Annotated in this window: 58 protein-coding genes and 1 other RNA gene (2 of these 59 running past the window's edge); 37 read left to right on the top strand and 22 right to left on the bottom strand. The window is 54.4% G+C overall.

Going from position 1 to position 55,857, the window contains the following annotated elements:
* The 3 genes in view from pepN to ACT3T6_RS07630 are tightly spaced (at most 43 nt apart) and all read left to right on the top strand, a layout consistent with a single transcriptional unit that may run on beyond the window.
* Positions 1–2,420: the 3' portion of an aminopeptidase N gene (pepN, locus tag ACT3T6_RS07640; protein ID WP_193053827.1), read on the top strand. Its footprint begins 211 nt before the window's first position; 2,420 of the gene's 2,631 nt are visible here — the last part of the coding sequence; its start codon lies off the left edge, out of view; the stop codon is at positions 2,418–2,420.
* Positions 2,421–2,458: 38 nt separating this feature from the next.
* Positions 2,459–3,418 carry a lipid kinase YegS gene (gene yegS, locus ACT3T6_RS07635; protein WP_193053826.1) on the top strand — a complete coding sequence of 320 codons (960 nt, stop codon included), beginning with the start codon at positions 2,459–2,461 and terminating at the stop codon, positions 3,416–3,418.
* A 43-nt stretch (positions 3,419–3,461) separates the two neighbouring features.
* Entirely contained in the window at positions 3,462–4,214 is a 753-nt protein-coding gene (locus tag ACT3T6_RS07630; protein WP_193053825.1) for a hypothetical protein, read from the top strand.
* A 61-nt stretch (positions 4,215–4,275) separates the two neighbouring features.
* Here the strand turns inward: ACT3T6_RS07630 and ACT3T6_RS07625 are convergent, their stop codons facing one another.
* Entirely contained in the window at positions 4,276–4,479 is a 204-nt protein-coding gene (locus tag ACT3T6_RS07625; RefSeq protein WP_018915713.1) for a cold-shock protein, read from the bottom strand.
* A gap of 135 nt (positions 4,480–4,614) precedes the next feature.
* Here ACT3T6_RS07625 and ACT3T6_RS07620 point away from each other — a divergent pair, with 135 nt between their 5' ends.
* Complete coding sequence (locus tag ACT3T6_RS07620; RefSeq protein ID WP_193053824.1) at positions 4,615–5,271, top strand: LysE family translocator; 657 nt, start codon at positions 4,615–4,617, stop codon at positions 5,269–5,271.
* Between the two features lie 55 nt (positions 5,272–5,326).
* On the opposite strand, the gene ACT3T6_RS07615 is transcribed toward ACT3T6_RS07620, so the two are convergent.
* Positions 5,327–7,276 (bottom strand): transglycosylase SLT domain-containing protein, encoded by a 1,950-nt coding sequence (locus ACT3T6_RS07615; protein WP_193053823.1) that lies wholly within the window; start codon positions 7,274–7,276, stop codon positions 5,327–5,329.
* Positions 7,277–7,377: 101 nt separating this feature from the next.
* On the opposite strand from ACT3T6_RS07615, the gene ACT3T6_RS07610 reads away from it, so the two are divergent.
* The 4 genes from ACT3T6_RS07610 (at position 7,378) to sixA (ending at position 11,376) form a co-directional block, all read left to right on the top strand.
* Positions 7,378–7,725: a YkvA family protein gene (locus tag ACT3T6_RS07610; RefSeq protein WP_193053822.1), complete on the top strand. Its 348-nt coding sequence runs from the start codon at positions 7,378–7,380 to the stop codon at positions 7,723–7,725.
* Positions 7,726–7,827: 102 nt separating this feature from the next.
* Complete coding sequence (gene htpG, locus ACT3T6_RS07605; protein WP_193053821.1) at positions 7,828–9,732, top strand: molecular chaperone HtpG; 1,905 nt, start codon at positions 7,828–7,830, stop codon at positions 9,730–9,732.
* Between the two features lie 101 nt (positions 9,733–9,833).
* Positions 9,834–10,901 (top strand): NAD(P)H-dependent glycerol-3-phosphate dehydrogenase, encoded by a 1,068-nt coding sequence (locus ACT3T6_RS07600; protein WP_193053820.1) that lies wholly within the window; start codon positions 9,834–9,836, stop codon positions 10,899–10,901.
* On the top strand, positions 10,894–11,376 hold the full coding sequence (gene sixA / locus ACT3T6_RS07595; protein ID WP_193053819.1) for a phosphohistidine phosphatase SixA: 483 nt from the start codon (positions 10,894–10,896) through the stop codon (positions 11,374–11,376). Before ACT3T6_RS07600 ends, sixA begins: the two co-directional genes overlap by 8 nt.
* 77 nt (positions 11,377–11,453) lie before the next feature.
* On the opposite strand, the gene gatB is transcribed toward sixA, so the two are convergent.
* The 3 genes from gatB to gatC all read right to left on the bottom strand — a co-directional run bounded on the left by gatB (position 11,454) and on the right by gatC (position 14,768).
* Positions 11,454–12,908, bottom strand: coding sequence for an Asp-tRNA(Asn)/Glu-tRNA(Gln) amidotransferase subunit GatB (gene gatB, locus ACT3T6_RS07590; RefSeq protein WP_172116296.1), 1,455 nt, complete (start codon positions 12,906–12,908; stop codon positions 11,454–11,456).
* The gene (gene gatA / locus ACT3T6_RS07585) at positions 12,908–14,368 is read right to left on the bottom strand and encodes an Asp-tRNA(Asn)/Glu-tRNA(Gln) amidotransferase subunit GatA (protein ID WP_193053818.1); all 1,461 of its coding nucleotides are present in this window, start codon (positions 14,366–14,368) and stop codon (positions 12,908–12,910) included. Before gatA ends, gatB begins: the two co-directional genes overlap by 1 nt.
* A 112-nt stretch (positions 14,369–14,480) precedes the next feature.
* Positions 14,481–14,768, bottom strand: coding sequence for an Asp-tRNA(Asn)/Glu-tRNA(Gln) amidotransferase subunit GatC (gene gatC, locus ACT3T6_RS07580; protein ID WP_087109458.1), 288 nt, complete (start codon positions 14,766–14,768; stop codon positions 14,481–14,483).
* Between the two features lie 234 nt (positions 14,769–15,002).
* Here gatC and ACT3T6_RS07575 point away from each other — a divergent pair, with 234 nt between their 5' ends.
* From ACT3T6_RS07575 to tldD, 7 genes are all read left to right on the top strand, one after another.
* Positions 15,003–16,040, top strand: a complete 1,038-nt coding sequence (locus ACT3T6_RS07575; RefSeq protein ID WP_087109456.1) for a rod shape-determining protein — start codon at positions 15,003–15,005, stop codon at positions 16,038–16,040.
* Between the two features lie 24 nt (positions 16,041–16,064).
* Positions 16,065–17,006, top strand: coding sequence for a rod shape-determining protein MreC (gene mreC / locus ACT3T6_RS07570; protein WP_193053817.1), 942 nt, complete (start codon positions 16,065–16,067; stop codon positions 17,004–17,006).
* The gene (gene mreD / locus ACT3T6_RS07565) at positions 17,006–17,494 is read left to right on the top strand and encodes a rod shape-determining protein MreD (RefSeq protein ID WP_172116300.1); all 489 of its coding nucleotides are present in this window, start codon (positions 17,006–17,008) and stop codon (positions 17,492–17,494) included. Before mreC ends, mreD begins: the two co-directional genes overlap by 1 nt.
* 2 nt (positions 17,495–17,496) lie before the next feature.
* Entirely contained in the window at positions 17,497–18,099 is a 603-nt protein-coding gene (locus ACT3T6_RS07560) for a Maf family protein (RefSeq protein ID WP_193053816.1), read from the top strand.
* Positions 18,100–18,173: 74 nt separating this feature from the next.
* Positions 18,174–19,637, top strand: a complete 1,464-nt coding sequence (gene rng / locus ACT3T6_RS07555; protein WP_193053815.1) for a ribonuclease G — start codon at positions 18,174–18,176, stop codon at positions 19,635–19,637.
* Positions 19,638–19,641: 4 nt separating this feature from the next.
* Positions 19,642–23,508, top strand: a complete 3,867-nt coding sequence (locus tag ACT3T6_RS07550) for a YhdP family phospholipid transporter (protein WP_193053814.1) — start codon at positions 19,642–19,644, stop codon at positions 23,506–23,508.
* Positions 23,505–24,959 carry a metalloprotease TldD gene (gene tldD, locus ACT3T6_RS07545; RefSeq protein ID WP_193053813.1) on the top strand — a complete coding sequence of 485 codons (1,455 nt, stop codon included), beginning with the start codon at positions 23,505–23,507 and terminating at the stop codon, positions 24,957–24,959. Before ACT3T6_RS07550 ends, tldD begins: the two co-directional genes overlap by 4 nt.
* Before the next feature lie 3 nt (positions 24,960–24,962).
* Here the strand turns inward: tldD and yjgA are convergent, their stop codons facing one another.
* Positions 24,963–25,484 carry a ribosome biogenesis factor YjgA gene (yjgA, locus tag ACT3T6_RS07540; protein ID WP_192526324.1) on the bottom strand — a complete coding sequence of 174 codons (522 nt, stop codon included), beginning with the start codon at positions 25,482–25,484 and terminating at the stop codon, positions 24,963–24,965.
* 96 nt (positions 25,485–25,580) lie between these two features.
* On the opposite strand from yjgA, the gene pmbA reads away from it, so the two are divergent.
* Entirely contained in the window at positions 25,581–26,921 is a 1,341-nt protein-coding gene (gene pmbA / locus ACT3T6_RS07535; RefSeq protein WP_193053812.1) for a metalloprotease PmbA, read from the top strand.
* Between the two features lie 10 nt (positions 26,922–26,931).
* On the opposite strand, the gene ACT3T6_RS07530 is transcribed toward pmbA, so the two are convergent.
* From ACT3T6_RS07530 to ACT3T6_RS07485, 10 genes are all read right to left on the bottom strand, one after another.
* Positions 26,932–27,201: an HPr family phosphocarrier protein gene (locus ACT3T6_RS07530; RefSeq protein ID WP_172116307.1), complete on the bottom strand. Its 270-nt coding sequence runs from the start codon at positions 27,199–27,201 to the stop codon at positions 26,932–26,934.
* Between the two features lie 60 nt (positions 27,202–27,261).
* The gene (rapZ, locus tag ACT3T6_RS07525) at positions 27,262–28,176 is read right to left on the bottom strand and encodes an RNase adapter RapZ (protein ID WP_193053811.1); all 915 of its coding nucleotides are present in this window, start codon (positions 28,174–28,176) and stop codon (positions 27,262–27,264) included.
* 67 nt (positions 28,177–28,243) lie between these two features.
* Positions 28,244–28,714 carry a PTS sugar transporter subunit IIA gene (locus tag ACT3T6_RS07520; RefSeq protein WP_193053810.1) on the bottom strand — a complete coding sequence of 157 codons (471 nt, stop codon included), beginning with the start codon at positions 28,712–28,714 and terminating at the stop codon, positions 28,244–28,246.
* Between the two features lie 4 nt (positions 28,715–28,718).
* Complete coding sequence (gene hpf, locus ACT3T6_RS07515) at positions 28,719–29,027, bottom strand: ribosome hibernation-promoting factor, HPF/YfiA family (RefSeq protein WP_172116309.1); 309 nt, start codon at positions 29,025–29,027, stop codon at positions 28,719–28,721.
* Positions 29,028–29,125: 98 nt separating this feature from the next.
* Positions 29,126–30,538, bottom strand: a complete 1,413-nt coding sequence (locus ACT3T6_RS07510) for an RNA polymerase factor sigma-54 (protein WP_193053809.1) — start codon at positions 30,536–30,538, stop codon at positions 29,126–29,128.
* A 123-nt stretch (positions 30,539–30,661) separates the two neighbouring features.
* Entirely contained in the window at positions 30,662–31,411 is a 750-nt protein-coding gene (gene lptB / locus ACT3T6_RS07505; protein WP_193053808.1) for an LPS export ABC transporter ATP-binding protein, read from the bottom strand.
* 9 nt (positions 31,412–31,420) lie between these two features.
* Positions 31,421–31,912, bottom strand: coding sequence for a lipopolysaccharide transport periplasmic protein LptA (gene lptA, locus ACT3T6_RS07500; protein WP_193053807.1), 492 nt, complete (start codon positions 31,910–31,912; stop codon positions 31,421–31,423).
* A gap of 8 nt (positions 31,913–31,920) precedes the next feature.
* Complete coding sequence (lptC, locus tag ACT3T6_RS07495) at positions 31,921–32,493, bottom strand: LPS export ABC transporter periplasmic protein LptC (protein ID WP_193053806.1); 573 nt, start codon at positions 32,491–32,493, stop codon at positions 31,921–31,923.
* On the bottom strand, positions 32,493–33,035 hold the full coding sequence (locus tag ACT3T6_RS07490; protein WP_172116313.1) for a KdsC family phosphatase: 543 nt from the start codon (positions 33,033–33,035) through the stop codon (positions 32,493–32,495). Before ACT3T6_RS07490 ends, lptC begins: the two co-directional genes overlap by 1 nt.
* Positions 33,036–33,071: 36 nt before the next feature.
* On the bottom strand, positions 33,072–34,058 hold the full coding sequence (locus ACT3T6_RS07485; RefSeq protein WP_172116314.1) for a KpsF/GutQ family sugar-phosphate isomerase: 987 nt from the start codon (positions 34,056–34,058) through the stop codon (positions 33,072–33,074).
* A gap of 255 nt (positions 34,059–34,313) precedes the next feature.
* On the opposite strand from ACT3T6_RS07485, the gene ACT3T6_RS07480 reads away from it, so the two are divergent.
* The 9 genes from ACT3T6_RS07480 (at position 34,314) to hisD (ending at position 41,075) form a co-directional block, all read left to right on the top strand.
* Complete coding sequence (locus tag ACT3T6_RS07480; protein ID WP_172116315.1) at positions 34,314–35,135, top strand: ABC transporter ATP-binding protein; 822 nt, start codon at positions 34,314–34,316, stop codon at positions 35,133–35,135.
* Complete coding sequence (gene mlaE / locus ACT3T6_RS07475; protein ID WP_172116316.1) at positions 35,135–35,935, top strand: lipid asymmetry maintenance ABC transporter permease subunit MlaE; 801 nt, start codon at positions 35,135–35,137, stop codon at positions 35,933–35,935. The genes ACT3T6_RS07480 and mlaE overlap by 1 nt, the downstream gene beginning before the upstream one ends.
* Before the next feature lie 16 nt (positions 35,936–35,951).
* The gene (mlaD, locus tag ACT3T6_RS07470; RefSeq protein ID WP_193053805.1) at positions 35,952–36,416 is read left to right on the top strand and encodes an outer membrane lipid asymmetry maintenance protein MlaD; all 465 of its coding nucleotides are present in this window, start codon (positions 35,952–35,954) and stop codon (positions 36,414–36,416) included.
* 26 nt (positions 36,417–36,442) lie between these two features.
* The gene (locus ACT3T6_RS07465; protein ID WP_193053804.1) at positions 36,443–37,099 is read left to right on the top strand and encodes an MlaC/ttg2D family ABC transporter substrate-binding protein; all 657 of its coding nucleotides are present in this window, start codon (positions 36,443–36,445) and stop codon (positions 37,097–37,099) included.
* Positions 37,096–37,428 carry an STAS domain-containing protein gene (locus tag ACT3T6_RS07460; RefSeq protein WP_193053803.1) on the top strand — a complete coding sequence of 111 codons (333 nt, stop codon included), beginning with the start codon at positions 37,096–37,098 and terminating at the stop codon, positions 37,426–37,428. The genes ACT3T6_RS07465 and ACT3T6_RS07460 overlap by 4 nt, the downstream gene beginning before the upstream one ends.
* A gap of 96 nt (positions 37,429–37,524) precedes the next feature.
* On the top strand, positions 37,525–37,776 hold the full coding sequence (locus ACT3T6_RS07455) for a BolA family protein (RefSeq protein WP_087109408.1): 252 nt from the start codon (positions 37,525–37,527) through the stop codon (positions 37,774–37,776).
* Positions 37,777–37,786: 10 nt separating this feature from the next.
* Positions 37,787–39,049 carry a UDP-N-acetylglucosamine 1-carboxyvinyltransferase gene (gene murA, locus ACT3T6_RS07450; protein WP_193053802.1) on the top strand — a complete coding sequence of 421 codons (1,263 nt, stop codon included), beginning with the start codon at positions 37,787–37,789 and terminating at the stop codon, positions 39,047–39,049.
* Positions 39,050–39,077: 28 nt separating this feature from the next.
* Positions 39,078–39,731 carry an ATP phosphoribosyltransferase gene (hisG, locus tag ACT3T6_RS07445; protein ID WP_193053801.1) on the top strand — a complete coding sequence of 218 codons (654 nt, stop codon included), beginning with the start codon at positions 39,078–39,080 and terminating at the stop codon, positions 39,729–39,731.
* Between the two features lie 12 nt (positions 39,732–39,743).
* Complete coding sequence (hisD, locus tag ACT3T6_RS07440) at positions 39,744–41,075, top strand: histidinol dehydrogenase (RefSeq protein ID WP_226911981.1); 1,332 nt, start codon at positions 39,744–39,746, stop codon at positions 41,073–41,075.
* Positions 41,076–41,093: 18 nt separating this feature from the next.
* Here hisD and ACT3T6_RS07435 read toward each other — a convergent pair whose 3' ends face one another.
* A complete protein-coding gene (locus tag ACT3T6_RS07435; RefSeq protein WP_193053800.1) occupies positions 41,094–42,338 on the bottom strand; it encodes a Do family serine endopeptidase in 1,245 nt (414 codons plus the stop codon).
* A 138-nt stretch (positions 42,339–42,476) separates the two neighbouring features.
* On the opposite strand from ACT3T6_RS07435, the gene ACT3T6_RS07430 reads away from it, so the two are divergent.
* Positions 42,477–43,238, top strand: coding sequence for a Nif3-like dinuclear metal center hexameric protein (locus ACT3T6_RS07430; RefSeq protein WP_172116324.1), 762 nt, complete (start codon positions 42,477–42,479; stop codon positions 43,236–43,238).
* Positions 43,239–43,295: 57 nt separating this feature from the next.
* On the opposite strand, the gene ACT3T6_RS07425 is transcribed toward ACT3T6_RS07430, so the two are convergent.
* Positions 43,296–43,760 carry a ZapG family protein gene (locus ACT3T6_RS07425; protein WP_193053799.1) on the bottom strand — a complete coding sequence of 155 codons (465 nt, stop codon included), beginning with the start codon at positions 43,758–43,760 and terminating at the stop codon, positions 43,296–43,298.
* Between the two features lie 201 nt (positions 43,761–43,961).
* On the opposite strand from ACT3T6_RS07425, the gene zapE reads away from it, so the two are divergent.
* From zapE to ACT3T6_RS07385, 8 genes are all read left to right on the top strand, one after another.
* On the top strand, positions 43,962–45,143 hold the full coding sequence (gene zapE / locus ACT3T6_RS07420; protein ID WP_193053798.1) for a cell division protein ZapE: 1,182 nt from the start codon (positions 43,962–43,964) through the stop codon (positions 45,141–45,143).
* A 185-nt stretch (positions 45,144–45,328) separates the two neighbouring features.
* Positions 45,329–45,757 (top strand): 50S ribosomal protein L13, encoded by a 429-nt coding sequence (gene rplM / locus ACT3T6_RS07415; protein WP_172116327.1) that lies wholly within the window; start codon positions 45,329–45,331, stop codon positions 45,755–45,757.
* Between the two features lie 13 nt (positions 45,758–45,770).
* Entirely contained in the window at positions 45,771–46,160 is a 390-nt protein-coding gene (gene rpsI / locus ACT3T6_RS07410) for a 30S ribosomal protein S9 (protein ID WP_172116328.1), read from the top strand.
* Between the two features lie 235 nt (positions 46,161–46,395).
* Positions 46,396–46,995, top strand: a complete 600-nt coding sequence (gene petA / locus ACT3T6_RS07405) for a ubiquinol-cytochrome c reductase iron-sulfur subunit (RefSeq protein ID WP_193053797.1) — start codon at positions 46,396–46,398, stop codon at positions 46,993–46,995.
* A complete protein-coding gene (locus tag ACT3T6_RS07400; RefSeq protein WP_193053796.1) occupies positions 46,995–48,245 on the top strand; it encodes a cytochrome b in 1,251 nt (416 codons plus the stop codon). The genes petA and ACT3T6_RS07400 overlap by 1 nt, the downstream gene beginning before the upstream one ends.
* The gene (locus ACT3T6_RS07395; protein WP_193053795.1) at positions 48,245–48,985 is read left to right on the top strand and encodes a cytochrome c1; all 741 of its coding nucleotides are present in this window, start codon (positions 48,245–48,247) and stop codon (positions 48,983–48,985) included. Before ACT3T6_RS07400 ends, ACT3T6_RS07395 begins: the two co-directional genes overlap by 1 nt.
* Positions 48,986–49,133: 148 nt before the next feature.
* Positions 49,134–49,760, top strand: a complete 627-nt coding sequence (sspA, locus tag ACT3T6_RS07390) for a stringent starvation protein SspA (RefSeq protein WP_172116332.1) — start codon at positions 49,134–49,136, stop codon at positions 49,758–49,760.
* A 62-nt stretch (positions 49,761–49,822) separates the two neighbouring features.
* Entirely contained in the window at positions 49,823–50,308 is a 486-nt protein-coding gene (locus ACT3T6_RS07385; protein WP_193053794.1) for a ClpXP protease specificity-enhancing factor, read from the top strand.
* A 93-nt stretch (positions 50,309–50,401) separates the two neighbouring features.
* Here ACT3T6_RS07385 and ACT3T6_RS07380 read toward each other — a convergent pair whose 3' ends face one another.
* Genes ACT3T6_RS07380 through ACT3T6_RS07365 form a run of 4 tightly spaced genes read right to left on the bottom strand, consistent with a single transcriptional unit; the run spans position 50,402 to position 53,510 of the window.
* Positions 50,402–50,977 carry a BON domain-containing protein gene (locus tag ACT3T6_RS07380; protein ID WP_193053793.1) on the bottom strand — a complete coding sequence of 192 codons (576 nt, stop codon included), beginning with the start codon at positions 50,975–50,977 and terminating at the stop codon, positions 50,402–50,404.
* 53 nt (positions 50,978–51,030) lie between these two features.
* Complete coding sequence (locus ACT3T6_RS07375) at positions 51,031–51,624, bottom strand: phosphoheptose isomerase (RefSeq protein ID WP_172116335.1); 594 nt, start codon at positions 51,622–51,624, stop codon at positions 51,031–51,033.
* A gap of 24 nt (positions 51,625–51,648) precedes the next feature.
* Positions 51,649–52,020, bottom strand: a complete 372-nt coding sequence (locus ACT3T6_RS07370; RefSeq protein WP_087109372.1) for a YraN family protein — start codon at positions 52,018–52,020, stop codon at positions 51,649–51,651.
* Positions 52,020–53,510 (bottom strand): penicillin-binding protein activator, encoded by a 1,491-nt coding sequence (locus tag ACT3T6_RS07365; RefSeq protein WP_193053792.1) that lies wholly within the window; start codon positions 53,508–53,510, stop codon positions 52,020–52,022. Before ACT3T6_RS07365 ends, ACT3T6_RS07370 begins: the two co-directional genes overlap by 1 nt.
* 111 nt (positions 53,511–53,621) lie before the next feature.
* Between ACT3T6_RS07365 and rsmI the strand changes: the two genes are divergently transcribed.
* The 3 genes from rsmI to rsmH form a co-directional block, all read left to right on the top strand.
* The gene (gene rsmI / locus ACT3T6_RS07360) at positions 53,622–54,479 is read left to right on the top strand and encodes a 16S rRNA (cytidine(1402)-2'-O)-methyltransferase (protein ID WP_193053791.1); all 858 of its coding nucleotides are present in this window, start codon (positions 53,622–53,624) and stop codon (positions 54,477–54,479) included.
* 32 nt (positions 54,480–54,511) lie between these two features.
* An RNA gene (gene rnpB / locus ACT3T6_RS07355) (RNase P RNA component class A) lies at positions 54,512–54,885 on the top strand.
* Positions 54,886–54,949: 64 nt separating this feature from the next.
* Positions 54,950–55,857: the 5' portion of a 16S rRNA (cytosine(1402)-N(4))-methyltransferase RsmH gene (gene rsmH / locus ACT3T6_RS07350; RefSeq protein ID WP_193053790.1), read on the top strand. Its footprint extends 49 nt past the window's final position; the window shows 908 of its 957 coding nt (coding positions 1–908); its start codon is at positions 54,950–54,952; its stop codon lies off the right edge, out of view.

Raw genomic sequence — 55,857 nt, 5'->3', positions numbered from 1 at the left:
CGCTAGCGGAAGCGGATTACCAGTTGGATGAGGGCAGCCTGCGTATTATGCAGGTGCCGGCAGCGTTCAGCCTTGAAAGTGAGGTAGAAATTGCGCCTGGTGCTAACACTGCTCTGGAAGGGCTTTACCAGTCGAGTGGTATGTACTGTACCCAGTGTGAAGCGGAAGGTTTTCGGCGCATTACGTTCTACCCAGACCGCCCGGATGTGATGGCCACCTTCACCGTCACGGTCATTGGTGATCAAAACAACGAACCCGTTTTGCTGGCCAACGGCAACCCCGTGGACAGCGGTATATTGGAAAACGGTCGCCATTTCGTGAAATGGGAAGATCCGCATCCTAAACCGTGCTACCTGTTTGCGTTGGTAGCGGGTGATTTACACAAGGTTGAAGACCACTTTTCTACCATGAGCGGCCGTGATGTCACGCTGCAAATTTGGGTAGAAGAGGAAAATCTGGATAAAACCGAACACGCCATGGCTTCGCTCAAACGTTCCATGGCGTGGGATGAACAGACCTATGGCCGCGAATATGACCTTGATCTGTTTATGATCGTGGCCGTTAACGATTTCAATATGGGAGCGATGGAGAACAAGGGGCTGAATATTTTCAACTCTGCCGCTGTACTGACGCATCCCAATACCGCCACCGATGCCACGTTTCAAAACGTGGAAGGCATTGTGGCCCACGAATATTTTCATAACTGGTCCGGCAATCGAGTGACCTGTCGTGACTGGTTCCAGCTATCGCTGAAAGAAGGCTTTACCGTTTTTAGGGACCAGTGTTTTTCCGCTGATACCAACTCGGCGCCGGTTAAGCGTATTCAAGATGTGTCTTTTTTCCGTACGGCGCAGTTTGCAGAAGATGCAGGCCCCACTGCGCATCCTGTGCGCCCCGACCACTACATTGAAATCACCAATTTCTACACCCTGACTATTTATGAAAAGGGTGCAGAAGTAGTGCGTATGCTGTGTAACCTGGTGGGGTGGGAAAATTTCCGCCAAGGGGCCGATGCCTACTTTGAGCGCTTTGATGGTCAGGCGGTCACCATTGAAGACTTTGTTGGCTGTATGGAAGAGGCGTCGGGCCAAACGCTTGATCAATTTATGCGCTGGTACGCGCAGGCAGGTACGCCAGAGATTGATGTCCACGGTGAATACGACTATGTACATAGTGAATACAGGCTAACGCTTCGGCAGCGCACGCCTGCCACGCCCGGCCAAACCGAGAAGCAGCCGCTGCATATCCCTGTGCGGATGGGGCTGGTGGGAACCAAATCTGGTCAGGACTTAACGCTGACCATGGCCGGGGAAGTGCTGGGCAAGGATGCGGTGATCCATTTACGCGATAACGAGCAGACCTTTGTCTTTACCGATGTCGCCGAGGCGCCAGTACCGTCACTGCTGCGTGACTTCTCGGCGCCAGTGAAGCTACATTTCCCCTATTCACGTGAAGAACTGGCATTTTTGCTCACCCATGATAGTGATGGTTTTAACCGCTGGGATGCCGGTCAGCGCTTGGCCATGCTGGCGTTGGACGATCTGATCGCGGCGCATCGTAATGGCGTTGAAAAAGTCATGGATGGCCGCGTTACGGAAGCCTTTAGAGCGCTGCTGACAAGCTCCACGTCTGACAAGGCGGTGCTGGCCGAGATGCTAACCCTGCCTTCTGAAGCCTACATTGCCGAGCAGCAGCCGATCGTCGATGTCGATGCGATTCACGCGGCGCGTGAGTTTGTGCGCCAATCATTGGCGTTAGCACTTCGCGATGAATTTGTGGCCACGTTTGAAGCCAATCGCTCGGAGGAGGCTTACGCGCCAACGCCTGAGCAAATCGCCCAGCGTAGTCTTAAAAACATAGCGCTTAGCTATTTGATGTCGATTGAGGATGAGCAGGCGATTGCATTTTGTCAGGCCCAGTTTGCCGCTGACCACAATATGACCGATGTGAGCCATGCGCTAACGCTGCTTGTGCATAGCGAACGTGATGACGTGTCGTCACCCGCTTTAAAAGCGTTTGGTGAAAAATGGGCGCATGATTCGCTGGTTATGGATCAGTGGTTTACGATTCAGGTGACGCGGCCTCAGCCTGATGTGCTGGAGCGTGTCGAGTTCTTGATGCAGCATCCGGCATTTTCAATCAAGAACCCAAACAAAGTACGTGCGCTAGTGGGTGCTTTTACGCAAAATCGGGTTAATTTCCATCGCCTGGATGGTAAGGGTTACGCGCTGCTTGCCGATGTGGTGATTGAGCTTAATCGACTAAACCCGGAAATTGCCGCGCGATTGGTTACCCCGCTAACACGCTGGCAGCGTTTTGACGAAGCGCGCCAGGCCTTAATGCATGCGCAGTTGGAACGTATCAAAAAAGAGCCGCTATCTTCGAACGTATATGAAGTAGTTGAAAAAGCGCTGGCGTAAGCACTCCCAGCGTTCCAACCATGAAAGGGAAGCCATTGGTGAACGACTCACAACCGCATTTTTTACTGATTATAAATGGTAAATCAGCCGGGAACCCGGCACTGCGTGAAGCCGTTGAAGAGCAGCGTGAGGCAGGGATGCCGATTACCGTGCGCTCAACATGGGAGGGCGGTGACGCCGCTCTCTTTGCCGAGCAGGCATGTGATATGGGCATCACCCATGTCATCGCCTGCGGCGGCGATGGCACTGTTAACGAAGTGGTTAACGGGCTAATGCGTGTCGCTCATGATAAGCGTCCCGCTTTGGGCGTTGTGCCGCTGGGCAGTGCCAACGACTTTGCCACCTCCACGGGGTTACCGTTGGAGCCAAGCCCTGCGCTGGCACAGGCAAGGACACTAAGCGCATACCCCGTTGATGTCGTACGAGTAACGGCTGAGGCTAATAATAAAACCGTCGTTCAGTACTACGTCAACATGACCACGGGCGGATTTGGGGCGGAAATTACCTCTTCAACACCGAAGACGCTGAAACGCTTGTTAGGCGGAGGTGCATACTCCTTAATGGGGGCGCTTAAAGCCTGGCGGCATCGCAGCTATCGTGGCACGCTTCACTGGGGCGATAAAGAGCAGGATGTCTCGCTGCTGTTATTGGCGTTAGGTAATGGCCGGCAATCAGGCGGCGGACAGGTGCTCGCCCCACGTGCCAAGCTTGATGATGGCCGCTTGGATGTTCTTCTGGTGAAGGATTTTAGCTCCGTAACGGAACTGCCGACGCTGATTAGCGAGCTTCAGAGCTTTCCCTCTGATGGGCAGTATGTACGCTATTTCACAGCGACTGAGCTGACGGTCACAACTCAGAAAGATGATCCTGCTTGGCCCTTAACGCTGGACGGCGAAATGTGTCAGTATGATCGTTTTTGCGTTGAAGTGGTGCCGTTGGCGCTGCACGTTTTATTGCCTGAGGGTTGCTCGTTACTGTCAGCAAATGACCGACACTGATCGTAGGCTGTCTTTAAAAGCGTTATTTAAGAAGGGGAATCTAATGGTAAACCGTTTATGGATACCGGTTGTTGCCACCTTGGCACTATTGCTAAGCGCATGTGGTGACTCTCAAGAAGAGACTGATGTGACACCGGATGAGCCTTCATCGGTTTCTGATGAAGACGTTGTACAAGAGGAAGAAGCGCCGGCCGCCGCTGAAAATGCCGCGGATATGCCAAGTCCTGCGGAGGTAGAGGATGACGTTGAGGCGCGCCAGGCCGCTGAAGAGCTAGAGCAGGCCGAGGCGCTGCGTGATGATATGCAAGATGATGCGGTCAACGCTGACGAGCCCGAGGCCCAAGAGGTAACGGCAGGCGAAGACACTCTGGCGGCGGACCCTGATGAGATACTGCAAGAGGGTGGCGCATTGCCAGGAGAGGCAACGCGCTCCGACGTCGATCAAATGATTGAAGAGACTGAACAGCGTTTTCAGGAAGCCCAACGGCGCCTAAATGAGCAGTTTGAAGAAGCAGAGCAACAAGCCGAAGAGTACGATGCTATTGAGCAAGAAGCATTGTCCAATGAGTGGGAAACACAGAGCAGCCTACCCGAAAGCTCGCGCTTGGAAGATAACCGGGAAGCTACCGATGTTGATGCATTGATTGAGGATACCGAACGCCGCTTTGAGGAAGCCCAAAAGCGACTTGAAGAGCAGTTTCAGGAAATCGAGCGTGAACATAATGGCAGTAGTAGCCGTGGGGTTATTCTGAATGAAGACGCAGACAGCGATAATACTAACGCTACTCATCAATAAGGCGCGTTGAGCAGGCAATAAAAAGGCCCGCCTTGGCGGGCCTCGCTACATTCGGCCATGATTAAGCAAGGCGAATGTTAGAAGCCTGAAGGCCCTTTTTACCCTGCGTTACCTCAAAGCTGACTTTTTGACCATCTTGCAGGGTCTTGAAGCCTTCCGCTTGAATTTCGGAGAAGTGCGCAAACAGGTCGTCACTGCCATCATCCGGTGAGATGAAGCCGTAACCTTTCGTATCGTTGAACCACTTGACGGTGCCAGTTGCCATTAGTCGTTTCCTTAACGTGCCTATAATGATCAAGCGAACCTGCATAGGATTCGCCCGCCAAAATCAATGTAGATGCAAAAAAATGGGTCGTCCAGTAACAATCTAATGTTTCTTAACTTTTGTTGAGCCGCGTATATGTTGTCAATACAGCTTGTAGATTCTCAGTTTGTGGCCTTTTTGGTCGCTATTACGCTGTTGTCGATTACGCCTGGCGTGGATACCTTGCTGGTTATCCGTAACACTGCCCGAGGCGGGACTCGGGACGGCATTGCCACCAGCTTAGCGATCTGCTGCGGTCTGTTTGTACACGCGACCATCTCGGCATTAGGTATTTCACTGATTCTGCTCCAGTCGGCCTGGGCATTTCATCTATTAAAGTTGGTCGGGGCGGGGTATCTGGTATGGCTAGGGGTCACCAGTTTGTTAGCTGCAAGGCGTGGCCAGCCATTACCGGTCAAAGGGGTGATCGGTGCTGCTTCTCCTGTTCCGCTTTGGCAGCCCATTAAGGAAGGCTTGCTGTCCAATGTATTGAATCCAAAAACGATTATTTTTTATATGGCTTTTTTGCCTCAGTTTATTGCGCCGGGTGATCCGGCGTTGGTCAAGTCCCTGTGGCTAGCAGGTGTCCACTTTATCATTGCCAATATCTGGCAAATCAGCGTGGTATTCATGGTGGGAGGCGCCAGCAAGTGGCTCGCCAGCGTGCGCTTTGCGCAGGCGTTAAATGCCGCGACTGGCGCGGTGCTGGTCGCGTTTGGGCTCCGTTTGGCGATGGAGCAGCGCCCAGTATAACTGGGCGCTTGGTGAGTAAACTGACCAGGCAGTAAGCGCGATTACCTTTGTACGCTTATTGACGAGCCAGCAAAGCGCGGTCGTAACGTACCTGTTGTTCACTATCACTTAACAGTGAAACACCTTCGCTGTTACCACCGTTGGCCAAACTTTCAAAAATTACCCGATAGCTAAGCACCGCCTGCACATAATCGCGTGTTTCTTTAAAGGGAATGCTTTCCACAAACAGATCAAATGACTCCATGCCGCTTCCCAGCCACTGATCAACACGCCCAGGGCCAGCATTATAGGCGGCAGCGGCGGCAAGTCGGTTACCCTGATAGCGGTTAAGCTTGTTGCGCAGATAAGTGCTGCCCAGGCGAATATTAAGTTCAGGGTCAAGAATGCCGTAAGGCCCTGGGTCACTAATACCCAATTGGCGACTTACCAGGCTTGCCGTGCCGGGCATTAACTGCATCAAACCGCGGGCGCCTGCTGGAGAGAGCGCTACCGGGTTATAGGCACTTTCACGACGGGTAATCGCCATTAGCATATACGGGTCTACACCGGTTTGGTGGCCCCAGTGCATAAAGCTCTCCCGGTAAGCCTCGGGGAAGCGCCAATCAAGCGCATCCCACATGCTGCCAGCAATCGTGGTCTGTACCAGGCGTGCATGCCACTGTTGATGGGCTGCATAATCGGCCAGGGCGCGCGCCTGCTGGGGCGTGCCGTTTTTCACCGCATACAGCCATTCGCTATTGGCAAGGCCGTCTTCGCCAATGCGTAGCAGCGCTTCGGTACGCTGGACCACGGGGAGGCGTGCAGTGCGTTCGCGTGAAGTCTCATCAAAATGATTGCGCTCAAGATTGAGCTGGTAAGGCTGGCCAAGTTGTTCAGCGGCCGCAAACCCATAAAAGCTGCGGTCGGTCGCCGCCTGACGGTAGCGAGCGGTGGCTGCCTCCTGGCTGCCCAGCTGTTCATTGGCACGCCCCAGCCAGTACTGCCAGCGGCTGTTTTCTTGTTGGCTGGTGGGCATTTCCGCAATCCAGTGAATCACCTCCTGCCACTGCCGGTCTGCCAATGCACGACGTACGCGTAGCTCAAGCACGCGCTCGCTATCCAACGAGGGAAGAACGTCATCTACCCAGCCTAAGGCGCCGGGTACATTGCGTACCAGTGCATAGAAAGCCAACTCTTCTTCAATGGTTTGCTGATCACTGGGTAGAAGGTTCAAGTTGGGCGCGATGGTTTGCCAGCTACTCAATGCGGCCGGGGTATCTTCACGGGTGAACCGCTGCATCGCGGCTTTGTAGAAACTGGCGGTTGCCGCGCATTCAGGGCCAAGGCAGGCGGGCGCTGAGGTGACCGCGCGGGTATTGGTATTCACTTGGTCGGCGGTTTCAATAGCGGTGTGCCACTGGCCACTGAGCAGCCCGTCTAAATAGTCTGAGAGACGATCTTCACCGGCTTGCCAAGCGAGCATTCTTCGCTCCCAGATAGCCTTTGAATCAATCGTGCCGTTAGCCCGCAGGCGGTCAAACAGGGGGTCACACGCATCGGGCTGAGAGCTTCCTTCAAGCCAAAGTGCAAGGCCTGCCTCTGCGGCCTGCTGGGGCTGTGAATCCAGTATGGCTGTATAGTAATAACACTGGCGAGCGGTGCCTGCAGGTTCGCCATCGGCAACGGCCAGCAAATCGCTATAACGCCCCGCGTGGCCATACTGGGCAATGGCCTGGCCGCGTAGCCACTCAGAAAGCGGAGAGTCGTTATGCTGGTCAATAAAGCGTTGTACTTGGGCCGTCGAGACGTTGGGTAGTTGATTGCGTAATCGGTGGTAGTCGACATAGCCGCTCAGCACATGGCCTTCAATAGCGCGCTCGTCGATGTGGTTCCACTGTTGTTGACGAGCGGCTTCTAACGCATCGCGCATAGCGGTATCAGAAGCAGCCCATGAGGCAGTGGGTAAGCCCACCAGGATTGCCGCGCATAAAGTGCGAAAAGGGGATCTGAATGGCGATGCCTGCATAATTTTCTCTCTTTCTCGCTAACGGATTGGCAACCGCTAATAGTGAACGAAATGGTCAAATAGTGTTCAGACAATCGTGACACTTGGAGGATTCAATTACGATGGCTCGATTATCCACGTTGTGGCTATTTCGTCGACTTAAATCCCGCCTCTGGGCTGTAAAACGTATCGGACGCGCACTGAAACTGTTTGTGCCCATGACGTCTGATGTCCTGAGCGGTCGCTTTCGGCCTGTGCCCTGGGCTGCCTTTGGCATGATGACGCTGGCGCTTGCCTACCTTGCAATGCCGTTCGATTTAATTCCGGACTTTCTCGTTTTCATAGGTCTGATTGACGATGTCATTATCGTTGGCTGGCTTCTCAACCGTATTGACCAGCGCTTGGCAGATTACCGCGCCTGGAAGTACGGCGATATTGATATCACTACTTCTCAACACTCACCTTCTTGAAATCGCTCTGCTTATCCCCATATCCAACTCACACATTTTTTCGTTCCTGTCTCATTGGGAGGCAGGAACTCTAAACAAACGTGATTGATGAGGGCTAGGCGAATGTCAACAGCGACCCACGAAGAAACGTTAGGCTTTCAAACAGAAGTTAAGCAGCTTCTCAACCTGATGATTCACTCCCTGTATTCCAACCGGGAGATTTTCCTGCGTGAGCTTATCTCTAACGCCGCGGATGCCTGTGACAAACTGCGCTACGCGGCGCTAGATAACGATGCGCTGTACGAAGGCGACAGCGAGCTTCGAGTAGAAATTGAGCACGATAAAGAAGCCAATACCATTACGTTGCGCGACAACGGTATTGGTATGAACCGCGAAGACGTTATCGCTAATCTGGGCACCATCGCCCGCTCAGGCACCGCTGAGTTTTTAAAGCAGATGTCAGGCGAGCAGCAAAAAGATGCCAAGTTGATCGGCCAGTTCGGTGTAGGTTTCTACTCAGGCTTTATTGTGGCTGACGAAGTGGCAGTGCGTACCCGCAAAGCCGGGACGGCCGCCTCTGAAGGCGTTGAGTGGCGCTCTAAAGGCGAAGGTGAGTTTACCGTCGCTGATATTGAGCGCGAGCTTCACGGCACCGAAATTACGCTTTATCTGAAAGAAGACGCTAAAGAGTTTGCTGACGATTACCGCCTTCAAAACCTGGTGCGCAAGTACTCTGATCATATTGAAGTGCCCGTGCGCATGCCCAAGACCGAAACGGTCAAGGATGATGAAGGCAACGACATCGAAGGTAGCGAAGTCACCACGTGGGAAACCGTTAACGAAGCCACTGCACTCTGGGCGCGCCCCAAGAGCGATGTTTCTGATGACGAGTACAAGGCGTTTTATAAGCACGTTGCCCATGACTTTAGCGACCCGCTTGCCTGGAGCCACAACAAGGTAGAGGGCAAGCTTGAGTACACTAGTTTGCTCTACGTGCCGGGCCGGGCGCCTTTTGATATGTATGAGCGCGATGGCGCTCGCGGCGTTAAGCTTTATGTGCAGCGCGTATTTATCATGGATGACGCTGAACAGTTCCTGCCGCTCTACCTGCGCTTTATCAAAGGCGTATTGGATACGCGCGATTTGTCGCTCAACGTTTCCCGCGAACTTTTGCAGCAGGACCCGCAGGTCGACAAGATCAAAGGGGCGCTGACCAAGCGTGCGCTGGATATGCTTAAAAAGCTTTCCAAGGACAGCGAAGAGTACCAAACCTTCTGGAACACCTTCGGCAGCGTGCTGAAGGAAGGCCCAGGCGAAGATTTTGCTAACCGCGAAAAAGTTGCTGGTCTTTTACGCTTTGCGTCCACGCACAGCGACACCGCTACCCAGGATCAATCGCTTGCCGACTACGTCGAGCGCATGAAAGAAGGCCAGCAGAAGATCTACTACGTGGTAGCAGATAGCTTCAATGCGGCGAAAAACAGCCCGCACCTGGAGATCTTCCGTAAGAAAGGTATCGAAGTTCTGCTGCTGTCTGACCGTATTGATGAGTGGCTGATGAGCCATCTGACCGAGTTTGACGGTAAATCCTTTGCGGATGTTGCCAAAGGCGAGCTGGACCTTGGTGATGTCGAAGACGAAGCCGAGAAAAAGGCTCAGGAAGAGACAGCCAAGGCGAAAGAAGACTTGCTGAAGCGCGTTAAAGAAGCGCTTAGCGATGGTGTACAGGACGTCAAGGTTACCCATCGTTTGACCGACTCACCGGCCTGCGTCGTGCTGCCTGAGCATGAAATGGGCTTTCAAATGCGCCGCATTATGGAAGCCGCCGGGCAAAAAATGCCGGACGTTAAGCCCATTTTAGAGCTCAATCCGGAGCACCCGCTGGTAACACGCCTGGAAGGAGCAGAAGGCGAGATCTTCACACAGCTGGCGCACATCCTGCTTGACCAGGCGATTATCGCCGAAGGTGGTCATCTGGACGACCCAGCCGCTTATGTGAAGCGTCTAAACAGCGTACTGACCGCTTAATCGTCGTTGCTACTTTTCACGGCCCGTTTGGATTCCCAAGCGGGCCGTTTGTTTTGATAAAGTAGCTGTTACTTTTCGCGTGATTTTTTCAGGACATCCTTATGGCTGAGCAGCAAATCAAGGTCGCGGTGCTGGGAGGTGGCAGTTTCGGTACGGCGCTTGCCAGCATCGCGGCGGATAACGGTGCCCATGTGCGTCAATGGATGCGAGACGAAGCGCTGGTCGCACAAATTAATCAAGAGCACCGTAACGGTCGCTACTTGCCTCACTATGCGATGAATCCTGCCGTTCAAGCCTCAACGGACCTGCACACGGTGCTGGACGATGCCGAGCTTGTGCTTATCGCCATTCCCTCAAAGGCGTTTCGAAGCGTGGTGCAGGCCGCGAAACCTTGGCTAAAGGCAAGACAAATTCTGGTCAGTACCACCAAAGGTATTGAGTCGGATAGCTTTCTGCTGATGAGTCAGGTGTTAGCGGATGAAACCGGCTTTTCCCATATTGGCGTCATCGCAGGCCCCAACCTTGCCTCAGAAATAGCCGATAAGCAGCTAACGGCGACAGTGATTGCCAGTGCCGATGCGCTAACGCGCACCCGTGTGCAGCAAGCATTGGGCTGCCGCTACTTTCGTGTTTATGCCAGCAATGATCGCCACGGGGTGGAATTGGGCGGTGCACTTAAGAATATTTATGCCATTGCGGCGGGCATGGCCGCTGCGTTGGGTATGGGGGAAAATACCCGCAGCATGCTAATGACTCGGGCGCTGGCTGAAATGAGCCGCTTTGCCGTGGCCCAGGGGGCTAACCCCATGACATTCCTTGGCCTTGCCGGGGTGGGCGACTTGATTGTGACCTGTTCGTCGAACCTGTCGCGTAATTATCGCGTGGGGTATGCCATGGGCGAGGGGCGCAGCCTTGAAGAGGCTGTTTCCGCGCTTGGCCAAGTGGCTGAAGGCGTCAATACGGTTAAGCTGGTGTGTGCCAAGGCGCAGGAAATGGGTGTATATATGCCGCTTGCCGAAGGCCTCTCCCATGTTCTCTTCGGCGGTGTGCCTGCCCAGGAGATGGCGCGTACGCTGATGATGGGCGAGCAGAGCAGTGATGTAGAATTTATTCTGCCCCGTGAGGCAGTTCAGCAGGCCCATTTGGATAATCGAGGCTGGCATGAGTAGCTTATTCATTATGCGCCACGGAGAAGCAGCGCCCGGCTTTCTGGATAGCAAACGGCTGCTCACCCCGCAGGGGGAGCACGAAGCCGCCATGATGGCGCAATGGCTGGCTGCACGCTTGGCAAAAGGGGAGCTTTTCGTACCGGTTCTCTATGCAAGCCCCTATGCGCGTGCGCAACAAACGGCACGTATTGTCGCTGAGGCATTAGGCTGTTCGCTAAGCACGCTGGACTTTATAACCCCAGAGGATGACCCGGCCAAGGTAAGCGAATGGTTGTTAACACAGCCAGACAGCGCGCCGATAATGCTGGTCAGCCATATGCCGCTGGTGGGTAATCTGACGGAACTGCTGGTGGAGGGCAGGCCGGGCCAGGGGCTGGGGTTCGACACCGCGGGCATTGCGGAGTTAGAGGCAGATGTATGGGCAGCAGGCTGCGCTCAGTTAGCGCGTTATATGTCGCCAGGTCAGTTGGCTTGAAAGAACCGTTTTAAGGTAATAAAAACGGCGGCCCCAAGGCCGCCGTTCGCGTTGCTGTACGAGCCAAACGTTGATGCTTACAGCAGCGCGTCGAGCTTCTCTTTTAACACGCCGTTAACCTGCTGGGGGTTAGCCGTGCCGCGCGAGGCTTTCATTACCTGACCCACAAAGTAGCCAATCATCTTGCCGCGTTTTTCAGGTTCTGCGTCGCGATACTGCGCGACCTGAGCCGGGCTTTCAGAGATCACCTGGTCGATCATGGCTTCAATCGCGCCGGTATCAGTGACCTGTTTAAGCCCTTTGGCTTCGATGATGGCGTCGGCACTTTCGCCCTGGCCATTCCAGAGCGCCTGGAAGACCTGCTTGGCGGCTTTGCCGTTGATCGTATCGTCAATCACTCGGCTAAGTAGCTCGCCCAGCTGGCGCGCCGATATGGGGCTGCTGTTGATGGCGAGGTTCTCACGGTTAAGCGCCCCGGAAAGCTCGCCCTGTACCCAGTTTGCGGCCTGCTTGGCATCACCGCAACCTTGGTGAACCTCCTCAAAGAACTCGGCCATTTCACGGCTGGCAGATAGCACCGCGGCGTCATAAGCAGAAAGGCCTAGCTCACTCTTGAAGCGCTCACGCTTGTCGGCGGGCAGTTCAGGCAGTTGGCTGCGTAAGTGGTCCAGGTAAGCGTTATCAAGTACGACGGGCAGTAGGTCGGGGCAGGGGAAGTAGCGGTAGTCGTTGGCTTCCTCTTTGGTCCGCATGCTGCGGGTTTCATCGCGCTCAGGATCAAACAGGCGCGTCTCTTGAACGACAGTACCACCGTCTTCGATGAGCTCAATCTGGCGCTCTACTTCAAACGCAATCGCCCGCTCGACAAAGCGGAACGAGTTAACGTTTTTGATCTCTGCCCGGGTGCCAAAGGCTTCCTGGCCTTTCGGGCGCACAGACACGTTCACATCGCAGCGCATTGAGCCTTCGGCCATATTGCCGTCGGAAATGCCCAGATACGTAACGATGGAGTGGATCGCTTTAAGATACGCGGCGGCTTCTTTGGCGCTGCGCATATCCGGCTCGGAAACGATCTCTAGCAGCGGAGTGCCTGCACGGTTTAAATCGATGCCGGTCATGCCTAAAAAGTCTTCGTGCAGCGACTTTCCAGCGTCTTCTTCCAGGTGCGCATGGTGAATGCGAATACGCTTGGTAGTATCGTCATCCAGGGTAATTTCCACGTCCCCAGGACCCACTATGGGCTGATACATCTGGCTGGTTTGATAGCCTTTGGGTAGGTCCGCGTAGAAGTAGTTTTTGCGATCAAATACCGATACTTCAGCAATATCCGCATGGACCGCTAGACCAAACTGAACGGCCATGGCCACGGCCTGCTCGTTGAGAACAGGCAGCGTTCCTGGAAGGCCCAAATCAACCGCGCATGCTTGGGTATTTGGCTCAGCGCCAAACGCGGTAGAAGCACCAGAGAAAATCTTGGAGCGAGTCGCGAGCTGTACGTGGACTTCCAGCCCAATTACGGTTTCCCATTGCATTAGGCGTGCTCCTCGGCAATAGCAGGAAGTTGAAGGTGCCAGTCGGTCGCTTGCTGATACTGGTGCGCCACATTTAAAAGCTGCGCTTCAGCAAAGTGCGTACCCAGAATCTGTAAGCCTACTGGGCGGCCGCCGGCAAAGCCTGCGGGTACGCTGATGCCGGGGATGCCCGCCAGGTTCACGGCAATCGTATAAATATCCTGCAGATACATCGAGACCGGATCTTTTTTGGCACCCAGGTCAAAGGCCGGCGTCGGCGAGGCCGGCCCCATCAAGACGTCAACATCTTCAAACGCGTCTAAAAAGTCCTGGCGAATCAAGCGGCGAACTTTCTGCGCTTTGGTGTAGTAGGCGTCAAAAAAGCCTTCAGAAAGAGTATGCGTACCAATCAGAATGCGTCGTTTGACCTCTTCACCGAAGCCTTCGGCACGGCTGCGCATGTAAAGATCGACTAAATCGACCGGCTCATTGCAGCGGTATCCAAAGCGCACGCCGTCATAGCGCGACAGGTTGGAGGAAGCTTCCGCAGGGGCGATGACGTAGTAGGCCGGAATCGCATAGTGAGTATGCGGAAGGCTCACTTCGCGTACCGTCGCACCCAGCGACTCATACACGCTTACCGCGTCACGCACGGCTTTTTCGACCTCGGGGTCTAGTCCGTCACCAAAATACTCTTTCGGTAGGCCGATTTTTAGGCCTGAAAGCGGTGCATTGAGGGTTTCGGTATAGTCAGGCACACCGCGGGCGACGCTGGTGGAGTCGCGTACGTCGTGACCCGCAATCACGTTCATCAAATGCGCGCAGTCGGAAGCCGAGCGGGCCATGGGGCCTGCCTGGTCCAGGCTGGATGCGTAGGCAATGATGCCGTAGCGCGAAACGCGCCCGTAAGTGGGCTTCAACCCCGTAATGCCGCAAAAAGCCGCCGGCTGGCGAATAGAGCCGCCGGTATCGGTACCCATGGCCGCAGGCACAAGGCCGGCAGCGACTGCAGCAGCGCTTCCGCCGGAACTGCCGCCGGGAACAGCGGTTGAATCCCAAGGGTTTTTAACCGCACCGTAGTAGCTATTCTCATTGGAGGAGCCCATGGCGAACTCATCCATATTGGTTTTACCCAGGCTGATGGTGCCGGCCGCATTAAGCTTCTCTACGACGGTGGCATCATACGGCGCGATGAAGTTATCCAGCATTTTGGAGCCACAGCTGGTTTTTACATCGCGTGTACAAAAAATATCTTTTAACGCCAAAGGAATGCCGGTAAGCAGCCCGGCATTACCCGCTGCGCGTGCTTTATCGGCCGCTTCGGCCTGATTAAGCGCCTGTTCAGCGGTCACGGTAATAAAGCTGTTGATCTTGCTATCAGCTTTTTCAATTTTTTGTAAATAGTGCGAGGTTAACTCGCGGCTGGAAAACTCACCACTTTTTAAGGCGGCAGCGAGTTGCGTTAACGTTTTATCAAGCATGACCCGAAAGCTCCGTTCGAGAACGTATGAAAAGTGTGGAAACCGTCGTTAAAACTGTCTTTAAAACCGTCATTAAAACTGTCGTTAAAACAGCCTTAAAAACACGGCTTTCTTACTCAACGACACGGGGGACCAGATATAGGCCGTTTTCCACTGCCGGAGCACAACGCTGAAAGGTGTCGCGCTGGTTGGTTTCGGTTACTTCGTCCGCACGCAGGCGCTGGGTGGCGTCCAATGGGTGTGAAAGCGGAGAAACTCCCTCTGTATCAATGCTTTGTAATTGGTCGACCATGTCCAGAATGCGGCTTAGATCGTCTACAAAGCCAATAGCCTGGTCATCGCTGACGGCGAGTCGGGCCAGATGCGCAGCCCGGCGCACATGAGATTCTTCAAGCGCCATGATCGAAAATTCCTCGCTAAAACGTGAGATGGAACATATTCCGCGTTATACGGTATACAATCAGTCATCGAAAAAAACGTCTTGTGTAGCAGACGTGGAAAATAGCCGCAAAAGGTAGCACATTTTGACCTCCGCGGGCAGTGTTCAGCGCGACTCGTGCTTGCTGCCAAGGGGTTGCGGTGATACCGTTTGCATCCGCACAGGGTTCCCGGTCTGCACTAGGTAACAACATCCATGTTCAAACGTTTGAGGGGGCTGTTTTCCAGCGATCTGTCGATCGATCTGGGTACGGCCAACACACTGATTTATGTTCGCGGTCGTGGCATCGTGCTTGATGAACCGTCCGTTGTCGCCATTCGCCAGTCTGGCAGTATGCGTAGCGTGGCATCGGTAGGTGCCGACGCAAAGCGCATGCTGGGACGTACGCCTGGCAATATTACCGCCATCCGGCCCATGAAAGACGGCGTTATCGCCGACTTTACAGTCACCGAGCAGATGCTTCAGCACTTTATTCGTAAAGTGCACCAGAGCACCTTCCTGACGCCTAGCCCGCGCGTACTGGTATGCGTACCGTGCATGTCAACGCAGGTTGAACGGCGAGCGATCCGTGAGTCCGCTGAAGGGGCTGGCGCCCGTGAAGTGTTCCTGATCGAAGAGCCAATGGCTGCTGCGATTGGAGCAGGGCTGCCAGTTGAGGAAGCGCAAGGTTCGATGGTGGTAGATATTGGTGGTGGTACCACCGAGATTGCCATTATTTCGCTTAATGGCGTGGTGTATTCAGAATCGATCCGCGTAGGCGGTGACCGTTTTGATGAGGCGATCACCGCGTACGTGCGCCGCCACTATGGCAGCTTGATTGGTGAAGCCACGGCTGAGCGAATCAAGGAAGAGATTGGTTGCGCCTACCCCGGTGGTGAGCTGCGTGAAATCGACGTCCGTGGGCGTAATTTAGCGGAAGGTATACCGCGCAGCTTCACGTTGAACTCGCACGAGATTCTGGAAGCGCTGCAGGAAACGCTTGGCTCGATTGTCGCCGCTGTTAAAAGCGCACTTGAGCAGTCGCCCCCAGAGCTTGCTTCTGATATTGCGGAGCGCGGTTTGGTGTTAACAGGCGGTGGCGCGTTGCTGCGCGACCTCGATAAGCTGATTGCTGAAGAGACGGGATTGCCGGTCATCGTTGCCGAAGACCCACTTACCTGTGTGGCAAGAGGCGGCGGTAAAGCGCTTGAAATGATCGATCAGCACACTTTTGAGCTGCTCTCAAGCGACTAATTTTTAGCGGTTTATCGCGGGGGATTGCCTATTAAACCGCTATTTTCACACGGGTCGCTGCCGGGCTACCGGCTGTTTTTCTGCGTGCTGGCGGCAAGCGCCTTGATGTTTGCCGACCACCGATTTACACGCATGGAAGGCGTGCGCGCCCAAATGACGATGGTTGTTGCGCCTGTTCAATGGATTGTTAGCGTGCCTAGCGATCTATTGAATTGGGGCGCGCTCGCGCTGTCTGATCAGCAGGCATTGGTGGACGAAAACCGCCGACTGCGCGAACAAATTCTGACGCTGTCTCATCGTGGGCAGCGCATGGCCAACCTGACGGCTGAAAATACCGAGCTTCGTCATCTATTAAACGCCGCAGAACGGCGCCAAATTCCTTATATCAGTGCAGAGCTGCTTTCCCTGGATAATGACCCGTTTAGCCATCAAATGGTGGTTGATCGTGGGCATCGTAACGGGGCGTATGTTGGGCAGCCTGTGATTGATGCGTCGGGGCTGGTAGGCCAAGTGACAGCCGTTTCAGCGTACTCTAGTCGTGTGCTGTTGCTGGCAGATGCAAGCCATGCATTGCCGGTTCAGATTAACCGTAACGGATTGCGCTTTATTGTCCAGGGGGCTGGTCGCTATGGCAGCGTCAATGTATTACACGTGCCAGACACGGCGGATATTCGGGAAGGCGACTTGCTCACCACCTCAGGGATTGCCGGTCGTTTTCCACCAGGATACCCCGTTGCGCGCGTTACCAACGTTTATCATGACCCCGGCCAGCCATTTGCGCATGTAACGGCTGAACCTACTGCCCAGTTGCAGCGTGCTCGTCATTTCTTGCTACTTTTCCCACCGCCGCGCGAAGACATCGAAGATTCAATTTGGGATGAGTCCATGGATATCTCAGCCAGCGCGATACATGCAGCCCAGCGCCTTGCGCCAGCGGTACCTGCTGACCCTCAGGAGGTTCGCTAATGGCGCGTGCACCTGTTGTACCTTTGGTAGTGGTGTGGTTTAGCTTGATTCTGGCGCTGTGTTTGCAAGTCATGCCACTGGCCGAGGGGTGGCAAGTTTATCGGCCTGAATGGATCGGGCTAATGCTGATTTACTGGTGTATGCGTTCACCTGACCGAGTCGGTGTCTTCCATGGCTTTGTGCTTGGGCTGCTGCTTGACCTGGTAGAGGGAACGGCGCTTGGTCAACATGCGCTGATATTGTCGTTATTAGCGTTTCTATGCGCCCTGGTGTATCCGCGCTTTCGAGCGTACTCACTGGTTCAACAGTCGCTATTGGTGCTGGTGCTGCTTGGCCTGGTGCAGTTAGTCGAGCAGTGGTTACGTACCTTAACCGGGGAGTTCTCAATACACCTCTCTTTCCTGATGTCGGCGTTAATCAGTGCCTTTTTATGGCCATGGTTAGCTACCATGTTTAAGGCACTGGAAAGACGCTTACTGGGGGCTTAGGCATGCAGTCAACGCTGGCTACTACATCATCGCCCATGCTTTGTTTGGCGTCTGCTTCACCCAGGCGGCGAGACCTGCTGGCGTCCATTGGGGTGACGGTGAGTGTTATACCCAGCGATGTAGATGAAACGCCGAAACAGGGAGAGTCAGCAGCGGCTTATGTACAGCGTCTTGCGGTTGCCAAGGCCTTGGCCGCTGCGCCGAAGACGCTGTTACCGGTGCTTGGGTCGGATACCGCCGTAGTGGTAGACGGTACTATTCTGGGCAAGCCGGTTAATGCAGACGATGCCGCCGCCATGCTGAGGCAGTTGTCGAATCGGACGCATCAGGTGCTGACGGCGGTGGCTGTTACGGGGCCCAAGGGGGTGCTGTGTTGCTGCGTAACGACGGACGTCAAGATGCGACAGGTCACCGCTCAGGAAATTAGCGATTACTGGTTAACGGGTGAGCCAGCGGACAAGGCGGGCGGATATGCCATACAAGGCTTGGCCGCCATTTTTGTCGAAGAAATCAAGGGTAGCCACTCTGCCGTTGTGGGTTTGCCGCTTTATGAAACGGCGCAGTTGCTTGGCCAGCAGGGAGTGCCTATTTGGATGGGGCATTAATACTCGCACACTTATTCGTCGTCTCATGCCCCCTGTAACGGGTGTGATATACGTGAACCGAGAAGGAATTTTGCATGAGCGGTGAAGTCCTCATCAATTTAACGCCCATGGAAACACGGGTTGCGCTCGTTGAAAATGGCGTTTTGCAAGAGGCGCTTATAGAGCGCTCACGACGACGTGGCATTGTAGGTAATATCTACAAAGGCAAAGTGGTTCGCGTATTGCCTGGCATGCAGGCTGCCTTTGTCGATATTGGCCTTGAGCGCGCGGCGTTTATCCATGCCCATGAAGTTATGCCCTCCGGCACGCCCGTTGATGAGCAGCAAACCATTGGGCAGTTATTGCACGAGGGGCAAGCGCTGGTTGTACAGGTAACCAAGGACCCCATTGGTACGAAAGGGGCGCGTCTTACCACGCACCTCTCTATTCCCTCTCGCTATCTGGTGTATATGCCCGACTCTCCTCATCATGGAGTTTCGCAGCGCATTGAAGATGAGCGTGAACGCGAGCGCCTGAAGGCCCTGCTGGATAGCAGCATTACTGAGCAAACATTGGAAGTGACTGGCGGCTTTATCGTACGCACGGCCGCTGAAGGCGTCGGCGATGAGGAGCTGGCGGGCGATATGCACTTTTTGCTGCGTATCTGGCGTAAAGTTACCGAGCGCAAAATTAGTGCGGCGCCGTCCAACGTCATTTATGACGACTTGCCGCTGTTTATGCGTACCTTGCGCGATGTGATGCGTGATGACATCGAGAAAGTGCGTATCGATTCTCGGGAAAATTTTGTCAAGCTGGTCGAATTTGCCGAAGAGTTTATGCCTTATGCCGTGGATAGAATTGAGTACTATCCAGGCGAGCGGCCCATTTTTGATCTCTATAGTGTAGAAGATGAGATTCAGAAGGCGCTGGGCCGCAAGGTGCAACTGAAGTCAGGCGGATATCTGGTTATTGACCCGACCGAGGCGATGACAACCATTGATGTCAATACGGGGGGGTACGTTGGGCACCGCAACCTCGAAGAGACCATTTTCAAGACCAACCTCGAGGCAGCAACGGCCATTGCCCGCCAGCTTCGGTTACGCAATCTGGGCGGTATCATCATCATCGATTTTATCGATATGGCGGAGGTAGAGCATCAGCGCCAGGTTATTCGTGTGCTTGAAAAAGCGCTGGAGCGTGATCATGCCAAGACCAAATGCACCGGTGTTACCGAGTTAGGGCTTGTGCAACTGACGCGCAAGCGTACTCGTGAGAGCCTTGAGCAAACGTTGTGCGATGCCTGTCCTACGTGTAGCGGACGCGGCACGCTCAAAACCCCTGAAACGGTGTGCTACGAGATCTTCCGCGAGATTCTGCGTGAAGAACGCGCCTATAGCCCTGAAACGTATACCGTGCTTGCTTCCCAGGCCGTCGTTGATAGGCTGCTGGATGAGGAGTCGGCGGCAGTGGCAGACTTGGAAACGTTTATTAATAAAACGATTCGTTTTCAGGTGGAGCAACACTACTCACAAGAGCAGTACGACATTGTGTTGATGTGATGCCATGACGATCCGCTCGCTGACGCGTTGGAGTTTACTTCTGCTTGCCTGGGGACTGGGCGGTATTGCGGTAATAGCGCTGCTTTTCCGGCTCATGGTCAGTCAGGCAGATACTTTGACGCCGCATGTTGAAGCTTTTTTGGAAGCTCAGATTGGTGTGCCGGTAACGATTGAAAACCTCTCCTTTTCAATGGCGCGTAGTGAGTTGATCGTGGAGCTTGAAGGCTTTGGGGCCGAAACGCCGAGCGGTCAGCCGCTTTTTTCACTGCGCCAAGCCGAGCTGCGTCTGGATATTGGCGCATCGCTACGTAATCTCTTGCCTATTTTTAGCGATATCAGATTACATCAAACCGAATTTCACCTTTATCAAGGAGTGGACGACGTTTGGCAGTGGCCCGACCCTGCCAAGCTGCCGGTGCATATAGCGCCAGAGCAGGATGTTGACCTGCCAACCATTGATGCCTGGACGGAATGGGTATTGCGCCAGCAAATCTGGATTGATGACACACGTGTTGTGCTGCACGGCAAGCAAGAGCGCGTCATGCTCGAAGCTCCTGCGCTGTTATTAGCCGGCAATCAGCAAGGGGCAAAACTTCAGGGTACGGTCGACGTTCTTGATTCGGAGCGTAGCGAAGCGCCACCAATACCCGCTGTACAGCTACTAGCGGAAATGCAGCCGGGCCGAGATGGCCTGAACGACTTCTCTGCCACGTTGAAGCTGGAGGCCCAGTTTGATCAGTTACTGACGCTGGTTGAGCTGTTTCGGCCAGAACATGTGCCGAACCTGGAGCAGGCCGGAGGCGATGCACGCGTGTGGGGCCGCTGGTATGAAGGCGGGCTTCAGGAGGTGCGCCTTGCCATCGATATCCCTGAGCTAGTGCTGCGCCAGGATATTCAGTTCGCCGTGCTAAGAAACATACAAGCACAGGGTGAGTGGCAACGCGAAGGAGAGGGCGGTGAAGCGTGGTTAAGCGGTAACGCAGAGAGTGTTGATTGGGCCGAACCTGGCGAGGCGATAGAAGGCCCAGCACTGCCGCATCACTGGTACCTGTCTCATCGGCCAGGCCAGTGGGCGCTGCGTACCAGTGCTTTTGAGCTGGCTTCACTCACTGCTTGGCGAGACTACGTATTGTTACCCGAATCCGTGACGCGTGTACTGGAAACGCTGGCTCCGAGGGGGCGGGTGCAAGGGCTGAGCTTAGGCCAGAAGGAGGGTAGCTGGGAGGTCGATGCGGCGTTAACCAGCGTCGAAGTATCGCCCTGGGAAGGCGCACCAGGTGGCGGCCCCATGGATGCCTGGGTTCAAGCTCGGGACTCCCGTGGTCGGGTGACGTTTAATAGTGCCGGTGACAGTTCGCTCTATTTCCCAGACTTGTTCACCGAACCCATGCAGCTTCAGCAGGCTGAGGGCATCGTAGAGTGGGTCTACGATGGACCTAATACGATGGTCAGCGGCCGTCAAATTAACGTGGATTGGGACGATGCCCAGATAAGCGGTGGGTTTGGGTTAGTGGTTGCAGAGGAGACAGGTCGGTTCGGACTGGATATCGATTTTGCCAATGTCGATGCGCTTGAGCGCCCTCTGGGTCAATGGCTGCCCTTACATGTATTCGATGAGGAACTGCGTGACTGGCTGCTAGATGATATTGGCGGCAAGGTGCCTAATGGTTCGCTCAAACTGAGTTTGCCTATCGAGAGCGACATTAGCGCTGATGATATATCCGCAACGCTGGCACTAAAGATAACCGAAGGGCATTTGCCTATTGCCCCCGGCTGGCCTCGCCTGGAGGATGTTGAAGGGCGTTTAACGTGGCAAAATCAGGTGCTTGAAGCGCGGGTTGAGCATGCCCAGAGTCGCGGTATAACCGCTTCACAAGGCGAGCTGACCATGCAAGATGAGATACTCAATGTGTCGGGTAACCTGCATGGCGATGGCTCCGCCCTGATCGCATTTTTAACATCGATACCTGATGTCGATATGAATATTCTCAACGACCTTCAGGCTGAAGGCGAGGTAGAGGCTGATTTAGCCATATCGCTACCTCTGGAAGCGCCAGATAATTTCCAGCTGGAAGTCAATGCAGTCCCTGCGCTCACCCGTGTCGCTTACGCCCCCGTGGGCGAGGCGCTTCGGGCGGTAAAGGGCCAGTTAACCTGGCAGCAGTACGGTGACAGCATGGCGCTAATAGGCAGTGTCGATGGACAGCTATTGGGCGGCGATATTAGTGCTGACATGCATACCCAGCGAGACGGTATCCGCTTGCGGGGGCAAACGCCGGTGGCGTCACTTTTCTCATTGGTGGATATACCTGCCGAGCAAGGCAAGCAGCTGCTTGATGGAACGATGCAGTGGCAAGGGCGCGTAACGCTTGAGCCAGGCCCTGCGCTATCTCTAGAAAGCCAGCTTGAAGGGGTGCGTCTTGATCTGCCTGAACCTTTTGCCAAGGCTGTAGGCGAGCCTTGGCCCTGGACGCTTAATGCTGATTTCGACAGTGGCCGGGTGGAGAGCCGCTTGGCCGATATCGCGCATTTACGCTTAAAGGATCGGTTAGGTGACGTGTCAGGCAACCTGCATGTGGCGGATGCTGAGGTAAGCGCACCCGAGTGGCCGATGCAGTCTGGCTTTCGCTTACAGGCAAACCTTCCTCGCATTGACCCAATGGCGTGGCAACAAGCCGTCGCTCCACTGTTTCGAGGCGACCAGGGTGTGAGCGGTGATCTAACCGCTCAACTATCCGGTCAGCATCCGCCGTTGGAGTTTTCCCTGGATACCGCTTGCCTTGTCTATCAGCAAGCATGCGCTGGTGATGCGGCATTAATCGGCAGTGTACAGAATGGCACAGTTACCGCAGCGCTTGAGAGCGACTTGGTGACGGGGCATCTTCGCTATCAGCAAGCAGCTCAGCACCCTCTGGATATCACCATTAGCCAGTTAGCACTGGATCGGCTGACTAATTTGGCAGATACGAGCAGTGAGTCAGAAACGACCTCGCCGGATTCCTGGCTCGGTGAAGTGGAGACGCAGCGCACAGTGCCTGCGGCTATTCCTGAGTGGCTGGCTGAGCTACCCGATGGGCGACTTCGGTTGGCGGAAATGAGCATGGGGGAAAGCCGTTTCGGGCCTTTATCCGCCTATTGGCACACTGAACCAGGCCGGTTTTCGCTAATGCCGGTTGGGTTAACGCTTGGGCAACTTTCTGCTCGTGGTGAACTCTATTGGGAGGGCGATGCCTCGACCAGTCGAACCCAGGCCAATATTTCCATTGAAGGCGGCGATGTAGGTACCGCTCTTGAGCGCATGGATCAACCCGTTGCCTTACGCAGCCGACGTACTACCGCAACCGCCAATCTTGGCTGGGCAGGCGCACCATGGCAGTTCTCGTTAAATCAGGCGCAGGGCGACATAGGCATCGACGTGCAGGATGGGCGCTTTATGCATCTGGACTCTGCACCGGTGCGTCTCGTTGGCCTGCTGAATTTCGATAATATATTGCGTCGATTGCGGTTGGATTTTTCTGACGTCACCGGCACGGGTACCGCTTTTGATCGCGTTGACGGCACGGCAGCTATCGAAAATGGCCAGCTTTCGTTGAGCGAGCCATTGCAAATTAAAGCACCTGCCGCCAACTTAACCCTAACCGGTAATGTTAACTTGCTTCATCGAGAGCTTGATTTGCGCCTTGGCGTTGTGATGCCGGTGACGCAAACACTGCCCATTGCCGCCATTGCGGTGGGCGCTCCTGTTGTAGGTGGCGCACTATTTATTGCTGATCAGCTTTTTGGCAGCGCTCTGGACCGAGCGACGACCATTCATTATCGCGCGCGAGGCCCCTGGACTTCGCCGCAGGTTACTTTAGAAGGCTCCGAATGACCGCATTTAAGAGCGATATAGACTCCGCCGTTTCCATTCTTCTTACGCCGGGTGGCTTGGACCTTGATGGGCTTGATAAAGGCCTTGAGTACGCCATGGGCGCGGGTGTGGATTACGCCGATCTCTACTTTCAGCGCACCTGGACAGAGGGCTGGGTGTTGGAGGATGGTGAGGTAAAAGAGGCAAGCTACAACATTGATGGCGGTGTGGGCGTCCGCTCCCTGGCCGGAGAAAAAACCGGCTTTGCCTACTCCAATCAGATTAGTGCGGATGCGCTGATCGATACCGGGCGCACGGCCTCAGGCATTGTGCGTAGTGGCAAGCGCTTGCCTGGGCAGTCCGTTAAGCCGGTTTCAGTGGCCCCTTTTTACGCTGGTGTTGATCCTTTAGCGGGGCTGACTGCTGAAGAGAAGGTCGCCATGCTAAAAGAAGCTGATCGCATCGCTCGCGCGGCTGACCCTAGCGTTTCTCAGGTAAGCGCCTCGCTTTCAGGCACTTACGAAGTAGTTCTGGTGCGTGCCAGTGATGGCACTTTGGCCGCGGATATTCGCCCGCTGGTGCGCTTTAACGTTAGCGTAATTGCCGTGAAAAATGGCCGCAGAGAGCGCGGCAGTGCAGGCGGTGGCGGACGCTACTCCATGGCTCGCCTGCGTAATGAAGGTGTTGCCGAGCGATACGCAAAAGAGGCCGTACGCCAAGCGCTCGTCAATCTTGAAGCGGTCGATGCGCCAGCCGGGCAAATGCCGGTGGTACTGGCTTCTGGCTGGCCGGGTATTTTGCTGCACGAAGCCGTCGGCCATGGGCTGGAAGGTGATTTCAACCGTAAAGGCAGTTCGGCATTCTCGGGTCGTATGGGGCAACGCGTCGCTGCCAAGGGTGTGACGGTGGTCGATGATGCCACGATTGCTGATGGTCGCGGCTCGTTAAGTGTCGATGACGAGGGCACGCCCGGGCAAAACACGCCGTTGATCGAAGACGGCATTCTTACTGGCTATATGCAGGACAAGCTGAATGCCCGATTAATGAACATGGCGCCAACCGGTAATGCTCGCCGCGAGTCGTTTGCGCATTTACCCATGCCGCGCATGACCAATACGGTCATGCTGGCAGGCCAGGATGCACCCGAGGATATTATCAAAAGCGTCAAAAAAGGTATTTATGCCGTTAGCTTCGGTGGCGGCCAAGTGGATATCACCTCGGGCAAATTTGTATTCTCAGCCAGCGAAGCCTACCTGATTGAGGATGGTCGCATTACGGTTCCCGTTAAGGGCGCCACGCTGATTGGTAATGGGCCGGAGGCGATGGGGTGTGTCTCCATGATCGGCCACGATATGGCGCTGGATACAGGCATTGGCGTGTGTGGCAAAGAGGGTCAAGGCGTACCGGTTGGGGTGGGTCAGCCCACACTAAAACTGGATGAGCTAACCGTTGGCGGTACGCAGTCCTCGTAAGTGTTAAAGCGCCAGCGTGTCGCGGAGAAGTTTGAACAGCTTACGCGAGCTGGCGGGTGGTTTGTCCTGATCGCGCTCACGCTGAGCGTTGCGCACTAACTGACGTAGCGCTTGGCGATCCGCGTTGGGATAGTCTGCCATAAACTGGTCAACGGCAGGATCGCCTTCTCCAATAAGCCGGTCCCGCCACTTTTCAAGACGATGAAAGGCATGGTCGCGCTGCTCTTTTTCCTGCTCAATTGAGTCAAAGACACCTTGAATCGCGGTCAGGTCCTCTTTGCGAACCAGCTTGCCGACATACTGCATATGACGGCGGCGCCCTTCGTGGGAGCGAATACGAGAGGTCTCTTCGATAGCGCGCAGCATGTCGTCGGAGAGAGGAAAGCGGGCACGCTCAGCAGGTTTCATGGCGATTAAGGTTTCGCCGAGCGCTTGGAGTGCATGCATTTCGCGTTTGAGCTGCGACTTGCTGGGGCGCTCTTCGGGTTCTTGAGTATCAAGGGGCTCGGGGCGTTTCTTCGGCATAGTAAGGCTCACAGACAAGATTCGTTGGCAGCATTATATCAGGCTGCGACAAGAACATTGATTCGGCGATGAGATTCGTACGAAAAAGGAGGCTATATGGCACAGGCATTTGATGCATCCTCGCAGCAGGCACTGTTAACCGCGCGTGCAGAAGAGGCGTTGACCTTGGCCAAGCGCCTGGGAGCCGATGCGGCGGAAGTGGGCGCAAGCGTTGATCAGGGCGTGGGCGTTAGCGTGCGCTTGGGCGATGTGGAGACGGTTGAGCTTTCACGAGACCAGGGCATTGCCGTCACGCTTTACGTCGGCAAGCGCAAAGGAAGTGCATCGTCGAGTGACGCCAGCAGTGCCTCGATTCAAGCAACGGTTGAGAAAGCATTAGCCATTGCGCGTTATACCGGTGAAGACCCGGTGGCTGGCTTGGCGGATGCCGATCAGATGGCGACCGAATTGCCGGACCTTAAGGTTCATTACCCGTGGGCGCTGACAACTGAGCAAGCAATCGACCTTGCGCTTGCCTGCGAGCAGGCGGGTCGTGACGTTGAGGGTATTAGTCAGTCAGAAGGCGCGTCGCTTTCAAGCGGTGAGGGCGTACGGGTTTATGCTAACAGCCATGGTTTTTTAGGTACCCAAAAAGGCAGTAGTCACTCCCTTTCATGCATGCTCATTGCTCAGGATGAAGGCGGTATGCAGCGGGACTATGACTATACCTCTGCGCGTAATCCACAGCATTTGCGCGACCCGAGTGAAGTAGGGCGCGAGGCCGCGGCCCGTACGCTGCGCCGGTTAGGTGCCAAGCGGCCGCCAACTGGCACCTTTCCCATTCTGTTTGATCCTTCGCTGTCTAGTGGTCTGGTTGGGCATTTATTGGGCGCGTTGGCGGGTGGTGCGCTGTATCGCCAATCCTCTTTCTTGTGTGACCGTTTGGGCACGCCGTTATTTCCTGAGTGGTTTAGTCTGGAAGAGCGCCCTATGGAAATAGGAGCGACCGCCAGTACGCCGTTTGATGGAGAAGGTGTACAGACACGTAATAACCGCTTTATCGAACAGGGGCGTATCGCAAGCTATATGCTTTCGTCCTACAGTGCCCGTCGCTTGGGCATGCAAACCACGGGGAATGCTGGCGGTGCCCGCAACGTGCGTTTAGACGCACCCTTGCAGACGCGTGATGCGCTGCTTAAAACGATGGGTCGAGGCATTTGGGTTACCGAACTAATGGGCCAAGGCGTGAACGGCGTAACCGGGGATTACTCGCGTGGTGCGGCGGGCTTCTGGGTCGAGAATGGAGAAATCCAGTATCCGGTTGAAGAATTTACCATCGCTGGAAACCTTGAGCGTATGTTCTCAGGCCTTGTCGGTATCGGAAGTGATATCGATACGCGCGGCAGCATTCATACGGGCAGCTGGTTAGTGGATGCGATGACCGTCGCCGGTAGCTAAAAAAGCCGCACTACTGATCTTCGTCAAAGCGGGCGTCGAACAGCGCTTGGATTGCATCAAGCGCTTGTTCGGCATCCTCGCCTTCCGCACAAATCCGCAGTTGGGTGCCGCAGGGTGCGGCCAGCATCAATAGCGACATGATGTTGGCTGCATCAGCCATTTGCTGCTGTTTATACACCTGTATGCTGGCGGAGTAGTGCTGGCTGCACTTCACCAGTTTTGTGGCGGCGCGGGCATGTAGGCCGCGCTGATTGGTAAGCGTTAAGGTTCTTTCTGGCACCCTGGTTCCTTTTTTCCGAGTGGTGTCATTAGGCATAAGCGTTTACGTAGGGCTGGGCGTCTACTCGGAAAATGGAGGAGCCGTCGGTGGCTCTGCCCGGGTTCCTCGTAGCGTGTATTGCAGCTCCAGTTCTCGGTGACGCAACTGGACTTCGCCGATGAGCGGTGCCAGCTTTTGCGCCAGCTGTTCGGCAATATACACAGAACGGTGCTGCCCGCCGGTACAGCCAATAGCCACCGTCATATAGCTGCGCTGACTATTTTGGTAAGCAGGCAGCCAGCGCTCAAGCATTGCCTGAATATCATGGCTCATCTCTTCGACAATCGGGTAGCCGCGCAGAAACGCAATAATCGTGGCATCACGTCCTGTGTACTGGCGTAGCGTTGGGTCCCAATAAGGGTTGGGCAGGCAGCGTACATCAAAGACTAAATCTGCATCCATGGGTACGCCATGCTTGTAGCCGAACGACTCAAAGGTGAGTGTTAGCTGGTCTTTGCGCTGGTGGGCTACCTGGTCTGAAATGCGCCGACGCAGGTCGTGGACCGATAAGCGTGATGTATCAATCCGCAGGTCGGCCAAATCACGTATTTCGTTGAGCGTCTCTTCCTCTTTCTCTATCGCCTCTTCAAGCGTCATATCACTGTTGCGCGTTAACGGATGGCGTCGCCGTGTCGCAGAATAGCGTTCCAGTAAAATACGTGAATCGGTGGTTAGATAGATAACCTGACAATCTATAGGCCGCGCGCGCAGCTCTTCAAGCAGTGCGGGAAGGCGCTCAAGCGCCGCTGGCAGGTTGCGGGCATCAATACTGACCGCTAGATGCGTGCGCTCACCCTCGTCACGGAGTTCGTCAACCAAAGAACCAAGCAACATGGCGGGGAGATTATCAATGGCGTAATAGCCAATATCTTCCAGCGCTTGTAATGCGATTGATTTGCCAGAGCCAGAGCGGCCGCTAATAATCACCAGTTGCATAGTGGCTCTCTCTGATTGAACGTATAAAAGGGATAACGCATGAAAATGTGTTAGTCGTTATGGGCGATTATGGAGCGGCCTGTTCGCGAATCTTGCCCATTAGCAGGTCAAGCAAATCGTGCTGGCTGCTGGTTTTGCGTAATGCCTGGCGTGTGCTCGCATCATTCATGATGGTGGCCACTTGGCCCAAAAGCGACAAATGCGTGTCGTCAGCCTCTTCGGGAACCAGCAGCACAAAGACGAGGTCGACCGGGTCGCCATCAATAGCATCAAAATCAATAGGTTCTGATAATTTTAAAAAACCCGCAATAGGCGTAACGCAATGTGGGCTGCGCGCATGGGGGATGGCGACGCCGTTACCGATCCCCGTGCTGCCAAGACGTTCCCGGCCGATCAGTCGGCTGAAAACTTCCTGGCTATCCAGACTGGGTGTATTTTGAGCGATAAAGGTGCTGAAAAACTCCAGCACCCGCTTTTTGCTGCCCCCGGGCACGTCGTAAAGTACGCGCTCCGGGGGGAGGATGGTTTCCAACGTCATTGAATTAACGCACGCCAGCGCCTTGGGCGCGAGCTTGTGCTTTTTCCTTGTGCTTAACGAGTTGACGATCAATTTTGTCTGCTAAGGCGTCAATAGCGGCATACATATCGACATCTTCGGCGTCGGCATGTAAGTCGGCGCCTGCCGCATGAAGGGTGCACGCGGCATGTTGGCGCTCCTTCTCAATAGATAAGGTGACTTGTACCGTGGTGATGTGGTCGTAATGACGTTCGATGCGTTCAAGTTTTTCATTAACGTAGTCACGCAAGGCGTCAGTCAGTTCTACATGATGACCCGTGATATTTACTTGCATTGACGTGCTCCTTATCCATCGGACTGAATTTCGATTGTAACCCTTTTTACGGTGTTGCAAAGCCCCTGTCGCGAGTTTTGCCATTTCTCTTGTAACGACTAACGCAAACGACGACGTTCACTTGATGAGGGAATGCCCAGCGACTCACGATATTTCGCCACCGTACGGCGTGCCACTGTGATGCCGCCATCTCCCAGTAATGTCACCAAACGACTGTCCGAAAGAGGTTTGCCGGGAGGCTCATCTTGAATCAACTTTTTAAGCCGGGCGCGAATCGCGGTGCTTGAGTGGCTGTCTGCGCCATCCTGCCCGCTAATTTGGCTTGAGAAAAAGTACTTGAGTTCGAATACGCCCCGTGGGGTATGGATATATTTTTGTGTGGTGACCCGAGAAATGGTTGATTCGTGCATCTCAACCGCCTCGGCAATATCGGCAAGAATCAACGGCTTCATCGCTTCTTCACCGTGCTCTAAAAAACCGATTTGGCGAGTGATAATCTCGCGCCCTACGCGTAGAAGCGTGTCGTTGCGGCTGGACAGGCTTTTGATTAGCCAGCGCGCTTCTTGCAAGTGCTCTTTTAAAAACTGGTTATCCTGACTCTTGTCTGCACGCTTGATTAAGCTGGCGTAGTCGGGCTGGATACGCAGCCGGGGCAGGGCTTCAGGGTTAAGCTCCAGGTGCCAGCCTTCATGGTCATGACGTACGACCAGGTCGGGCGTGATATAGCTATCGTCGGTGACGCCATAAGCGCTGCCTGGGCGTGGGTCCAGGCTTCGGATCAGACCGATCACATCGTCTAGCTGCTCATCGTCCAGGCTTAGGCGGCGCTTTAATAGGCGCATGTCATTTTTGCCCAGCGCTTCAAGAAACTGACGAACCAATCGGCGCGCGGGAACCAGTAGGGGCGTGTCGTCGGGGAGCGTTGCTAGCTGAAGCATCAAACATTCGCGCAAGTCACGGGCGAAGACGCCCGTTGGCTCGAACTGCTGTAAACGCATCAGAATGGTCTCCATCTCTCGCTGGCTGAGACCTTCGATGCTCTGAGCACGTAACCCATCGCGGATATCGTTGAGCGGCTGCGTCAGGTAGCCATTGGCGTCCAGTGCATCAATCAGGCTTTCGGCGATTAGCTGCTCACGAGCCGTAAAGTCGGTCATCGCCAGCTGCCAAAGGAGATGTCCATGCAGGCTTTGTCCCGCGGCCTGGCGTTCAAAATCGGGGCCTTCGCTGCTGCCAGAGCTACCCATGTCCTGGTAAGTATCAGACCAGTCGCTATCGACAGACAGTTCCTCGGGAATGCTTTCTGACCACTCCTCGTCAGGTGTTTCGACGGTCGCCTGCTCGCCGAACTCGTCTTCCTGCTCCAGCATTGGGTTGGCATCCAGTGCCTGCTGAATTTCCTGACGTAGATCCAATGTCGATAGCTGTAGCAGTGCAATCGCTTGCTGCAGCTGAGGTGTCATGGTCAGCTGCGTACCGATACGCAATTGGAGAGAAGCTTTCATGACCATCTGAGAACCACTCGTTAATCGGAAAGCTTCACCCTAGTGCGAGTCATGTTGTTGTGCAAGTGCAATAAGCATGCCACTGATAAAATTTTTACTGCAGATCACTGTTTAGCGGTGAAATTAAATTCATAAGCGAAAATCAGCACCCAGGTAAACTTCCCTCACTTTTTGGTTATCAAGGATAGTCTGAGGGCTGCCGCCAGCAATAATGTGGCCGTCACCGACAATATAGGCGATATCGCAAATATCCAGTGTTTCTCGGACGTTATGATCAGTAATTAGCACGCCAATGTGGCGCTGTTTTAAGGCGCGAATAATGCTCTTGATTTCACCAACCGAGATGGGATCGACACCTGCAAATGGCTCGTCCAGCAAGATAAACGCGGGCTCTGTGGCCAAGGAACGGGCAATTTCGACGCGTCGCCGCTCGCCGCCGGAAAGGCTCATGCCCAGGTTGTCACGGATGTGGGTAATATGAAAGTCGTCAAGCAGGGCCTCAAGCCGCTGCTCTCGTCCTGCCCTGTCCAGATCTTTGCGGGTTTCCAGAATCGCCATAATATTATCCGCAACCGATAGCTTGCGAAAAATAGACGCTTCCTGGGGTAGATAGCCAATGCCGGCCATCGCGCGTTCGTGCATGGGAACGCGGGTTAAGTCTTGCTCGTCGATACGCACCGTACCCGCATCAGACTTCACCAGACCCACAATCATATAAAACGATGTGGTTTTACCCGCGCCGTTAGGGCCGAGCAGGCCTACCACGCTGCCTTGAGCAATCTCCAGGCTAATGTCTTTAACCACGCGGCGGCGCTTATAGCTTTTTGCCAAGTGATTGGCGTAAAGAGTTTTTATGGGCGGTGCTTCCGCAATAGACATGGTTGACTCCTATTGCGCTGGCTGAAGCGTCATACGAATACGCTGCGGCTCGCTACCGTTTACATCGGAGCGTGCCTGCACCACTTCGCGGTCAATGAAGTACTCCAGGCGGCCACCGGTAAACTGATCACCCGCTTGGGTCAGTTCGGCCTGGTCAATAAGCTCTACACGCCGCTCTGCTACGTGATAAACCACGCGGCGTGCCCATCCTTCCATCGGCGCGTCCTGATCATCGAGTTGATTGCGTAGATAGGCGCGCTCTCCGGTGGCAATAGCGCGAGAAAGCTCACCCGCGTCGTTACGGATAATTTCAACGCGATCACCACGTAGCTGCATACTGCCTTGGCGAATATTGACATCGCCTGAATAAACGGCAGTGCCTGCACGCTGATCAAGGTCTAGCTGGTCGGCTTCTACTTCAATGGGGGCTTGGCTTGTCTGGGCCGCTGCCGATAGCGGCACCGCAAGGGCGAAAAGCGCGGTGCGAATAAAAGCGTTCATAGCGACTCCTAAGGATTTTGTGTTGCGGGGGGGTGATGGCCGCGGACGTTATCGGTTAGTCGGACCTGGCTATCATCAAGCCAAACATCCATACGTGATGCGCTCATTCGTTGAGGTGGCTGCTGAAACACGGCGGGCGCCTCACTCCAGACATGACGCGCTACCCCATCATAATGTAATAACTCAGTATCAAGCTGCCAGCCTTCTGTAGGCGCCAGAAGCCGTGCATCACCAGACAGTGTTAGCGCTTGGGTGGCCGTGTTCAGAACGCCTTCGTTGGCGTGAGCGAGCCACTCTCGGTTATCACTATCAAACAGCGTCGCTTCGGGTTGAGTGACTTCGGCCAGGGTGCTTTGTGGTATGTAAACCAATAAAGGCGCGGCCAGCGACTGCTGGATATGCCCTGTTTCACCAAACAGCGTGATCTCGGCATTTTCCAGCACGTGGCCAGGCTCTTCAGCCTGCGCTTCTTCGTCAACGGGCCGGTCTTCCGGGCCGCGTGGGTCCAGCCATACCAGCAGCCCCCCTAAAGCGACCACCAGGGCCGCTAACCCGACGCGTTTCTTGGTTCTTTGAAACATTACACGCGACCATTCAAATACGACTCAAGAACAGTACTCCAGTGGCCCTGCGCTTCAAGTAATGTATCGCAAATTTCACGTACGGCGCCGTGACCACCCAAGCGGTCGGTAATCCAGTCAGCGTGGGTATGCATGTAATCGGGTGCGTTGGGGACCGTAATGCCAACGCCTGCGCGTTTGATAGGCGCAAGATCAGGCAGGTCATCGCCGCAGTAAGCCACCTGGCTTAGGTTCAGATTGAGGCGCTCGCACAGCGCTTTCAAAGTAGTGAGCTTATCTTCGCAGCCCTGGTGGACAAGGTTAATTCCCAGCGCCGCAGCACGCTGGCTCACCATGGGGGAGTCGCGTCCTGTAATTAACGCCACATGAATGCCCACACGTTTAAGCAACTTTAAGCCATGGCCGTCTTGTGTATGGAAGGCTTTGATCTCGATACCGTCGGCCTGAAAGTATAGCCGTCCATCGGTGAGCACACCGTCAACATCAAGGGCAAGTAGTCGCACATGGCGAAGCTGGTCAAGTAGCGCAGTGGGGAGGGCCATAGGGACTCCTTGTCAGTAAACTGTTGGGTAAAATGGTTAGATAACGCCGCTGGCAAGCAAGTCGTGCATATGGAGCGCCCCAATGGGGCGCTGTTCGTCATCGACGACCGCTAGCGCAGTAATACGGCTGTCTTCCATGATGCGCACCGCTTCGGCGGCCAGTAGGTCGGGGCCAATGCGTTTGCCGGGTCGGGTCATTACATCGTCCACGGTTACTTTACGCAGATCATGAAACTGGTCGAGGGTGCGGCGTAAGTCGCCATCGGTATAAACACCTGCAAGTCGCCCTTCGCTGTCGACAACACAGGTAAATCCCAACCCCTGGCGGGTAATCTCCAAGAGCGCATCACGCAGCGGGCTGCCTAGTGCTATCTGCGGCAAGCGTGTGCCGCTATGCATAAGGTCTTTAACGCGCAATAGCAGTCGTTTTCCCAGGCTGCCACCGGGATGCGATAAGGCAAAATCATCAGCGGTAAATCCGCGTGCTTCAAGTAGCGCAACGGCAAGCGCGTCGCCTAGGGCAAGGGCGGCCGTCGTGGAACTTGTGGGGGCCAAGTCCAGAGGGCACGCTTCGCGCTCAACACCGCTGTTCAGGTGAGCATCCGCATGTTTGGCAAGTGTTGAGCCAGGGCGGCCTGTCATGCTAATTAACGGTGTGCCTAGCCGTTTTAACAGAGGCAGTAGCGCCGTCACTTCGGCGGTTTCTCCGGAGTTTGAAAGCGCCAGGACCACGTCGTTGCGTGTAATCATCCCCAGATCGCCGTGGCTAGCTTCGCCAGGGTGAACAAAAAAAGCAGGTGTGCCGGTGCTGGCAAGCGTGGCGGCCAGCTTTCCTGCTATATGGCCAGACTTGCCCATTCCCGTCACGACGACCCGGCCCTGACACGCCAGCATCAATTCACATGCACGGTCGAAGCTTTCATCAAGCTTGCCTTGAAGACCGCCAATGGCGGCTTGTTCTATTTGCAGCGTGCGTAGGGCGCTTTCACGCAACGGGCTAACAGTGGGTGAGGGCTGGGGCATGAACATCTCGTTTTAATAGAAATACAGTGCAAACGTAGTGCGATTAACTGACAAGAATACCATTTTGTGGGCATCTATAAGCATAGCGCTTTAACGGGTTTTTAGGGTGGGTTGGAACGCATGTCTTGCCATAAGTGCCATTGAAGCCAAGCTTGATGTTCGAGAATATTTAGAAAACGCTGTTTTTAAACGGTAGAATATCCAACCGATAAACGCACCCGCTACTATTAAGTAACAATGGGAGTCAACCAACCCATGACAGACGTTCCCTTCATCGAAATTGAAGACGTGCATTTTTCACGTGGGAGCCATGAGATCTTTCGTGGAATCAGCATGATTATTCCTCAGGGTAACGTCACCGCCATTATGGGGCCTAGCGGTACCGGCAAGACAACCTTGCTAAAACTCATTGGTGGTCAGCTAACGCCGGATCGTGGACGTATTATCGTCGATGGCCAGGACGTTCATCGGCTGTCGCGAAAAGCGCTGTTTGCATTGCGTAAACGTATGGGCATGCTGTTTCAAAGCGGCGCTCTGTTTTCTGACCTGGATGTGTTCGAGAACGTCGCGTTTCCCTTGCGCGTCCATACCGACCTGCCCGATGCCATGATTCGAGACCTGGTATTGCTAAAGCTTCAAGCGGTGGGGCTGCGCGGGGCTCGTCATCTAACGCCTGCAGAACTTTCGGGCGGTATGGCCAGGCGCGTGGCGCTGGCTCGGGCAATAGCGTTAGACCCGGAGCTCATTTTGTATGATGAGCCTTTTGTCGGGCAGGATCCTATTTCCATGGGCGTGCTGGTGCAGTTGATTAAACGGCTTAACCAGGCACTAGCGCTTACCTCGGTGGTGGTTTCTCACGATATTAAAGAGACACTAAGCATCGCCGATTATCTCTATCTTCTCGCTGATGGTCAGGTCGTCGCTGAGGGAACGCCGCAAACACTCAATGCCAACCAGGACCCACGCGTTAGCCAGTTCGTTCATGGCGAGCCAGATGGCCCTGTGCCGTTTCACTATCCCGCCGAGACGCTGTATAGCGATATTCTTGGCCCCGTTACCGCGACAAGGGCAGGGTAATGCAGTCGAAATTTGAACAAGGCATCGGCTATATCGCCCGTTTGGGGCGTAAAGGGTGCGATGTAATGGAAGCGCTGGGCCGTGCCGGGCTATTTCTTGGTCAGTCAGCGGTCGGCGTGCCGTCTCGTGAAGGGTGGAGCCTCTGGCTGCGTCAAATGCATTTTGTGGGCGTGCTTTCGCTGGCGATTGTGATCGTATCGGGACTTTTTATTGGCATGGTGCTGGCGCTGCAGGGCTACACTATTTTGGTCGACTTTGGCGCGGAGCAGGCGTTAGGGCAAATGGTTGCGCTTTCCTTGCTGCGGGAATTGGCGCCGGTTGTCGCTGCGCTGCTGTTCGCCGGGCGGGCAGGGTCGGCACTCACCGCTGAGATTGGCTTAATGAAAGCCACCGAGCAGCTAACCAGTATGGAAATGATTGGCGTAGACCCACTGCGTAGAATTATTGCGCCCAGGCTCTGGGCTGGGTTCGTTTCGCTGCCCATTCTAACGGTTGGCTTTAGCGTCGTGGGTATTTGGGGTGGCTACCTGGTCGGTGTGGAGTGGCTTGGCGTTTTTGAAGGCTCTTACTGGAGCAACATGCAGGCCAGCGTATCGTTTATCGGCGATGTAGGTAACGGCATCATCAAGAGTCTTGTCTTTGCCGTCGTTGTTACCTGGATCGCGGTGTTTCAAGGCTATGACTTAATGCCGACGTCTGAAGGGATTTCGCGGGCCACAACGCGTACCGTCGTTTATTCATCGCTTGCAGTATTGGGGCTTGATTTTGTATTAACCGCCGTAATGTTCGGCGGCCTTTAATAGGTGGAGTGGTTTCATGAAACGCAGTAAAACAATGGAATTTGGCGTGGGTCTATTTATGCTGGCGGGGATTGTTGGGCTGATTTTTCTGGGCCTGCGCGTCAGTGGTTTAAGCCTTGCTAGCTCTTCTGAAACGTTTCACCTTGACGCCAATTTCTCCAATATTGGCGGATTAAAGCCGCGCTCTAGAGTCACCATGGCGGGCGTGACCGTTGGGCGCGTGGAGTCGATTGATTTAGATACCGACTGGTTTGACGCTCGGGTCACGCTACGCCTGGATAATGACTTGGAAGGGCAGCTCTCCGAGGACACAACAGCCGCCATTTTAACCTCTGGCCTGTTGGGCGAGCAGTATATTGGCTTAAGCGTGGGTGGCGCCCCTGAAGTGCTTGAAGATGGCGATACCATTCGTGACACCCAGTCTGCGCTGGTGCTTGAAGAACTAATCCAGCAATTTGTATCCAATATGGCGAGTAATTAAACATTCTATTAGTAGAGGTGAATGTAATGCGAAACACGACACTGACGCCGATGCGCTGGCTTTTTGCGTTCATGATGTTGGTACTGGTCTTACCGCTTCAGGCGCATGCGCAAACCCAGTCGCCTGAAGCGATGGTTCGGGAAAACGTCAATGCTCTGATGGGAGAGATCGAGGGCAAGAGGGAGTATTACGCCAATCATATGGGTGAGCTTGAAGCGTTGGTCGACACTAGCCTTGAAGGCGTGGCGGACTTTCGCTATATCGGTGCCAGCGTCATGGGAAGCTACTTTCGTAACGCGACCCCGGAGCAGCGCAGTCGCTTTGCAAACGTGTTTCGCCAGACCTTGATTGATACGTATGCACGTGGCTTGGTAACGTTCGATTATCGTGAGCTCCGGGTGTTGAATAATCAGCGCGGTCAGCGTTACGAAGACCAGGCAAGTGTCGATATGGAAGTGGTGGCCAATAACGGACAGGTCTATCCGGTGAGCTATAGCCTGCGCCTGTCTGACGGTGAATGGCGCGTAGTGAACGTGATTGTTAACGGTATTAACCTGGGCCTGACGTTCCGCAACCAGTTTGACCAGGCAATGCGTGAAAACAATCGTGACTATGATGCGGTTATTCGTGGCTGGGCACCTGAAATTGGTGTCGACGAGCTGGAGCAGGGGGGCGATGTGTGACACGTTTACTGTCACTGTCCCAGCTAAGCCTCAAGGCCTCGCAAAATACATTGTGCGTTACGGGCGATGTTGGCATGGACGCGGCGGCAGAACTTGCCGCCGCGGGTAAAAAATGGCTCCAGGCGACAGAGCAACGTGACGTTGCGTTTGATTTTAATGGCGTCCATAAAGCCAGTAGTGCGGTTATAAGCGTGCTATTTGAATGGATGCGTACCTGCCAGTCGCGCAGCATTACCGTCAATGCGGTGACCCTTTCAGCGCCCCTTGAACGCTTAGCGCTTCTTTCAGAAATTGAATCCCTTATTCATCCGCCAACCCTCGCCCGTTAGGGGGTGGCACCCTTGGCATCGCCAAGCGTGTCGCTTTTCTTTATTATGTTGCCTTATTAGTACTATTCACATCGACCTGAAGGAGTTTCCTGTCTCATGCAACCCAATGAGGTAAAAGCACTGCTTGAATCCCGTATCGACGGATGTGACTTTCATATCCAGGGCGAAGGCTGTAATTTTCAGGTGATTGCGGTGGGTGACGCCTTTGAAGGTCTCTCTCCGGTTAAGCGCCAACAGCTGGTTTACGCCGCGTTAAGTGATGAAATTGCCTCGGGCGCTTTACACGCCATCAGTATTAAAACGTTCACTCCGACGCAGTGGTCCACTGCGTCGGAAAACGCTCAATAACGGCGCCTGCATGGATAAGTTAATTATTACCGGCAATGGGTCGGTGGATGGTGAGGTCTGGGTAAGCGGCGCCAAAAACGCGGCTCTGCCTATCTTATGTGCCACCCTTTTGGCCGATGGCCCGGTGGTTGTCGGCAACCTGCCACATCTTCAGGATATTACCACGACGCTTGAGTTGTTGGGCCGTATGGGTGTTGAACCTGTTATGGGGGAGCGGCTCACTATTCAGTTGGATGGCTCTCAAGTCACGCACTGTCACGCTCCTTATGAGTTAGTGAAGAAAATGCGTGCTTCCATTCTGGTGCTAGGCCCCTTGCTTGCCCACTTCGGCGAAGCAGATGTGTCTCTGCCTGGCGGGTGTGCCATCGGTTCTCGGCCTGTTGACCTGCACATCCGTGGCCTGGAGGCCATGGGGGCGGACATTCGGGTTGAAGCCGGGTATATCCGTGCTCGCGTTGATGGTCGCTTGAAAGGCGCGACTATTTTCTTCGATACGGTCACGGTAACTGGCACTGAAAATCTGTTGATGGCCGCCACCCTTGCCGAGGGTAAAACTGTTCTTGAGAATGCGGCGCGTGAACCAGAGATTGTTGATCTGGCCGAATGTTTGATCAAAATGGGCGCCAATATTCGTGGCCACGGTACTGACACCATTGTGATTGAAGGTGTCGAGAAGCTACATGGTTGCCACCACGATGTGATGCCCGACCGTATTGAGACCGGCACCTTCCTGGTGGCAGCCGCCATGACCGGTGGGCGGGTGAAAGTAAAGCGCACCCGTGCGGACATTTTGGAAGCCGTGCTTGCCAAGCTTGAAGAAGCGGGCGCCGAGATTACCAGTGGTGATGACTGGATCGCGCTGGATATGCACGGTAACAGGCCCAAGGCCGTTAATATCCGCACCGCGCCGTACCCGGCGTTCCCTACCGATATGCAGGCCCAGTTTGTGGCCATGAACGCCGTCGCCATTGGCCATTCGCGCGTAGTGGAAACCATCTTCGAGAACCGCTTCATGCACGTGCAAGAGCTTAACCGCATGGGGGCGGACATAGCCCTTGAAGGTAACACCGCATTAATTAACGGTGTTGAAAAGCTTTCAGGCGCGCCTGTGATGGCCACCGATCTGCGTGCTTCCGCGTCGCTGGTGATTGCCGCCATGATGGCGGAAGGCGAAACGCTGGTTGACCGTATCTACCATATTGATCGTGGCTACGAGTGTATCGAAGAGAAATTGCAGCTGCTGGGTGCACGTATTCGCCGTATTCCTGGCTAAGCCATGCTATTAACCATTGGCCATTATAATGAGTAAGCAACTAATTTTAGCCCTTTCCAAAGGGCGTATTTTGGATGAGACGCTGCCGTTACTCGCTGATGCCGGTGTTACACCGGCAGAAGACCTGGGCAAGAGCCGTAAGCTGTTGTTTGATACCAACCTGCCTGATGTAAAACTGGTGGTTATTCGTGCCACCGATGTGCCGACCTATGTACAGCTGGGCGCAGCTGACCTAGGTATCGCGGGGAAAGATGTTTTATTGGAGCATGGTGCTGAAGGTCTTTATGAGCCGCTGGACCTGGATATTGCTCGCTGTAAGCTGATGACCGCCGGGGTGACAGGGGAACAGCCTGCTCATGCGCGTCGGCGCGTAGCTACCAAATTTGTGAATATTGCCAGGCGGTACTATGCCGAACAGGGTATTCAAGCCGAAGTCATTAAGCTTTATGGGGCAATGGAATTAGCGCCTTTAATGAATCTGGCCGATGAAATTGTTGATATTGTCGATACGGGCAATACGCTGCGTGCCAATGGCATGGAGCCACGTGAGTTAATTGCTCATATCAGCACACGCCTGGTCGTGAATAAGGCCGCCATGACCATGAAGCATGAACGTATCAAGCCGCTTTTGGCGCGCTTGGAGTGCGCCGTGAAAAAACGCCAAGCACAGCCTTCCACATAACGCGGGGTCTTTATGAGCACTATGTCTTCAGCGGTTGGCTCCACGCCCATGATCGCCCGGCTTTCAACGCTTGATGCCTCGTTCGATGACCGCCTTGATACGCTGTTGGATTGGGAAGGGGTCTCGGATACGGCGGTAAAAGCACGGGTTGATGAGATTCTGGCGGATGTTAAAAAGCGCGGCGACGCAGCGGTTATTGAAGCGACCAATCGTTTTGATCGGCTTTCGGTTGAACGCATGGACGAACTGCGTTTAAAACCCGAGCAGCTAAAGCACGCTTTCGAAAACTTGCCCGCAGCACAGCGCGATGCGTTAGCCAGCGCCGCCGAGCGTATTCGGCTCTATCATGAGCGGCAAAAGCCAACCTCTTGGCAGTATGAAGAGGCTGATGGCACGGTACTGGGGCAGCAGGTTACGGCGCTTGATCGCGCGGGTATTTATGTCCCGGGGGGCAAGGCGGCTTATCCTTCTTCTGTATTGATGAACGTGATTCCTGCCCATGTGGCGGGCGTGCGCGAAATTGTGATGGTCGTTCCTACTCCTGACGGCGTGGTCAATGAGTTGGTATTGGCGGCGGCGCATTTGGCGGGGGTCGATGACGTCTTCACTATTGGTGGCGCTCAGGCTATCGCTGCGATGGCATACGGCACAGAAACCGTGCCAAGGGTGGACAAGATTGTTGGGCCCGGCAATATTTATGTCGCGACGGCTAAGCGGGCAGTATTCGGTCAGGTCGGTATCGACATGATTGCGGGGCCTTCCGAGATTTTAGTGGTCTCCGACGGGCAGACCGACCCGGATTGGCTGGCCATGGACCTGTTTTCACAGGCGGAGCATGACGAAGATGCTCAGGCGATTCTGGTCAGTTGGGATAGTGAACACCTGGATGCGGTGTTCGCCTCTATTGAGCGTTTGTTGCCCACGCTTGATCGCGAATCAATCGTGCGTGAATCGCTGAGTCGGCGGGGGGCGTTGGTGCTTTGTCAGAGCAAGGCTGAGGCGGTTGATATCATTAACCGTATCGCGCCCGAGCATCTTGAGCTTTCTGTCGATGCACCGGACACTTGGCTTGCTGACGTACGTCATGCCGGTGCGATCTTTATGGGGCGTTACACGGCAGAAGCGCTAGGGGATTACTGCGCAGGCCCAAACCATGTTCTGCCCACGTCCGGTACGGCGCGCTTCTCATCTCCCCTAGGGGTTTACGACTTCCAGAAGCGCTCCTCCATTATTCACTGCTCGCGTGAGGGGGCATCAGCATTGGGCGAGGTCGCGTCAGTATTGGCTCGCGGAGAGTCGCTGACCGCGCATGCGCGGTCAGCGGAGTATCGGATTAAGCCGTAATTAGCCTGCGGGCGAGCACTAGGACTCTTTAGGTCGCTCGCCCAGTGGTGCGTTGGGAATCAGCGGGCGCTCGCCCACTTCAAGCGAGATATCGATGCGCTCGCCGCCACGAACAATGGTGATAGGCAGCGTTGTGCCGGGAGGGATGGAGGCAATATTGCTCATCGTAGCGCGAGCGTCCAGCACGGTTTGGCCGTTAACCGAGAGCAGGATGTCGCCAGGCTCTAGCCCCGCTTCGTCTGCTGGGCCTCCACTCGCTACACCCGCAACAATAACCCCCTGAGGTGTACGTAGCCCAAACGAGGCAGCGAGTTCGCGTGACAGCGCTTGCGCTTCAATTCCCAGCCAGCCACGTATGACCCGCCCCTGAGTCACTAGCTCATCCAGAACGCTGTGCGCCAGGTTGGCCGGGATTGCAAAGCCGATGCCTTGCGAGCCGCCGGAGCGTGAGAAAATCGCTGTGTTGATGCCCACCAGGGCGCCGTCGGGGTTGATCAGTGCGCCGCCTGAGTTACCCGGGTTAATTGCCGCGTCCGTTTGAATAAAATCTTCATAGGCATTTAAGCCTAAATGATTACGGCCGGTCGCGCTGATGATGCCCATGGTAACGGTTTGCCCTACACCAAATGGATTGCCGATGGCCAGCGCAACATCCCCAACGGCCACATCCGCTGAGTCGGCTATTTCAATGACCGGAAGATCCTCAAGGTCGATATGCAATACGGCGAGGTCGCTTTCGGGATCGGTGCCAATGACCTCGGCGAGTGTCTCGCGCCCATCACGCAGTGCCACCTGAATCTCATCAGCGCCATTTATCACGTGATGGTTGGTTAGTACGTAGCCATCGTGACTGATAATAACCCCTGAGCCGAGGCTGGATAACATGCGCTGGTGGGTTGTCGCATCGTCACCGCTGAAAAACTGCTGGAAAAAAGGGTCAGACATCAGCGGGTGTTGATCGCGCTCGACAATACGCGATGAGTAGATATTAACGACGGCAGGCGCTGCCTGGCTGACCGCGCTTGAATAGCTGGCAGGCCCTTGGTCACGCGAAAGCGGAGCGGCCTGGCGAGTTTCGGGGGCCGGGCGGCTGCTAACCTCGTCGCTGACATTCACCAGAGGGGAGGTGGGTGCTTGTGATGTCGTGGAGGGCGCGTTGGTAAAGGGATTAGGCAGCGTGTCCGGGAACGCAAGTAGTAGCAGGGCAGCTAATAATACCCCGGTCAAAATAGGCCATAAATAAGGCAGCACAAAGCGGTGCATGCAAAAATTCCTCAGCGGGTAGTGGTCTTGTCAAACGTGAGGTTCGCGATCACACGAAGCGGGTTTTACTATGGCATTATGGTAACACTTTCTGATGCTCATCCTCAGGATAGTCGACGAATCATTAAAGGAGCCCTTGTGACTCATCGCGATCAAATCGTAGCTGCTTGTGATCATCAGCTGCGTGCTTCAACGTTTAAGGATTTTACGATTAATGGCCTGCAAATCGCTGGGCGGCCGGATATTAAGCGTGTAATGAGTGGGGTCACTGCGTGCCAGGCGTTGCTGGAGGAAGCTGTCGCTTGGCAGGCCGACATGCTGTTGGTTCACCACGGCTACTTCTGGAAAAATGAGCCCGTGGCCATTACGGGCATGAAGCATCAGCGTATAAAAACGCTGATTAACCACGATATCAATTTGCTTGCCTATCATCTTCCGCTTGATGCCCATAGCGAGATGGGGAATAACGCAGAGCTTGCCAGGCGATTGGGCTGGCGGGTAGAGGGCTGTCTGGATGGTGAGTTGGGTGAGGGTTTTTTGTGGTCGGGGCGCTTGGCTCAAGCGCAAAGCGTGACCGCATTGGCAGAACAAATGGCGAATGTCTTGCAACGTGCGCCTTTGGTGATCGAGGCGCCGAACATGGGGGATATTGAGCGGATCGCCTGGTGTACAGGGGGCGCGCAAGACATGATTACAGCTGCTTTTGAAGCAGGTGCACAGGTGTTTGTGTCAGGTGAGATTTCCGAACGTACTACCCATTTGGCGCGCGAGCTAGGCATTCACTACATTGCCGCGGGTCATCATGCAACCGAGCGCTATGGGGTGCAGGCGCTAGGGGAGTGGCTGGCCGATGAGTACGATATTGAGCACCGCTTTGTCGATATCGATAACCCCGCCTGACCTTTTGGCGACGGGGTTGAAAATCACCGGTAATGGGCGATGGCGTGAGGTGCTGGCTTAATAGCGGGGCGGTTGGGGCGTATCGGCGTTATCGCCTTTTAAGCCAAAGTTTTCTGCCAGCGTGCCATTTTTACCATCCGCATAGTCACGGGGGGTGGCCAGGCTACCCTCCGAATCAGGCCCTGTGGGGGTGGCGGCTTGATGCTGCGCTGGTTGCTGTCGCTCTTTGATGGCCGCAGGCGTGTTGCTGCCCAAATGCCACTGCTGTGCATCCTCGATGATTTTCTGCTCAAGCTGGTCGGCCTCGGCGCGAATGCACTTCAAATGCTCAAAGACACCCTCTAAATGGCCTCCCATGCCTTTTTTAAGCTCGGCGATTTGATGTTCTCGTTCCAGTACTGTTTGGCGTAAAGACGCGTTATGACGCTCTCCTTTACTAAACAGCCGATAGCATCCCAAGCCGAGGATGAAGCCAATAATAATGCCAACGATGGCAAAGGTATAAGGCGAGCTTGCTTCCACAGTTTTCTCCCTGATACTTGGAGCGCCCCGTCACACTTGAGTGGACGGTTTGCGAACGAATCAAGCCTCATTATAGGCGTCGATTGGCAGGTTAGGTCAATCCAACCATGCGCTTAGACGATGTGCAGCGTATAATCCCTGCTTTTTGAAGGCGGCTGGTCGGATTTAGAGGGCCGTCGTAATACGCATTGGAGCGAGTAAATGTCAGCTACTTCTGCAAACCAAAAGGCAGGTCCGTCATCTCGGCCAACGCCCATGGAGCGCTATCGTGCAGATCTACGGCGCGAGGACTTTCAGCATGATGCGGCGCAGGAGTTAGCGGTTGAGCATTTGCAGCGCCTTTATGACGACCTAATGGCGACGCCCACCACGGTTTCCAAGGCCGTACTGGCACATGGCGGCTTGAAGGCCAAAATGAAGGGCCTGTTCGGTAAAGCCTCATCGTCAAACGAACCGACGTTGCCCCAAGTGCAGGGCCTCTATTTTTGGGGCGGTGTAGGGCGTGGTAAAACCTATCTGGTTGATAATTTTTTTGAGTCGCTGCCCTTTCCTGAAAAGATGCGCACCCATTTTCATCGTTTCATGCAGCGGGTGCATAACGAGTTAACCCACTATAAGGGTGAGAAGAATCCTCTCACGCTGATTGCTGGTAAATTTGCCTCAGAAGCTCGGGTTATCTGCTTTGATGAGTTCTTCGTCAAGGATATTACGGATGCCATGATTCTGGCCAACCTGCTTGAGGCGCTGTTCGAGCGGGGCGTTGTGCTAGTCGCCACTTCCAACATCGTGCCGGATGACCTGTACAAGGATGGCCTGCAGCGGGCGCGCTTTCTCCCTGCCATCGATCTGGTCAAGCGTCACTGTGAGATAGTCAATGTTGATTCCGGGGTCGACTACCGGCTGCGCGCCTTGGAGCGCGCGGAGATATTTCACTCGCCGCTGGATGAGGCGGCCGAGCAGGAGCTTATGCGCAGCTTCGGCGAGATTGCTGGCCACGAGGGTGAGGCGGATGCGCCGCTGGAAATCAATCATCGGGTGCTGAAAGCGCGCAGGCTACATGAAAATGTGGCGTGGTTTGAATTTCTGGAGCTCTGCGATGGGCCGCGTAGCCAGAATGACTATATTGAAATAGCGCGTAGCTTCAATACGGTGCTTGTGTCGAATGTGAAGCGGATGGAAGCCAGGCATGACGATCAGGCGCGCCGCTTTATCAATATGGTCGATGAGTTTTATGATCGCGGGGTAAAGCTATTAATGTCAGCAGAGGTGCCGGTAGAAGAGCTTTATAGTGACGGTAAGCTAACCTTTGAGTTTCAGCGTACGCTGTCGCGCCTTCAGGAAATGCAGTCGCGTGAATATTTGGCGCTGCCCCATAAGCCGTGATGAGGTTTATGGTCCGGTCGTTAAGAAAAGCCACGATTAGGGCTTAACTTGTCCCGCGCCATACTGTAGAATGCCGCCTCGCTACATGTTGTCAGGCTAAGCTTGGCAACCAAAAAAAATAGGGAAGGTGCTTCGCCGCTTGACGGTGTTAGCCACCCAACACACTTAATCTGGTGATTTCATCCATGAAGACGTTCAGTGCTAAGCCGCAGTCCGTCCAGCGCGACTGGTATGTTGTCGACGCTACGGACAAAACGCTCGGTCGTCTGGCAACCGAGATTGCTCGCCGCCTGCGTGGCAAGCATAAGCCCGAATTTACTCCTCACGTTGATACTGGCGACTACATCGTTGTCATCAACGCTGAGAAAGTCCAAGTGACTGGCAACAAGGCGAAGGCTAAGACCTATTATCGCCACACCGGTTACCCGGGCGGCCTGCGCACCATGACATTCGACAAAATGCTTGATCATGCGCCCGAGCGCATCATTGAGTTTGCCGTTAAGGGCATGTTGCCGAAAGGTCCGTTGGGTCGTGCCATGTATACCAAGTTAAAAGTGTACGCCGGTGCCGAGCATCCGCATGCTGCCCAGCAGCCGCTTGAACTGAACATCTGAGGAAATCTTCGCCATGACACAGCAGTATTACGGTACCGGGCGCCGCAAGACTTCCACCGCTCGCGTGTTTATGAAGCCGGGCTCTGGCAAAATCACCGTTAACAACCAAGATCTCGACCTGTATTTCGGTCGCGTTACTGGTCGTATGGTGGTTCGTCAGCCGCTGGAATTGACTGAAACCCTGAGCCAGTTCGACATTTTTGTAACTGTCGCTGGTGGCGGTGGTTCTTCTCAGGCTGGCGCTATCCGTCACGGCATTACTCGTGCCCTGATGAGCTACAACGAAGATCTGCGTCCCACGCTGCGTGCCGCTGGCTACGTAACGCGTGATGCGCGTCAAGTTGAGCGTAAGAAAGTCGGCCTGCGTAAAGCACGTCGTCGTCCGCAGTTCTCCAAGCGTTAATTTTTCAACGCTTATGCGGCAAAACGCCCAGGCCATCGGCCTGGGCGTTTTTTATTGTAAAATCAAAAAGTATAATGCATTAGTATCAAATTATATTAGCATCAAGTTATTTTGGTGATCCTGGAGCAGTATGACGGCTATCAAGGATATCCATCTATTTATCGTATAGTATTTCGCAGATTCGTTCTTTTATGCATCGGGTGGCCACGCATCACGTTAATGGGAGAAGCCTTGCATGGCAGAGCACGGCATCAATAAAGGTCGACGACGTTTCCTTGTTGGCGCTACCTCCGTTATAGGAGCGGTAGGCATGGTCGGCGTGGCCGTTCCCTTTGTGGCATCGTGGCAACCCAGTGCAAAAGCGCGAGCGGCGGGTGCGCCGGTTCAAGCGGATATATCCAAGCTGCACCCTGGCCAGCGTATGACCGTTGAGTGGCGAGGCAGGCCCGTATGGATCATTCGCCGAACGCCTGAAATGATAGCGCGCACTGAAACCGTGGCGACAGAGCGCTTGGCAGACCCTGATTCAAATCACCCTCAGCAACCTGCCTATGTACAAGGAGCGCTTCGCTCTATTAAGCCAGAAGTGGGGGTGTTGATTGGCCTCTGCACGCATTTTGGCTGTTCGCCGCTGTATCGGCCTGAGCCAGACGCACAGGCCGATAGTGATGATGACTGGTCAGGTGGTTTTTTTTGCCCGTGCCACGGTTCGCGTTTTGATTTGGCGGGACGCGTATATACCGGTATGCCTGCACCGACGAATCTAGAAGTGCCCCCTTATCATTATCTTAACGATACTATTATCGTGGTGGGCGAAGATGAGGAGGCTGTTTGATGGCGGCGCGCGAGAAGTCAGGTGGTTTGCTGGGCTGGCTGGATGCTCGGTTTCCAGTAAGCAGGCTATGGCGCGACCACCTGGCCAACTACTACGTACCTAAAAATCTTAATATCTGGTACATCTTTGGATCGCTTGCGCTACTGGTGTTGGTCAATCAGCTGTTGACCGGCATCTGGTTAACCATGAGCTATCGTCCTTCTCCTGAAGAGGCGTTTGCGTCCATCGAATATATAATGCGCGACGTTGAGTGGGGCTGGTTGATTCGTTATCTCCATACAACGGGCGCATCCGCTCTGTTTATTGTTGTTTATCTGCACATGTTTAGGGGGCTTTTGTACGGTTCTTATAAAGCGCCGCGTGAGCTTGTGTGGGTGTTCGGTATGGCGCTGTATTTGATTCTGATGGCCGAGGCGTTTATGGGATATTTGCTGCCGTGGGGGCAAATGTCCTATTGGGGGGCGCAGGTAATTACCTCATTTTTTTCAGCTATTCCAGGTGTTGGCCCCGGGCTTGCCGAGTGGGTGCGCGGCGATTATGTGGTGTCAGGGGCGACCTTGAATCGTTTTTTCGCGCTGCATGTCATTGCACTGCCGCTGGTGATTCTTGGGCTGGTGGTGCTGCATATTGTCGCGCTGCATGAGGTGGGGTCGAATAACCCTGATGGTATTGAAATTAACGCGTTGAAAGACGCTGCGGGCAAGCCGGTAGATGGTCTTCCCTTTCATCCCTACTATACCGTTAAAGATTTGGTTGGCGTGGCCATCTTTCTCTTCGTTTTTTGTGGCGTTGTGTTTTACTTCCCGGAAGGCGGTGGCTTTTTTATTGAGCAGCCGAACTTTGCGCCGGCTGATCCGCTTAATACGCCCGACCATATTGCGCCTGTTTGGTACTTCACGCCTTTCTATGCCATTTTACGGGGAGTGAATTTCTCGCTGTTGGGTCTGGATGCTCGCTTTTTGGGCGTTGTTTTTATGGGTGGCGCTATTGCAGTGCTATTTGTTTTGCCGTGGTTGGACCGTAGCCCGGTGCGATCCATGCGCTATAAAGGCTGGATGTCGAAGCTGATGCTGGTCGTGTTTGTTGCAAGTTTTGTCGCGTTAGGCGTGTTGGGTGTATTGCCGTCTACCCCTGTTCGGACACGATTGGCGCAACTATTTACCGTGTTGTACTTTGCGTATTTTTTATTGATGCCGTTCTACACCCGGTTGGAAAAAACCAGGCCCGTGCCGAAAAGGGTGACTGGCTAATGAAAAAATACGTAATGGCTCTGTTTTTATGGCTATTGCCGATGACGGCTACGGCGCAAGAAGAAGCACGTAACGTGACGTCAATGTCGCCCGATTTGCAGGATAGTGCGTCTCTGCAAAATGGTCTCAAGCTTTATGTTAACTACTGTCTTGGATGTCATACGCTGAGTTATCAGCGATTTTCGCGCACTGCAGACGACTTGGATATTCCTGAGGCGTTGATGAAAGATAGTGTTATGTTCTCATCAGGCCTTTCGTTTAACGACGCTATGCATAATGCGCTAAGCGACGACGATGCCGCGCAGTGGTGGGGCGCTGCACCGCCAGATTTGTCCCTAACGACACGTTTGCGTGGGGTCGATTGGGTGTACAGCTTTCTGTTGGGGTTCTACAGAGATCCCGTGCGCCCTACAGGCGTCAATAATACGGTCTATGAGTCGGTGGCAATGCCGAATGTGCTTGAGCCTCTTCAAGGTGTGCAAGAGCTCGACTGTCGTCAGGCTCGGCCTTTAGCGCTTGGTGGCGGGCGGTGTCAGCAATTAAGCGTGACAGCGCCCGGAGAGCTATCGCCCGAAGCGTTTGAAAAAGCCGTATACGATATTACCAATTTTTTAGCCTATGTTGGTGAGCCTTCTAGGCTGAAGGCGCAGAGTGTTGGCCCTAAGGTTTTGTTTTTTATATTTATTTTTGGCGTGTTTGCTTACTTGCTGAAGCGTGAATATTGGAAAGATATCCGTTAGCGTCGAATGCTAAAAACAGAGTTGAGCCATCGTGTAAATCACATGGCGGTTGCGTTGATGTTAAGCGGTAACCCAAAACAGGCTGCCTTACCATAAGGTGCCTCTGGCGTGTTATTATCCATAATTGTTTTAATGCGAGGATGCTTTCATGGGTGTTGTGGCCAAGCGGTCGTCGATGATTTTTTACTCAGGTAGTGATGATCATTTTAGTCATCGTGTGCGCATTGTTCTGGCTGAGAAGGGGGTGGCCGTTGATGTTGTTGATGTTAACGAAGAGCAGCCGCCTGAAGATTTAGCAGACCTCAACCCGTACAACAGTGTGCCCACGTTGTTGGATCGTGATTTAGTGCTCTATGAGTCAAAAGTCATGATGGAGTATTTGGATGAGCGTTTCCCGCATCCACCGTTACTCCCAGTTTACCCTGTGGCCCGTGCGCAGAGCCGTCTTTGGATGCACCGCATTGAGCGAGAGTGGTGCCCCAAGGTTGACCAGATCCGTAGCGGTGGGAAGAAAGAGGCGGACAAGGCGCGTAAAGAGCTGCGTGAAAGCCTGATTGGTATTTCACCGATCTTTGAAGATATGCCTTTCTTTATGAGCGAAGAGTTCACTCTGGTGGACTGCTGTCTCGCGCCGATCTTGTGGCGTTTGCCAGATCTTAATATTGAGCTGCCTGAAAAGCAGGTTAAGCCACTTTTAAGCTACATGTCGCGAGTGTTTGAGCGGGAAGCGTTCAAAGCATCTTTGAGTGAGCGCGAAAAAGAGATGCGTACTTGAATTTACATGGCCCCATCGTCCGGTAAGGGCTGGGGTCTTACTTGTCAGGAGGAGGGAGTCTTATGAAATCAAGTCGCCCCTATCTCGCCCGAGCGCTCTATGAGTGGTTGCTGGATAATGAACTAACCCCTTACCTGGTCGTTGATGCGACGCAGGCTGGGGTCGAAGTGCCGCGCCAGTTTGTACAGAATGGTCAGATTGTGTTGAACGTGGCGCCAACAGCCGTGCGTGATTTGTTTATGGAGAATCAGGCAATTGGTTTTAACGCACGTTTTGGCGGCCAGCCGATGCAAGTGATGGTGCCCATTCCTGCGCTGATTGCTATTTATGCCCGTGAAAATGGTGTGGGCATGGTGTTTGGTCACGAGCCTGAGCTTGCTGAAGAAGGGGATGAAGAGGAGCAGTTTGATGAGGCGCCTGACTCACCTTCCAAGCCTGAATTGACGGTGACGGAGCCTGTTTCTGGCGGCAACCTTGAAGATGCTTCTGAAGCGTCCTCAACGTCTTCGACGTCCAAGAAGAAGCCAACACTGCGCGTCGTAAAATAGCGCCAGTGCTATCTGGTCAGACTATAAAAGGTCAAGCCATAAAAAACCTCGCATAGTGACTATGCGAGGTTTTTTTATAGGCCCAAGAGCTGGTTAATCAATGTATTCGAATACTTTGACAATGCGCTGAATACCGCCAACTGAAGAAGAGGTCGCAGCAACGATTCGATCAGACTCTTCGTGGGAGACCGAGCCCATCAAGTAAACATTGGCATTTTCAGTGGTTACTTTGATCTTGGAGGAGTCGATGCGGTCGTTGGTGGCGAGTGTGCTTACAACGTTGGTCGTTATCCATGTGTCGGTTAGGCGCTGGGTGGCGGGCAGATTGCCCGCAATGGTGAGCTCGTTGTGCACCTGGTTAACGCCACGCAGGTTTTGCACAACATTACCCGCTTTCGTGCGTAGTTCTTCGCTGGGGACCTGGCCTACCAATAATAATGTACCGTTATAGCTGTGCGTACGAATGCGGGCATCGGCCAGTCGAGCATCGGCCTGGTCCAGCGCACGCTTGGATTCGCGCTCAATGGTCGCATCGACCGCTTTAACGTCCTTGCTGAGCTGCCCATAGTTAGAGGGGTTGGAAGCACTGTGCGTGGCGCAGCCGCTGATCAGAGCAGCAGCTACTAGTGTCGCAACTAGTAACGGACGAGAGAAAAAGCGCAGGGCCATGTTGGATGACTCCTTATCTTAATGAAAATGATGAGTGGTAGGGTACTGCCCCGTTAGTCAGCGCTGCCGAATAACTGTTCATCAATAAGGTCACATAAACAGTGAATGACCAGTAGGTGAATCTCCTGGATTCTTGCTGTTGATGTGGCAGGGACGCGAATCTCGCAATCATCCTGACCCAGCAAGGAAGCCATGTTGCCACCGTCTCGCCCGGTTAATGCTACAACCGTCATTTCACGGTCGTGAGCTGCCTGGATAGCCTGCACGACATTAGCCGAATTACCGCTGGTAGAGATTGCCAGCAATACGTCGCCTGGCTGCCCCAGGGCGCGTATCTGTTTGGAAAATACTTCGTTATAGCTGTAGTCGTTGGCAATGGATGTCAACGTTGATGTATCGGTGGTTAACGCAAGGGCAGGCAAGCTTGGCCGTTCCCGCTCAAACCGGTTGAGCAGTTCAGAAGAGAAGTGTTGGCTGTCGCCCGCACTGCCTCCATTACCGCATGCCAGAATTTTTCCCTCATTAACCAGGCACTGAACCATCATTTGACTGGCGACTTCGATAAAGGGGGGGAGTACTTCGCTCGCATAGGTTTTGGTGTCTATGCTGGCGTTAAAGTGGTTAAGAATGCGCGATTGAAAGTCCATTAGGGCTTCCTGGTTAAAATGGAATTAGTAGGCATCAAAAGCCGCTTTCTCCCAGTGGAACTCGAGAGTGGGCGGAGCGCCCGTAATGGCAAGAATATCAAAGCGGCAAGGCGATGTAAGGCCGAAATTACCAAGATATAGCTGAGCGGCCCGAATTAGGCGCTTTCTTTTTGTCGGCGTGATGGTTTCCAGAGGGTGTCCGTATCGCGTAGTTACCCGATGCTTTACTTCAACAAACACCAGTGTGTCACCGTCGCGCATCACCAGGTCAAGCTCGCCACCCTTTACGTGATGATTTTGGGTAACGAGGGTAAGACCCCTTTGCTGCAGCCATTGAGCAGCTAACTGCTCAATGGCTGCGCCGCGTTTACGGGCAGTTTGGGCGTTATTTGCCATTATTGCCCAGGGATTAAAATGGGCGCCGGGACACCGTTTTGAAACTTCGCCCAGGGTAGTTCGCGATATATGCGGCCGTCACCCGTCAGGTAGAGCGTTCCCGTGCTGCCGCGTAGGCCATTTAGCGCTGAAATATCTGAAAGCTCGGTCGCAATTTCATAGGCATCTACGCCCATGGCCATTAGGCGGAACATGGAGGCGTCAGACTCTTCGCTCAAACGCTGGTAAGTAGGGTAGAACGGGAGTACTTCTTCACCACCGACAGCGGCGTCAGGAATTTGCCATGGAATATCCATAAACATGACGTCGTCAAGATCCTGGTCACGACGCGCTTGTAAGTGCCCTTCATGCAGGTGGGAGGTGGCGTAAATAGGCAGGTTGGGCGCGTAGTAGTAATCCATGGTGGGCGGGACTTGGCGAGCGTAGTCAGGCAAGGCCAGTAGGAACAAGGCATCAATACTGCCCAGTTGAGCACGTTCGCCACTCACGTTTAAGGCGGTTTGTACGGCATTGGTGACCGCGCTGTCCGGGTTATAGCGTACCGCCGTCGTCACTTCGCCACCCTGGCCGTGAAACTCATTCCAGAATGCTTCGCCGACTCGGCGTCCCCAGTCATTATCCGGCACCATTACCGACATCTGGCGATGCCCGTCCTGGTATGCGCGGCGTGCTGCCTGGCGGGCCTCATCTTCAGCGGAAAGGCCATACTGGAAAAGACCTGCGGCACGGTTCTGTTCGCCGCTTCCATAGTTCAGCGCAAGGGTGGGAAGCGGTACGCTATTGCGTTGTTCGAGTTGGCTAACCTCGTCTTTGGCGAGGGGGCCGATAATCAGTTGCGCGTTCATCTGTCCTGCACGGCTATAAATCTCATCCATCGAATATTGTGATGCGTCGATGAAGCTGAGCTGTATATTGTCACCGCGAATCTCGTGATGGCGACGCATGGCGGTCGATAGCGTATTGGCGACGCCGCTAAGCGGGCCTGATTCGGGCAGGGCCACAATGATGCGGCTTATGTCCTGACCCTCAAGGCTTGGTAGTGTCAGTTGTTCCATATCGGGTTCATCAAGCGCGGTACGCGCCCAGCGCTGGCGCTCTGTCAGCGTTTCGCGTTGATCATCCTGAATGGGTAGGTCGTCGTTGAGCACTTGCGTGGCACGCAGCACAGCGCGTGGATCATCCATGCCGCGCGCTAATTCAGAAAAAAGCAGTGCCCAGCGAACGCGATCCGTGTCTGAAAGCCTGACTTCATCAAGCGCATCGGCTGTCTCAAAAGCACGTTGCCGCTGCCCTTGTTGGGCAAAAATGGTGGCTGCTTCGAGACGAGTTTTAGCCGCTTGATCCGGGGCCTGCTGTTCTGCCTGATTGAGCAGACGGCCCGCTTCCTGATCGTCCGCGCGGTCGACCACGCTGGGCGATTGCATCGCACAGCCAGTCATAAGAAGTGCCAAGAGGCCTGTGGCGAGTACGCCACGCAGAGACTGTTTCATGTATCCTTCCTTAGTTTTCATTTGCGCTGTCGCCGCATGTCAGTAGGTAAGTTGGCATAGCACAAGCATAGCGCACCGTCAGAGCAAGCCATTAACAAATCGGGAGTCACGATGACACACCACAATCCGGGTACATTGTACGTGGTTGCCACCCCAATTGGGAATTTGGACGATTTATCGCCGCGTGCAGCTCGGGTATTAGCGGAAGTATCGCGCATCGCGGCAGAGGATACGCGTCATAGCGCCCGCTTATTGGCGCATTTGGGGATTAATACACCCATGCTGTCGCTTCATGAACATAATGAGGCGCGTCGAGTGGATGCCCTGGATGCTTATCTGGAGGCAGGCGAAAGCATTGCATTGATTAGCGATGCTGGAACGCCGCTTATTTGTGATCCTGGGTTTGTGCTGGTGAGAGAGCTGCGCGTGCGTGGCCGTCATGTGGTGGCGCTGCCCGGGCCTTGTGCCTTTGTAACGGCGCTTTCTGGGGCGGGTCTGCCGACTGATCGCTTTACGTTTTGCGGTTTTTTACCCGCCAAGCCAGGCCCGCGCCGCCAGGCGCTGGAGCAGTGGCAAGCTCGGGAAGAAACGCTGGTATTTTACGAATCCCCACACCGCATTGTGCATACCCTGGAGGCGCTGCGTGACCAAATGCCTGAACGTAGCGTGGTATTGGCCAGGGAGTTGACTAAAACGTTTGAGACCTTTCTTCAGGGCACTCCGGAAGCCCTGCTGGCGCAGCTAACAGAAGATCCTAACCAGGCAAGAGGCGAGTTTGTGGTGATGATGGCAGGCGCCCCGCCCGTCACTCAAAGCGAACATCAGAATATTGGTGCAGATGCGTTGATGAAAGTGCTGCTGGATGAGGGCGTAGGTGTCAAGCAAGGAGCAGCGATAGTGGCTCGAATGCTGGGCGGTCGTAAACAAGAGTGGTATGCAAGATTACAGGCAATTAAAACCGAGCATTGAGGCGAAGCGAGGGCGCTGGTATGCTTGCCGCCGGAGTTGGCCAGACAGTCGCCGCTAACCCATCTTTTTGATGGGCTGGGGGAGGAAAGTCCGGGCTCCATAGGGCAGAGTGCCAGGTAACGCCTGGGCGGCGTAAGCCGACGGAAAGTGCAGCAGAGAGTAGACCGCCTAAGCCTTTTGAAATAAACCTCAAAGGGCCGGTAAGGGTGAAAGGGTGCGGTAAGAGCGCACCGCGCGCCTGGCAACAGTGCGTGGCATGGTAAACCCCACTCGGAGCAAGACCAAATAGGGACCCAAAGGCGTGGCCCGCGCTGGGTCCGGGTAGGTTGCTTGAGCGCTGTGGTGACGCAGTGCCTAGAGGAATGACTGTCCACGACAGAACCCGGCTTATCGGCCGACTCCCCATTTCCATAAGGGGCCCGCAGTAGCGAGCCCCTTTTATTTTTCTATGAGATTTGTGTGAGAGTAACATGCCTTCTCCTGACGCTGACCAGGTCGTTTCACCGTTTCGCCATACCAGCGTATTACTGGAAGGGGCGGTTGATACCCTTGTACATACTCCTGACGGTATTTATTTAGATGGCACCTTCGGTCGTGGCGGTCATTCACGGTTAATCCTGTCTCGCCTTGGCGACCAGGGGCGCCTGATGGCCATGGACCGTGATCCCCAGGCTATTGCTGCTGCCGCTGAAATCGATGATGCGCGTTTTCAAATTACCCAGCGTGAATTCGCCCGCCTGGCTGACTATGCGCGTGAGCAGGGTGTGTTTGGCAAGCTGTCTGGCGTGTTGTTGGATATAGGTGTTTCTTCTCCGCAGTTGGATGACCCTGAGCGTGGGTTTAGTTTTATGCGCAATGGTCCGCTGGATATGCGTATGGACCCGACGCAAGGCGAAAGTGCAGCCACATTTTTAGCGCGTGCTAAAGAGGCGGATATCGCTCACGTGTTTAAAGCCTACGGTGAAGAGCGCTATGCAAAGCGCTTGGCCCGCGCGGTGGTCGAGCGGCGTGTTGAAACGCCGTTTACGCATACGGTCGACCTGGCCGAGGTGCTAAAAAAAGCCCATCCTGCTTGGGAAAAGGGGCGGCACCCTGCGACCAAAGCATTTCAAGGGTTACGAATTTATCTAAATGGTGAACTAGATCAACTTGATGCTGCCTTAGACGCAGCCCTTGAAGCGCTAGCGCCCGGTGGTCATCTTGTGGTTATCAGTTTCCACTCACTGGAAGATCGCCGTGTAAAACGCTTTATACGTCATTATGTGCGCGGCGATTCGCATCTACCGCGTGGTATGCCTATCCGTGATGATCAGTTAAATCGCCGTCTTGAAGCGTTGGGCAAAGGCGTACGCCCTAGTGATGAAGAGGTGGTCGGCAA

The sequence above is a fragment of the Halomonas sp. 72 genome, from assembly GCF_052379785.1.
Classification (GTDB): domain Bacteria; phylum Pseudomonadota; class Gammaproteobacteria; order Pseudomonadales; family Halomonadaceae; genus Vreelandella; species Vreelandella citrativorans.
Note: the sequence above shows the minus strand (reverse complement) of the source record. Positions and strands in the feature narration are given on the sequence as shown.

Coding starts and splice junctions, on each gene's coding strand:
- ACT3T6_RS07630 (WP_193053825.1), top strand. CDS start 3,462: ATGGTAAACCGTTTATGGATACCGGTTGTTGCCACCTTGGCACTATTG.
- ACT3T6_RS07625 (WP_018915713.1), bottom strand. CDS start 4,479: ATGGCAACTGGCACCGTCAAGTGGTTCAACGATACGAAAGGTTACGGC.
- ACT3T6_RS07620 (WP_193053824.1), top strand. CDS start 4,615: ATGTTGTCAATACAGCTTGTAGATTCTCAGTTTGTGGCCTTTTTGGTC.
- ACT3T6_RS07615 (WP_193053823.1), bottom strand. CDS start 7,276: ATGCAGGCATCGCCATTCAGATCCCCTTTTCGCACTTTATGCGCGGCA.
- ACT3T6_RS07610 (WP_193053822.1), top strand. CDS start 7,378: ATGGCTCGATTATCCACGTTGTGGCTATTTCGTCGACTTAAATCCCGC.
- htpG (WP_193053821.1), top strand. CDS start 7,828: ATGTCAACAGCGACCCACGAAGAAACGTTAGGCTTTCAAACAGAAGTT.
- ACT3T6_RS07600 (WP_193053820.1), top strand. CDS start 9,834: ATGGCTGAGCAGCAAATCAAGGTCGCGGTGCTGGGAGGTGGCAGTTTC.
- sixA (WP_193053819.1), top strand. CDS start 10,894: ATGAGTAGCTTATTCATTATGCGCCACGGAGAAGCAGCGCCCGGCTTT.
- gatB (WP_172116296.1), bottom strand. CDS start 12,908: ATGCAATGGGAAACCGTAATTGGGCTGGAAGTCCACGTACAGCTCGCG.
- gatA (WP_193053818.1), bottom strand. CDS start 14,368: ATGCTTGATAAAACGTTAACGCAACTCGCTGCCGCCTTAAAAAGTGGT.
- gatC (WP_087109458.1), bottom strand. CDS start 14,768: ATGGCGCTTGAAGAATCTCATGTGCGCCGGGCTGCGCATCTGGCCCGA.
- ACT3T6_RS07575 (WP_087109456.1), top strand. CDS start 15,003: ATGTTCAAACGTTTGAGGGGGCTGTTTTCCAGCGATCTGTCGATCGAT.
- mreD (WP_172116300.1), top strand. CDS start 17,006: ATGGCGCGTGCACCTGTTGTACCTTTGGTAGTGGTGTGGTTTAGCTTG.
- ACT3T6_RS07560 (WP_193053816.1), top strand. CDS start 17,497: ATGCAGTCAACGCTGGCTACTACATCATCGCCCATGCTTTGTTTGGCG.
- rng (WP_193053815.1), top strand. CDS start 18,174: ATGAGCGGTGAAGTCCTCATCAATTTAACGCCCATGGAAACACGGGTT.
- ACT3T6_RS07550 (WP_193053814.1), top strand. CDS start 19,642: ATGACGATCCGCTCGCTGACGCGTTGGAGTTTACTTCTGCTTGCCTGG.
- tldD (WP_193053813.1), top strand. CDS start 23,505: ATGACCGCATTTAAGAGCGATATAGACTCCGCCGTTTCCATTCTTCTT.
- yjgA (WP_192526324.1), bottom strand. CDS start 25,484: ATGCCGAAGAAACGCCCCGAGCCCCTTGATACTCAAGAACCCGAAGAG.
- pmbA (WP_193053812.1), top strand. CDS start 25,581: ATGGCACAGGCATTTGATGCATCCTCGCAGCAGGCACTGTTAACCGCG.
- rapZ (WP_193053811.1), bottom strand. CDS start 28,176: ATGCAACTGGTGATTATTAGCGGCCGCTCTGGCTCTGGCAAATCAATC.
- ACT3T6_RS07520 (WP_193053810.1), bottom strand. CDS start 28,714: ATGACGTTGGAAACCATCCTCCCCCCGGAGCGCGTACTTTACGACGTG.
- hpf (WP_172116309.1), bottom strand. CDS start 29,027: ATGCAAGTAAATATCACGGGTCATCATGTAGAACTGACTGACGCCTTG.
- ACT3T6_RS07510 (WP_193053809.1), bottom strand. CDS start 30,538: ATGGTCATGAAAGCTTCTCTCCAATTGCGTATCGGTACGCAGCTGACC.
- lptB (WP_193053808.1), bottom strand. CDS start 31,411: ATGTCTATTGCGGAAGCACCGCCCATAAAAACTCTTTACGCCAATCAC.
- lptA (WP_193053807.1), bottom strand. CDS start 31,912: ATGAACGCTTTTATTCGCACCGCGCTTTTCGCCCTTGCGGTGCCGCTA.
- lptC (WP_193053806.1), bottom strand. CDS start 32,493: ATGTTTCAAAGAACCAAGAAACGCGTCGGGTTAGCGGCCCTGGTGGTC.
- ACT3T6_RS07490 (WP_172116313.1), bottom strand. CDS start 33,035: ATGGCCCTCCCCACTGCGCTACTTGACCAGCTTCGCCATGTGCGACTA.
- ACT3T6_RS07485 (WP_172116314.1), bottom strand. CDS start 34,058: ATGCCCCAGCCCTCACCCACTGTTAGCCCGTTGCGTGAAAGCGCCCTA.
- ACT3T6_RS07480 (WP_172116315.1), top strand. CDS start 34,314: ATGACAGACGTTCCCTTCATCGAAATTGAAGACGTGCATTTTTCACGT.
- mlaE (WP_172116316.1), top strand. CDS start 35,135: ATGCAGTCGAAATTTGAACAAGGCATCGGCTATATCGCCCGTTTGGGG.
- mlaD (WP_193053805.1), top strand. CDS start 35,952: ATGAAACGCAGTAAAACAATGGAATTTGGCGTGGGTCTATTTATGCTG.
- ACT3T6_RS07465 (WP_193053804.1), top strand. CDS start 36,443: ATGCGAAACACGACACTGACGCCGATGCGCTGGCTTTTTGCGTTCATG.
- ACT3T6_RS07455 (WP_087109408.1), top strand. CDS start 37,525: ATGCAACCCAATGAGGTAAAAGCACTGCTTGAATCCCGTATCGACGGA.
- murA (WP_193053802.1), top strand. CDS start 37,787: ATGGATAAGTTAATTATTACCGGCAATGGGTCGGTGGATGGTGAGGTC.
- hisG (WP_193053801.1), top strand. CDS start 39,078: ATGAGTAAGCAACTAATTTTAGCCCTTTCCAAAGGGCGTATTTTGGAT.
- hisD (WP_226911981.1), top strand. CDS start 39,744: ATGAGCACTATGTCTTCAGCGGTTGGCTCCACGCCCATGATCGCCCGG.
- ACT3T6_RS07435 (WP_193053800.1), bottom strand. CDS start 42,338: ATGCACCGCTTTGTGCTGCCTTATTTATGGCCTATTTTGACCGGGGTA.
- zapE (WP_193053798.1), top strand. CDS start 43,962: ATGTCAGCTACTTCTGCAAACCAAAAGGCAGGTCCGTCATCTCGGCCA.
- rplM (WP_172116327.1), top strand. CDS start 45,329: ATGAAGACGTTCAGTGCTAAGCCGCAGTCCGTCCAGCGCGACTGGTAT.
- rpsI (WP_172116328.1), top strand. CDS start 45,771: ATGACACAGCAGTATTACGGTACCGGGCGCCGCAAGACTTCCACCGCT.
- petA (WP_193053797.1), top strand. CDS start 46,396: ATGGCAGAGCACGGCATCAATAAAGGTCGACGACGTTTCCTTGTTGGC.
- ACT3T6_RS07400 (WP_193053796.1), top strand. CDS start 46,995: ATGGCGGCGCGCGAGAAGTCAGGTGGTTTGCTGGGCTGGCTGGATGCT.
- ACT3T6_RS07395 (WP_193053795.1), top strand. CDS start 48,245: ATGAAAAAATACGTAATGGCTCTGTTTTTATGGCTATTGCCGATGACG.
- sspA (WP_172116332.1), top strand. CDS start 49,134: ATGGGTGTTGTGGCCAAGCGGTCGTCGATGATTTTTTACTCAGGTAGT.
- ACT3T6_RS07385 (WP_193053794.1), top strand. CDS start 49,823: ATGAAATCAAGTCGCCCCTATCTCGCCCGAGCGCTCTATGAGTGGTTG.
- ACT3T6_RS07380 (WP_193053793.1), bottom strand. CDS start 50,977: ATGGCCCTGCGCTTTTTCTCTCGTCCGTTACTAGTTGCGACACTAGTA.
- ACT3T6_RS07375 (WP_172116335.1), bottom strand. CDS start 51,624: ATGGACTTTCAATCGCGCATTCTTAACCACTTTAACGCCAGCATAGAC.
- ACT3T6_RS07370 (WP_087109372.1), bottom strand. CDS start 52,020: ATGGCAAATAACGCCCAAACTGCCCGTAAACGCGGCGCAGCCATTGAG.
- ACT3T6_RS07365 (WP_193053792.1), bottom strand. CDS start 53,510: ATGAAACAGTCTCTGCGTGGCGTACTCGCCACAGGCCTCTTGGCACTT.
- rsmI (WP_193053791.1), top strand. CDS start 53,622: ATGACACACCACAATCCGGGTACATTGTACGTGGTTGCCACCCCAATT.